Origin of the sequence: Vibrio sp. OPT20, assembly GCF_963889365.1 — a bacterium.
GTDB classification, from domain to species: domain Bacteria; phylum Pseudomonadota; class Gammaproteobacteria; order Enterobacterales; family Vibrionaceae; genus Vibrio; species Vibrio splendidus.
This window is the reverse complement of record NZ_CAWPOA010000107.1, coordinates 126,131-183,801: the sequence shown is the minus strand read 5'-3', so window position 1 is coordinate 183,801 and position 57,671 is coordinate 126,131. Positions and strand designations below refer to the sequence as shown.

General features: G+C 44.6%; 41 protein-coding genes and 1 pseudogene (1 of these 42 cut by a window edge). 22 read left to right on the top strand and 20 right to left on the bottom strand.

Annotated elements, in window-relative coordinates; genetic code table 11:
- Both gcvH and gcvP read left to right on the top strand, forming a co-directional pair.
- Nucleotides 1-138: the final stretch of a glycine cleavage system protein GcvH gene (gene gcvH, locus AACR09_RS23800; protein WP_004730871.1), read on the top strand. 243 nt of this gene lie to the left of the window's left edge; only the last 138 of its 381 coding nucleotides appear in the window; its start codon lies beyond the left edge, outside the window; the stop codon is at nucleotides 136-138.
- 88 nt (nucleotides 139-226) lie between these two features.
- Nucleotides 227-3,106, top strand: coding sequence for an aminomethyl-transferring glycine dehydrogenase (gene gcvP / locus AACR09_RS23795; protein ID WP_193835827.1), 2,880 nt, complete (start codon nucleotides 227-229; stop codon nucleotides 3,104-3,106).
- Between the two features lie 321 nt (nucleotides 3,107-3,427).
- Here gcvP and AACR09_RS23790 read toward each other — a convergent pair whose 3' ends face one another.
- Both AACR09_RS23790 and AACR09_RS23785 read right to left on the bottom strand, forming a co-directional pair.
- Nucleotides 3,428-4,234 carry a DUF4238 domain-containing protein gene (locus tag AACR09_RS23790; RefSeq protein WP_193835826.1) on the bottom strand — a complete coding sequence of 269 codons (807 nt, stop codon included), beginning with the start codon at nucleotides 4,232-4,234 and terminating at the stop codon, nucleotides 3,428-3,430.
- Nucleotides 4,235-4,418: 184 nt separating this feature from the next.
- Nucleotides 4,419-4,952: a hypothetical protein gene (locus AACR09_RS23785; RefSeq protein WP_193835825.1), complete on the bottom strand. Its 534-nt coding sequence runs from the start codon at nucleotides 4,950-4,952 to the stop codon at nucleotides 4,419-4,421.
- A gap of 570 nt (nucleotides 4,953-5,522) precedes the next feature.
- On the opposite strand from AACR09_RS23785, the pseudogene AACR09_RS23780 reads away from it, so the two are divergent.
- Nucleotides 5,523-6,906, top strand: a pseudogene (locus tag AACR09_RS23780) (MATE family efflux transporter).
- A gap of 97 nt (nucleotides 6,907-7,003) precedes the next feature.
- On the opposite strand, the gene AACR09_RS23775 reads toward AACR09_RS23780, so the two are convergent.
- The 3 genes from AACR09_RS23775 to AACR09_RS23765 form a co-directional block, all read right to left on the bottom strand.
- Nucleotides 7,004-7,567, bottom strand: coding sequence for a type II secretion system protein (locus tag AACR09_RS23775; RefSeq protein WP_102534214.1), 564 nt, complete (start codon nucleotides 7,565-7,567; stop codon nucleotides 7,004-7,006).
- Between the two features lie 360 nt (nucleotides 7,568-7,927).
- Nucleotides 7,928-9,454: a methyl-accepting chemotaxis protein gene (locus AACR09_RS23770; RefSeq protein WP_193835840.1), complete on the bottom strand. Its 1,527-nt coding sequence runs from the start codon at nucleotides 9,452-9,454 to the stop codon at nucleotides 7,928-7,930.
- Between the two features lie 417 nt (nucleotides 9,455-9,871).
- Nucleotides 9,872-10,927, bottom strand: a complete 1,056-nt coding sequence (locus AACR09_RS23765) for a DUF1254 domain-containing protein (RefSeq protein WP_193835823.1) — start codon at nucleotides 10,925-10,927, stop codon at nucleotides 9,872-9,874.
- A 403-nt stretch (nucleotides 10,928-11,330) separates the two neighbouring features.
- Between AACR09_RS23765 and AACR09_RS23760 the strand changes: the two genes are divergently transcribed.
- From AACR09_RS23760 to AACR09_RS23730, 7 genes are read left to right on the top strand one after another with little or no spacing between them, the layout of a single operon-like run.
- Nucleotides 11,331-12,299 carry an AAA family ATPase gene (locus AACR09_RS23760; RefSeq protein WP_108149656.1) on the top strand — a complete coding sequence of 323 codons (969 nt, stop codon included), beginning with the start codon at nucleotides 11,331-11,333 and terminating at the stop codon, nucleotides 12,297-12,299.
- Between the two features lie 14 nt (nucleotides 12,300-12,313).
- Complete coding sequence (locus tag AACR09_RS23755) at nucleotides 12,314-13,246, top strand: DUF58 domain-containing protein (RefSeq protein ID WP_017079161.1); 933 nt, start codon at nucleotides 12,314-12,316, stop codon at nucleotides 13,244-13,246.
- A gap of 19 nt (nucleotides 13,247-13,265) precedes the next feature.
- Nucleotides 13,266-13,805, top strand: coding sequence for a DUF4381 domain-containing protein (locus tag AACR09_RS23750; protein WP_193835822.1), 540 nt, complete (start codon nucleotides 13,266-13,268; stop codon nucleotides 13,803-13,805).
- Nucleotides 13,798-14,823, top strand: a complete 1,026-nt coding sequence (locus AACR09_RS23745; protein ID WP_193835821.1) for a vWA domain-containing protein — start codon at nucleotides 13,798-13,800, stop codon at nucleotides 14,821-14,823. Before AACR09_RS23750 ends, AACR09_RS23745 begins: the two co-directional genes overlap by 8 nt.
- A complete protein-coding gene (locus tag AACR09_RS23740) occupies nucleotides 14,816-15,796 on the top strand; it encodes a VWA domain-containing protein (protein ID WP_102566631.1) in 981 nt (326 codons plus the stop codon). Before AACR09_RS23745 ends, AACR09_RS23740 begins: the two co-directional genes overlap by 8 nt.
- Nucleotides 15,790-16,524 carry a tetratricopeptide repeat protein gene (locus AACR09_RS23735; RefSeq protein WP_193835820.1) on the top strand — a complete coding sequence of 245 codons (735 nt, stop codon included), beginning with the start codon at nucleotides 15,790-15,792 and terminating at the stop codon, nucleotides 16,522-16,524. Before AACR09_RS23740 ends, AACR09_RS23735 begins: the two co-directional genes overlap by 7 nt.
- Nucleotides 16,511-17,887 (top strand): BatD family protein, encoded by a 1,377-nt coding sequence (locus AACR09_RS23730; protein ID WP_193835819.1) that lies wholly within the window; start codon nucleotides 16,511-16,513, stop codon nucleotides 17,885-17,887. Before AACR09_RS23735 ends, AACR09_RS23730 begins: the two co-directional genes overlap by 14 nt.
- A gap of 43 nt (nucleotides 17,888-17,930) precedes the next feature.
- Here AACR09_RS23730 and AACR09_RS23725 read toward each other — a convergent pair whose 3' ends face one another.
- Nucleotides 17,931-18,881, bottom strand: a complete 951-nt coding sequence (locus AACR09_RS23725; RefSeq protein ID WP_193835818.1) for a LysR family transcriptional regulator — start codon at nucleotides 18,879-18,881, stop codon at nucleotides 17,931-17,933.
- 198 nt (nucleotides 18,882-19,079) lie between these two features.
- On the bottom strand, nucleotides 19,080-19,967 hold the full coding sequence (locus AACR09_RS23720) for a LysR family transcriptional regulator (protein ID WP_193835839.1): 888 nt from the start codon (nucleotides 19,965-19,967) through the stop codon (nucleotides 19,080-19,082).
- Between the two features lie 152 nt (nucleotides 19,968-20,119).
- Here AACR09_RS23720 and AACR09_RS23715 point away from each other — a divergent pair, with 152 nt between their 5' ends.
- Nucleotides 20,120-20,725 (top strand): short chain dehydrogenase, encoded by a 606-nt coding sequence (locus tag AACR09_RS23715; RefSeq protein ID WP_193835817.1) that lies wholly within the window; start codon nucleotides 20,120-20,122, stop codon nucleotides 20,723-20,725.
- A 76-nt stretch (nucleotides 20,726-20,801) separates the two neighbouring features.
- On the opposite strand, the gene AACR09_RS23710 is transcribed toward AACR09_RS23715, so the two are convergent.
- The 8 genes from AACR09_RS23710 to AACR09_RS23675 all read right to left on the bottom strand — a co-directional run bounded on the left by AACR09_RS23710 (nucleotide 20,802) and on the right by AACR09_RS23675 (nucleotide 28,310).
- On the bottom strand, nucleotides 20,802-21,428 hold the full coding sequence (locus tag AACR09_RS23710) for a LysE family translocator (protein WP_017082319.1): 627 nt from the start codon (nucleotides 21,426-21,428) through the stop codon (nucleotides 20,802-20,804).
- A 324-nt stretch (nucleotides 21,429-21,752) separates the two neighbouring features.
- A complete protein-coding gene (locus AACR09_RS23705; RefSeq protein WP_061022985.1) occupies nucleotides 21,753-22,613 on the bottom strand; it encodes a delta-class carbonic anhydrase in 861 nt (286 codons plus the stop codon).
- A gap of 357 nt (nucleotides 22,614-22,970) precedes the next feature.
- Entirely contained in the window at nucleotides 22,971-23,462 is a 492-nt protein-coding gene (locus AACR09_RS23700) for a hypothetical protein (RefSeq protein ID WP_193835816.1), read from the bottom strand.
- Between the two features lie 136 nt (nucleotides 23,463-23,598).
- Nucleotides 23,599-23,976, bottom strand: coding sequence for a VOC family protein (locus AACR09_RS23695; protein ID WP_193835838.1), 378 nt, complete (start codon nucleotides 23,974-23,976; stop codon nucleotides 23,599-23,601).
- A 124-nt stretch (nucleotides 23,977-24,100) separates the two neighbouring features.
- Complete coding sequence (locus AACR09_RS23690; RefSeq protein WP_017087765.1) at nucleotides 24,101-24,469, bottom strand: hypothetical protein; 369 nt, start codon at nucleotides 24,467-24,469, stop codon at nucleotides 24,101-24,103.
- A gap of 137 nt (nucleotides 24,470-24,606) precedes the next feature.
- On the bottom strand, nucleotides 24,607-25,668 hold the full coding sequence (trpS, locus tag AACR09_RS23685) for a tryptophan--tRNA ligase (RefSeq protein ID WP_193835815.1): 1,062 nt from the start codon (nucleotides 25,666-25,668) through the stop codon (nucleotides 24,607-24,609).
- 256 nt (nucleotides 25,669-25,924) lie between these two features.
- Nucleotides 25,925-26,725: a hypothetical protein gene (locus AACR09_RS23680; RefSeq protein ID WP_193835814.1), complete on the bottom strand. Its 801-nt coding sequence runs from the start codon at nucleotides 26,723-26,725 to the stop codon at nucleotides 25,925-25,927.
- 253 nt (nucleotides 26,726-26,978) lie between these two features.
- Nucleotides 26,979-28,310 carry a D-serine ammonia-lyase gene (locus AACR09_RS23675; RefSeq protein ID WP_193835813.1) on the bottom strand — a complete coding sequence of 444 codons (1,332 nt, stop codon included), beginning with the start codon at nucleotides 28,308-28,310 and terminating at the stop codon, nucleotides 26,979-26,981.
- A 133-nt stretch (nucleotides 28,311-28,443) separates the two neighbouring features.
- Here AACR09_RS23675 and AACR09_RS23670 point away from each other — a divergent pair, with 133 nt between their 5' ends.
- Nucleotides 28,444-29,637, top strand: coding sequence for an MFS transporter (locus tag AACR09_RS23670; RefSeq protein WP_193835812.1), 1,194 nt, complete (start codon nucleotides 28,444-28,446; stop codon nucleotides 29,635-29,637).
- Between the two features lie 14 nt (nucleotides 29,638-29,651).
- On the opposite strand, the gene AACR09_RS23665 is transcribed toward AACR09_RS23670, so the two are convergent.
- Together AACR09_RS23665 and AACR09_RS23660 are read right to left on the bottom strand one after the other, a co-directional pair.
- Nucleotides 29,652-30,464 (bottom strand): helix-turn-helix transcriptional regulator, encoded by an 813-nt coding sequence (locus AACR09_RS23665; protein ID WP_151408532.1) that lies wholly within the window; start codon nucleotides 30,462-30,464, stop codon nucleotides 29,652-29,654.
- Nucleotides 30,465-30,561: 97 nt separating this feature from the next.
- The gene (locus tag AACR09_RS23660; RefSeq protein WP_151408533.1) at nucleotides 30,562-31,095 is read right to left on the bottom strand and encodes a YbhB/YbcL family Raf kinase inhibitor-like protein; all 534 of its coding nucleotides are present in this window, start codon (nucleotides 31,093-31,095) and stop codon (nucleotides 30,562-30,564) included.
- A 243-nt stretch (nucleotides 31,096-31,338) separates the two neighbouring features.
- Between AACR09_RS23660 and AACR09_RS23655 the strand changes: the two genes are divergently transcribed.
- From AACR09_RS23655 to AACR09_RS23635, 5 genes are all read left to right on the top strand, one after another.
- On the top strand, nucleotides 31,339-32,748 hold the full coding sequence (locus AACR09_RS23655) for an ATP-binding protein (protein WP_193835811.1): 1,410 nt from the start codon (nucleotides 31,339-31,341) through the stop codon (nucleotides 32,746-32,748).
- Nucleotides 32,726-33,373, top strand: a complete 648-nt coding sequence (locus AACR09_RS23650; protein WP_193835810.1) for a response regulator transcription factor — start codon at nucleotides 32,726-32,728, stop codon at nucleotides 33,371-33,373. The genes AACR09_RS23655 and AACR09_RS23650 overlap by 23 nt, the downstream gene beginning before the upstream one ends.
- Nucleotides 33,373-34,191 (top strand): DUF2861 family protein, encoded by an 819-nt coding sequence (locus tag AACR09_RS23645; protein WP_193835809.1) that lies wholly within the window; start codon nucleotides 33,373-33,375, stop codon nucleotides 34,189-34,191. The genes AACR09_RS23650 and AACR09_RS23645 overlap by 1 nt, the downstream gene beginning before the upstream one ends.
- A gap of 120 nt (nucleotides 34,192-34,311) precedes the next feature.
- The gene (locus AACR09_RS23640) at nucleotides 34,312-36,759 is read left to right on the top strand and encodes a glycoside hydrolase (protein ID WP_193835808.1); all 2,448 of its coding nucleotides are present in this window, start codon (nucleotides 34,312-34,314) and stop codon (nucleotides 36,757-36,759) included.
- Nucleotides 36,760-37,007: 248 nt separating this feature from the next.
- On the top strand, nucleotides 37,008-37,865 hold the full coding sequence (locus AACR09_RS23635) for a polysaccharide lyase family 7 protein (protein ID WP_193835807.1): 858 nt from the start codon (nucleotides 37,008-37,010) through the stop codon (nucleotides 37,863-37,865).
- A 159-nt stretch (nucleotides 37,866-38,024) separates the two neighbouring features.
- Here AACR09_RS23635 and AACR09_RS23630 read toward each other — a convergent pair whose 3' ends face one another.
- Complete coding sequence (locus tag AACR09_RS23630; RefSeq protein WP_193835806.1) at nucleotides 38,025-38,936, bottom strand: LysR family transcriptional regulator; 912 nt, start codon at nucleotides 38,934-38,936, stop codon at nucleotides 38,025-38,027.
- A 128-nt stretch (nucleotides 38,937-39,064) separates the two neighbouring features.
- Between AACR09_RS23630 and AACR09_RS23625 the strand changes: the two genes are divergently transcribed.
- The 5 genes from AACR09_RS23625 (at nucleotide 39,065) to AACR09_RS23605 (ending at nucleotide 45,250) form a co-directional block, all read left to right on the top strand.
- Nucleotides 39,065-40,129, top strand: coding sequence for an HlyD family secretion protein (locus AACR09_RS23625; protein ID WP_102461908.1), 1,065 nt, complete (start codon nucleotides 39,065-39,067; stop codon nucleotides 40,127-40,129).
- A gap of 3 nt (nucleotides 40,130-40,132) precedes the next feature.
- Nucleotides 40,133-41,683 (top strand): DHA2 family efflux MFS transporter permease subunit, encoded by a 1,551-nt coding sequence (locus AACR09_RS23620; RefSeq protein ID WP_193835805.1) that lies wholly within the window; start codon nucleotides 40,133-40,135, stop codon nucleotides 41,681-41,683.
- Between the two features lie 285 nt (nucleotides 41,684-41,968).
- The gene (locus AACR09_RS23615) at nucleotides 41,969-43,558 is read left to right on the top strand and encodes a response regulator (RefSeq protein ID WP_193835804.1); all 1,590 of its coding nucleotides are present in this window, start codon (nucleotides 41,969-41,971) and stop codon (nucleotides 43,556-43,558) included.
- Nucleotides 43,552-43,884 carry an Hpt domain-containing protein gene (locus AACR09_RS23610; protein ID WP_017079133.1) on the top strand — a complete coding sequence of 111 codons (333 nt, stop codon included), beginning with the start codon at nucleotides 43,552-43,554 and terminating at the stop codon, nucleotides 43,882-43,884. Before AACR09_RS23615 ends, AACR09_RS23610 begins: the two co-directional genes overlap by 7 nt.
- A gap of 469 nt (nucleotides 43,885-44,353) precedes the next feature.
- Nucleotides 44,354-45,250, top strand: coding sequence for a sigma-70 family RNA polymerase sigma factor (locus AACR09_RS23605; protein WP_102453633.1), 897 nt, complete (start codon nucleotides 44,354-44,356; stop codon nucleotides 45,248-45,250).
- 227 nt (nucleotides 45,251-45,477) lie between these two features.
- On the opposite strand, the gene AACR09_RS23600 is transcribed toward AACR09_RS23605, so the two are convergent.
- A complete protein-coding gene (locus AACR09_RS23600; RefSeq protein WP_017079131.1) occupies nucleotides 45,478-45,831 on the bottom strand; it encodes a hypothetical protein in 354 nt (117 codons plus the stop codon).
- Between the two features lie 201 nt (nucleotides 45,832-46,032).
- On the bottom strand, nucleotides 46,033-57,671 hold an 11,639-nt coding region (locus AACR09_RS23595), incomplete at its 5' end, for a tandem-95 repeat protein (protein ID WP_193835803.1).

The window sequence follows — 57,671 nt, the reverse complement described above, 5'->3', positions numbered from 1 at the left end:
TTAGAAGATAGCCCTGAGTTAATTAACGAAGAATCTTATGAAGGTGGTTGGATTGTTAAAGTGAAGATGTCTGATGCGTCTGAACTAAACAACCTTAAAGATGCGGAAGAATACCTAAGCTCTATCGAAGAAGACTAATAGGTTCCTCATTACGATAAAGCTGCTCTTTGGAGCAGCTTAATTTTAGGGGCTAGCTCACGGCTCCAAAGAGAAAGTAGAACATATCATGACTGAATTACTTCAAAGCCAATTACTAAAAGACTTGGGTACTCAAAACGAGTTTGTTGCTCGTCATAACGGCCCAAATAAAGCAGACCAGCAGAAAATGCTTGATGCGATCAACGCGACTAGCTTAGACGCACTGATCGACGAAACGGTTCCTGCACAAATCCGCCTTGAAAAACCAATGACACTTGCTGCGCCACTGAGCGAAATGGACATGCTGACCTCTCTTAAAGAGATCGCTAACCTAAACCAAGTGAAACGTACTTTCATTGGCCAAGGCTACTACAACACATTCACTCCAAACGTTATTCTACGTAACGTTTTAGAGAACCCAGGCTGGTACACAGCTTACACACCATACCAACCAGAGATTTCTCAAGGTCGTCTTGAAGCTCTACTCAATTACCAACAAATGGTAATGGACCTAACCGGTATGGAAATCGCGAACGCATCCCTTCTTGATGAAGCGACAGCGGCTGGCGAAGCAATGACACTGTGTAAGCGTGCTGGCAAAAGCAAGAGCAAAGTATTCTTCGTTGCTGACGATGTTCACCCTCAAACACTAGAAGTTGTTAAAACTCGTGCTGAGTACATCGGTTTTGAAGTAATGGTTGGTGCTCTTGAAACACTTCCAGAGCAAGACGTATTTGGTGCGCTTCTTCAATACCCGAGTACAACGGGTGAAGTTCGTGACCTAACAGACATCATTGCGAAAGCTCAAGCTAACAAAACACTAGTTACAGTTGCTACTGACCTACTTGCTTCTGCTCTACTTAAGCCAGCGGGCGAAATGGGCGCAGACGTAGTAATCGGTTCAGCGCAACGTTTCGGCGTTCCTATGGGTTACGGTGGTCCACACGCTGCATTCATGGGTACTCGTGAAAAGCATAAGCGTACAATGCCAGGTCGTGTCATCGGTGTATCTATCGATACTCACGGTAACCAAGCGCTACGTATGGCAATGCAGACTCGTGAGCAACATATCCGCCGCGAGAAAGCGACATCGAACATCTGTACAGCTCAAGCACTTCTAGCAAACATGGCGTCGTTCTACGCGGTTTACCACGGTGCAGAAGGCCTACGTACTATTGCTCGTCGTACACACCACATGACAGCTATCCTAGCGGCTGGCCTGACTAAATCGGGTTACGAGCTAACGAACAACAGCTTCTTTGATACCATCACGATCAACTCTGAAGAGAAGACAGATGCACTGTACGCGAAAGCGCAAGCAGCAGACATCAACCTTCGTCGACTTGTTGGCAAAATCGGTATCAGCTTAGATGAAACAACAACGATCGACGACGTGAACGCACTGTTCGCAATCTTCGACGTTAAAGAAGACGTTCAAGCACTCTCTTCTGACATTGCATCAAACGAGTTTGCAGCAATTCCAGAAAACTGCCGTCGTGAATCAGAGTTCCTAACTCACCCAGTATTCAACACGCACCACAGCGAAACGCAAATGATGCGTTACCTAAAACAGCTTGAGAACAAAGACTTCTCTCTAACGCACGGCATGATCCCACTAGGCAGCTGTACTATGAAGCTGAACGCTGCTGCTGAGATGATCCCAGTAACATGGCCTGAGTTTGGTTCTATTCACCCATTCGCACCTCTAGAGCAAGCGGCGGGTTACACAGCGCTAGCGAAAGATCTAAAAGAGAAGCTATGTGAAATCACTGGTTACGACGATTTCTCACTACAGCCTAACTCTGGTGCATCTGGTGAATACGCAGGTCTAATCGCGATTCAACGTTACCACGCAAGCCGCGGTGAAGCTCACCGTAACGTTTGTCTGATTCCAAGCTCTGCGCACGGTACTAACCCTGCAACAGCATCAATGGTTTCAATGAAGGTAGTGGTTGTTAAGTGTGATGAAGATGGCAACATCGACATGACAGACCTAGCAGCGAAAATCGAGAAGCACAAAGAAAACCTATCAAGCATCATGATCACTTACCCTTCTACGCACGGCGTTTACGAAGAGCAAGTGAAAGAAGTGTGTGAACAAGTACACGCAGCGGGCGGTCAGGTTTACCTAGACGGCGCGAACATGAACGCTCAAGTAGGTCTAACTTCACCTGGCTTCATCGGTTCAGACGTATCTCACTTGAACCTACACAAAACATTCTGTATCCCACACGGTGGTGGCGGTCCGGGTATGGGTCCTATCGGCGTTAAATCGCACCTAGCACCTTTCCTACCAGGTCACATAGAAAACGGTGTACAAGGTTCAGACTACGCGGTTTCAGCTGCAGATCTAGGTAGTGCTTCAATCTTACCTATCTCTTGGGCTTACATCGCAATGATGGGCGAACCAGGCCTAACAGACGCGACTAAAGTAGCGATTCTGAACGCGAACTACGTGATGGAGAAACTACGTCCTCACTACCCTGTTCTTTACCGTGGCACTAACGGCCGCGTAGCGCACGAATGTATTATCGATATTCGTCCGCTTAAAGAAGACACAGGCATCAGCGAAGAAGATATTGCTAAGCGTCTAATGGACTTCGGTTTCCACGCGCCTACTATGTCTTTCCCAGTAGCGGGCACACTAATGGTAGAGCCAACTGAATCAGAAGATTTAGAAGAGCTAGACCGTTTCTGTGAAGCGATGATCGCAATCCGTCACGAAATGGCAGCAGTGAAAGCGGGTGAATGGCCACTAGACAACAACCCTCTAGTGAACGCACCGCACACACAAGTTGACCTTTCAGGCACAGAATGGGATCGCCCATACTCTCGCGAACTGGCTTGCTTCCCATCGAAAGCAACCAAGAACTCGAAGTACTGGCCTACAGTTAACCGTGTAGACAACGTATACGGCGACCGTAACCTAATCTGTTCTTGCCCAAGCATCGACAACTACGAAGACTAATTTTGTAGCGGCGCTTAGTAGCGAAACATAGCAAAAGGCGAACCAAACGGTTCGCCTTTTTTTCTTAAATCTGAGGCTAACAAATGCATTGACCTTACCGTAAGGGAAAGGTTTAAGGTGAAATGAATCCAATGGTGAATGAGGAAAGAATTATGGGATGTTGCAACAAAGCGCCAAAAGGAGGAGCCCCTCTTGGCTTGCTTCTAAAAGTAACGCTTGGGATTGGTCTTTTTGTGTTTCTGCTGGCTTTATGGCAGTAAGATGCTGATATAGCGTCAGATTTGAAGTTACTAATAGATAGAGCTACGCCATAGTCGTTTGTTAGGCTAGCGGTAAAGAATTTAGACGCTCTGTAGAAGATGCAATAATTTTTTTCCTTGCATGGGATAAGATAACTGTATCAAAATCCAATAACGTATTTCCTTCGACATTTGTTATCGCGAAATGCTTCGTTAAAGGGTAAAGCACCTGCCCTTTAAAGTTAAACTCCGAATCAATCGAATCAATCATGACAGGAGTGTCCGAGCATAAGAACTCATTCTCGTTTTTCAGCCGAACAACCTTTAGGCCTTTCAATTGTGCTGGATGGAGCTTAAATGTAATTAGTGGAAGTAACAAAAATTGCACAAATTTTTGAACAGCCTCATCCGTTGATTTTTTTTGAAAGTATTTGATATCCTTGCGAGAAAATGGCACGAACTCTATATTTGTCTTAATAGCTTGATCATATAATGATACAAGATTTTTACCAAGCTCCTTTGCCGCATCTGTATTTTGAGGGTTGCGCCAATATTGAACTGACATCATAAAAATCAATAATTTGGCAAAATGTTCATCTTTTACTATTTCAGGGAGTATTTCAGATGGCCACTTGCTTATTTGAGTAACAATTTGAGAAAACATACCTTCCAGTTCAGAGTATGAGTCCTCAATTAATAGTGAAGTTTCACCAAACTTCTTGACAGTATGTAGATGTATCTCATAAAAGATTTGCGATGATTTCTTTGCTACCCTTGCTACTTTTTTATACTCTTTGTCATATACAAATACATCCATATTTTCGTCAGCAAAACCCTTAATGTAAAACTGAGGGATAAAATGATGTTTTTTTGGGTTTTGCTTAGCCATAACTGATAACTGCTCCAATTTTTATATCAAATATGCAACATAGACGTTTTAAGCCTAACGCTCGCCATAATACACCACAACATATTACGCTAATGTTGATAGACCACCGAAGACTCCAAAAACAATTCAGACCTAGAATGCCGAGCGTTGATGGTCGTATTAATGGCTTTGTTATGAGCCTATATTAAATAGACCAAAAAATTAGAGCTAGAATTAGGAAAAAGAGGATGACTTTAATCATGGACACATCTGATTCTAACGTTTCCTGCGCATTTTCTAAATGAGATACTTTTTCTGATAGCACTGAAATCTGTGACGCTGTAGATGAAACCACATCAGGATGAATCGAAGATAAAGACTCCCTTATAACATAACTTTGATACCATGATGAAAATATAAAAGAAAACAACCCTAAAATAAATGACACACCATAAAAGTCTACTTTAGCCCAGATTAGACTAATAACATCAGTACTAAACCCAAACATATAAAAATAACTGCCGATAGTCATGGCAACATACATTCCAACACTTGACATAATCAATATAGACATAACCCTAAACATCATGCTTGAAGCCAATTCTCTATTTGCTTCTACCAACTTGGCTGTATCCCAACCAATATTTCCTACAACTACACCAACGACTAGATAGAACGTTTGTAAAAACATTTCTAAAACAGCGAGCTTAGAGTCATAGTTTATTGCTTCATCTTTCATATTTTCTACCGATGAAAGTAAATCGGTAAAGGTGAAATAGATACACAAAAACGACAATGACATATAAAAAGATAAAAGGACTCTACGCTGCGATTTCTGCGTCATAATAAAAAACACCTTACAACTGGGGGGGTTAAGAATACCGTATTTAAAACAACCGCTTATTATACTTGAGCACAACTAAATAGAACAGGCTCATAACAGCTATTAGATAAAAAATTCTGCATTTAAACCCAGAATTTTTTATCTAATTATTATGCCACCAATTGTACTAGCCTTTGTCCCTCCATAACAATCACTTATACCGTCACCTCATTGATTAGCGTGGCAAATATAGAATTAACCTGTCTAGTATGATTCCCACTAAATCATAAACTTACGCGCGTTAAACCCGTGTTGTAACCTTCAGAACCTATCCGAATATCAAAGTGAGTGAAACTCTATAAATCCAATGCTTGACCCTATACGGTAAGGTGTTTATATTGTCGCCCGCCCAACGGGGCACATCCTAAAATGCACACCGGCCATCCTGCCATCATTCGTGTATTTATATTGGTGTTGTGAACTTCCATGCTAACGAAACTTCGTCCTTTTACTCGTGAATCGGGTGCGCTTATGCATCTTTCGATTCCAATCATTTTGACTCAAATAGCGACCCAAGCGATGGGATTTGTCGATACGACAATGGCTGGCCAAGTAAGCCCCTGCCGATCTCGCCGCAATTGCACTTGGCACTAGCCTTTGGATTCCTGTATTGCTGCTACTGCGTGGCGTGATTATGGCGTTAACGCCTGTTGTCGCTTACCACCGCGGCGCACGTGACTTTCAAAGCATCTCTGTTGAATTCTTCCAGATGGTTTGGTTGGCATTAATCGCGAGTGTGCTACTTATCGCTTACTTGGTGAGTGCTAAACCGATCTTAGAATGGATTGGTGTAGCCGCCGAGATCATCCCTATTGGTAGCGATTATGCCTTTGCCCTAGCCTTTGGTGTGCCGGGTATTGCCCTGTTCTACACCTTGAATGGCTTCTGTGAGGGTATGAACAACACCAAAGTGCCGATGATCATTTCTGTCGTTGGTCTATTGGTGAATATTCCAGTTAACTATGTGCTTATCTACGGTAAGTTTGGTTTCCCTGAAATGGGCGCAGTGGGTTGTGGCTGGGCAACAAGCTTAGTGTATTGGCTAATGTCGGGAATGCTGTATTCCTACATTAAAGGTCATCACCACTACAAAACCATCATCAGCTTTGCTGACGCTAAACCAAAAGCAAAAGAGATGCTTCACCTTCTAAGGTTAGGTTTACCTATCGGGATGAACATTGCGGTGTGTGGCAGCATCTTCGCGGTAATCGCACTGATGATTGGTCGTATTGGTGCTGAGAACGTAGCAGCAGCGCAAATTGCACTTAACATTTCGAGCCTGACTTACGTGATTCCTATGAGCATCTCGTTTGGCATTACGATTCGTGTTGGACATGCATTAGGTGAGAAAGACGAACTAGGCGCAATTGAACGCAGCAAAGTCGGTATCTTGGTTGCAGCATTAACCTCGCTTCTTTCAGTAGCGATGTTCTTACTGTTCCCTGAATGGATAATTAGGCTTTACACGACCGACCCAGCAATTAGCGCAACAGCAGCTGTATTGTTGACCTTTACTGCGATGTACCAGTTCAGCGATGCATTACAAACGTCTGCTAACGGTGCATTACGTGGTTATAAAGATACCAAGATCCCAATGATCTTAGCCATCGCTTCATACTGGGGCTTAGCATTACCACTGGGCATGGTTTTGGGCTTAACAGACCACATTGTTCCTGCAATGGGTGAAGAAGGCTTTTGGATTGGTATCCAAACGGGCTTGAGCGTTTCAGCGACACTGATGTTAATTCGCTTGCGATACGTGATTAAGAAACGTGACTTGCCACCAGCAAGTGCTCCATTGGCAAACTAAGAAAAATCATCAAGCTAATACAAAAAAGCGCGTTATTGCTACTCGGCAATAACGCGCTTTTTTATTGAATTTCTATAAACCAGATGATGTGCTTGGCTTAACACTCATCGTTCATAACACGAACTGTACACTCACAACCATCTACTGGACATGTGTCTCCACTTGTCCTGCCGCCAAAAGAATCGTAAAGAACATAACAACCCGAGGGTAAGGCATCATCAGTTATGTTATTTCTGTCAAGGTCAGCTTGACTGAATGGCTGAGTAAATCCCACTACCGTGTGTCTGTTGCCTAATTCAGAGATTATACTGTCATCATCTGACAAAGTTAGGAAGTGGAGCATATTTAACGCATCTCCTGATTCACCTTCACTTTCAGGGCATAGCGTTCCCCAATCAACTTCAACACTACCGATACCAAAATCAATCACATAGTTACTCTGATCACCTGGGTTTGTTGCGTCAGGATCAAGCCCAACAATAATGGCTTTAGAAGTCACCTGCGTGATAACGCCTTCCATCGCACCAGCAACACCTTCAAGTACCGCTTCTCTTGCTGACTCCTGAATATTGAGGAACCTCGGGGCTGCTGTAACGGCCAATACTCCAAGTATCACGATCACAATGATTAATTCCATTAAAGTAAATCCGTTTTTCTTCATAACACCCACATCAACTGACAACTACAGATACAATTACTGAATGAACTACCAATAACTATACATCGTGATGAGATGCGGAACACCTTATGTGTCGCGTCAGAGCTGTTGTTTAGTCGATTTTTTGACCTTACGCATGCGGAAATAAAAGTAAGTGCCTGCTGTCACTGTCTTATTTGATCGCGTTGTTTCTAAATAGGTCAAATTTTCGATATTACACTGCAGGTACATTCTTCATTTCTGTTGCGCTCTATCGGAGTATCTGCGTCGGCATATCGCAAAAAAATAGCGCTCATGTATGACATAAGCGCTATTAAATAACTGGAGACTCAACACATCTCTCAAAGAGATATGTTGGGAAGTCTAGATTTTAAATGAACCGACATAACGATCGAGAACTTGTGATAACTCTGCCAACTGCTGGCTTGATTGCTCTAACTTTTCACTTGCGCTCAAACCGTTTTTGACTGAGCTATTAACCGTATCCATGTTCATATTAATTTCATTCGCTACCGCTGATTGCTGCTCCGTTGCCGTTGCGACTTGCGTATTAATATCGAGAATAGCCAAAACTTGCGTTGAAATTTTTTCCAAAGCTTGGCGAGCCATTTCAGTTTCAGTCGTACCCTCTTCAATTAGGTTCTTACTATTACTCATCGAGCTAACAGCGTTCTTAGCTTCGGTTTGAAGTTGGTTGATCATAGTGTCAATTTCATCGGTCGACTGTGCTGTTTTTGTCGCAAGGTTACGAACTTCATCAGCAACAACCGCAAAGCCTCGACCAGCTTCACCGGCACGTGCAGCTTCAATTGCAGCGTTCAGTGCAAGCAAGTTTGTTTGCTCAGAAATACCTCGAATAACGTCAAGAATAGTACCGATCGACTGAGTATTATCAGCAAGGCTCACGATGATGTTAGAAGCACTATTCATTTCGGCTTCTAGGTTTGCAATCGAATTTGTGGTCTTCTCGATCGTCTTATGACCTTCTTGAGTTTCACTCGCCGCCATGTTTGCCGCACTTGCAGCACCAGCCGCGCTAGACGCAATTTCATTAACCGTGGCGATCATTTCATTCATAGATGTCACGACCAACATGGTTTGTTCGTTCTGCTCTTGTCCTCTTTGCAATGCTTGCTGCGACTGTTCACGAAGCCCAATAGCAGTGCTATTTAATTCAACACCCGTATTCACTGTTTGAGTAATAATCTCGTGCACCTTGCCAACGAACACATTGAAAGCCGATGAGATTTGAGCAACTTCGTCATTCCCTTTGATAGGCAAACGTACCGATAGATCGCCATCACCTTCAGAAATATCGTGTAATGTGTTTTTCAATACCAAGAGAGGCTGCATCAGTTTGCTAAGAAGAAGCGATAGAACAACGAGACAAACAACAAAAATGAAAACCATTGAAGCTAGCTGGTAGCTAATAATACCGTTCGTTGCTTGGCTAACCTCTGTGATAGGAATGCCGATATCAAAGGTGCCGTACAGCTCACCGTTGACGTAGATAGGTGCCATGATGTCAAACACCCATACTTTTTGAACATCAGCGTACCATTTTGAATACTGTTGTACGCCTTGGGTTGCACCTTTAACGGTATAGCTATCTTCGTAAACCTTATTAAGTTTTTTTTTATCGCTGTGAGCAATAGCACTTACGTTACTATCAATAACAATGGCATAAGTGACATCAGATCGCTGTTTCAGCTCACCCACCAGCTTTTGTAAATCTTGAACTGGGTTGTCTGAATTCTCTAAGATATACCCAGCATTTCCAGCCAAGAATTCGGCTTGAACTTGAGATTTGTTCAATATTATCTCATCGATTTTTTCACTTGAAATGAAATAGGTTGACGCCATACTCGCAGCGACTGCAATGCCAAACATAATAAAAACGGCAAATAGGATTGTTTTCTTCATTTAGGTTGTCTCGACGCAGTTTGTTAAAAATTCTCTGAAGGTTTCAATAACTGAAACCAAAGCTCGCACGTTCTATCTCGTGTTAGAGCTCCCACTAATCCTTTATCTGTCAAAATCTCGATAACTTTAGCTAAATTATATGAAAAGCATATGTTAGTCACACTTGCATAACATATGGCGTATCTAACGCGGAATCTACACTGGGAAATCCGATTAACAATTAATAAAGTCGTTTAGAAAAACATGCGCGAATACACAGCAATAGGCCAGAGACACTGCTATCGAACAAATAAAAAAGCGCGTTACTGCCGGTGGCAATAACGCGCTTCTTGAATCGATATTTTACGATATCGTTTTAAGCTATTCCGTTTAAGTTATATCGTTTTAATTAATCACTTTCACATAAGGAAGCACTCGGAATCCATCGCGTACTTTTTGGCTTGGAATGTAATGGCGGAAAGCCAAGTTAAACACACCAGAATCGTTCTCTGTTTTGATGTTGTTCACCGCATCATCGCCACAACCAAAGCTTACAGTGTAAGTACCGTCTGCATTTTTCTCAGCCGTGTTTGAGCTTACGTTCGCCACTTCACCAAACATGAAACCTTGCTTGTTGTATACCGTTACCGACCAAAACGCTTGGTTCTTAGGATCATCAAAGGTTGCTTGATGACAAGTGTCTGCCGGGAAGTTGCCAGAGACTTCGTAGATATTGTCATCTAACTGCGCGCCACCCCAACCGATAGCCGCACCCACCGCGTACTTCTCTTTGGTAAACATCTCTTTTGAAGCATCTTCAGGGCTGGTAAACATACCAAACGTCGCCTGAGCACCATCGCGTTTCAGTAGTTTTGGCATTTCCATCTTAAGGTTTTTCTCGACCTCCTCGAATGATTTCTCATCCACTTGCATTGCCATGAATTCGGCGTCTGCTTTTGCATCAATGCTCATCTGATCTTGGATTTTGTGAACTTCATCTTTGGTGAACGTCGCGTCGGTACGAACGATGACATAAACGTGGTCACCACTATGTGTAGAAAGATCAAACGTACCAGAACCGTATTGCATTGGCTGAATACGGTGGTCTTCTGTAATCACCTCCATCGACATGTATTTACCTTCAGGAATCTCAGGTAGCGTAATCGTCGCGCCTTGCGAAACGTTAATCACAGCCATTGAGTAGTAAGTGTCTCGGTTCATTCGAACCACAGGCTGTTTATCGGTTGGTGTGAGTTCGCGTTTGTGCAGGAATTTATTAACGCCAACAAGCTCTTGGTTTTTCAAATATTGGCGTGACGTTTCGTACACCGCGTAATTGTCGACGGTAGTCACTTCGCCATCGGCATTGAAGAACTCTGTCAGAGTTGAAACTTCTTCAGCTGCGTAAGAAGAAAGAGAAACTGCGCTTAAACCTAAAACTACTAATGCTAATTTTTTCATTGTTGACCTCTAATAAAATCGATAACGCTAAATCAATACATAGTCCATTTGTTTTTGTTCGAACAGTTAGTTCGTTAACCGCTCAACTTGTGAACAATGTTATCAAGGCAGCATAAATTCACAAATGACATCGCCGTATAAGAGATATGCAGCGAAGTAATGTTACTTATCAACCTTTATTCTTGATTAAAATACAAACAATACAGTAGCCTATTTATAGACCATGCAATTCAGTAATTCCAAGGTGAGTCGTTAACAAAGATATGTTGATCGCGTATGTCGAAATTATTTTCGACTACCCTTAGCAAAGGTGATTTAAATAATTGCTTTAACTAACAATATTTATCTTTTCGCCATCTGGTGACCTGAATCTCACTTGATTAATTAGTCAATAGGTAAGCAAATGAACCCAACTTTAGACTCTATAAACCAACTAAAGCAGCAGATGGAATCCTCGGTAATTGGCCAACAACATATGGTTGACACATTACTGGTTGCACTACTTACAAATGGTAATGTTCTGCTTGAAGGGTTACCCGGAACAGCAAAGACTCGTTCTATCAAATCATTGGCTTCTGCCCTAAAAGTTGACCTTGGTCGTGTTCAATTCACTCCAGATTTGTTGCCTTCGGACGTAACAGGCACAGAGGTGTATCAAGATGTAGACGGCAAACCGACGCTTACCTTCCAACCGGGCCCAGTTTTCAACAATCTATTACTGGCGGATGAGATCAACCGATCTCCAGCAAAGGTACAAGCTGCGTTGTTAGAAGCAATGGAAGAGCGACAAATCACTGTAGCTGGCAAGACTTACAAACTGCCTGACCTATTCATGGTTTTAGCGACACAAAACCCGGTAGAGCAAGAAGGGACATACCCACTGCCAGAAGCGCAAATGGACAGATTTATCATGAAAATAAATCTCGATTATCCAGATGCGGATGCCGAAGAGCAGATCATTAAGATGGTTCGCAGTGAGGAAAAACCAAGCACAGACAAACCAGCACCTATTGATCCTCAATGTATTTTTGATGCTCGCGATCAACTGCGCGACATACATTGTAGCGACGCGGTTCTTAAGTACATTGTCGCGATTGTGGTGGCAACAAGACAACCCGAATTGTACCCAGAGTCACCCCTTTCACAGTGGATCGGTGTTGGTTCAAGCCCACGTGCAACCATCGCATTAGACAAGTGTTCAAGAGCAATGGCGTGGCTAAACGGAAAAGACTTTGTTGACCCCGATGATGTTCGCAACGTGGTTCATGGCGTTCTGCGTCACCGCCTGATTCTATCGTACGATGCACTTGCTGAAGGCGTCAGCTCAGACCGAGTCATCGATGAGATTTTGTCTCAAGTTGCAGTAGCGTAACGCGAGAGGCCACCATGGAGACGAAACCAACACTTGATCCCGATATCTATACCGATCTAAAGGCATTGCGATTGTTGAAATACAAGGCGCATGGCTTTGACTTTCTACCTAATCAGCCAATCAACAGTGCGTTAACAGGTCGCCATGTTTCGAAGCTACGTGGGCGAGGATTGAACTTTGAAGAGATGCGTCACTATCAGATTGGTGACGATATTCGCACCATGGATTGGAAAGTGACGAATAGAACGGGCAAGCCACACGTCAAAATATTCTCTGAAGAACGCGAGCGTAACGTTTATGTCATGGTCGATCAGCGCACGAGCATGTTCTTTGGCAGCACAGGTCGAATGAAATCTGTAGTTGCTGCAGAAATCGCAGCTTTGATTGCTTGGAAAGTCATAGACAGTACCGATCGTGTGGGCGCCATTATCTATAACGACAGCACTGCTCTGCCTATTTCACCACAACGCAGCGCAAATCATGTACTCAAAATACTCAATGAGATTGCGAGTAAGAATCAGCAGCTCAAAGCGGGAAAGGCTCAAGACACCCAATCCAATTCATTCGCAAAATTGTTTCATCAAGCGCAAAGGTTGGTTAAGCATGATGGGTTAGTGGTCTTGATTACCGATGGCTACGGCTATAACGAGCGTAGCGAAGAACAAATCAAGGCATTGTGTCAGCACAACGATGTGGTGTTGTGTCATGTTACCGACCCACTGGAGCATGATTTAGCCACGCTTAATAAGATGGTACTTAGCGACGGGCAATTGCAATTATCCGTATCAGGCCAAGAAGCACAGTTACGCGATGCATTCGCCAAAGACGTGGTTCAAGCCATTGATAATTTCACGGCAGTGGCGAAGAAATATCGAATCCCTGTATTGCCTTTCAACACCGTCGATCCAACCGATGTTCAGCTTAGAAAAGCACTCGGCGCGAGTTAAATAACTGAGAATTCAGACTATGACGACTAACACTGGGCTTGAGCCTTTACAGCCAGAAAATGTGAATCCATTAATGGCCTCTTTGTCTGAGCCTTCTTTGCCGGAAGGCATCTCGTGGCTACCGAATGCTCCAGGTTGGTACTGGCTACTCTTGTTGCTGTTTTGCTTCGCTTTATATCGTGTCTATTTAGTTATTCAAAAGTACCTCGCAAACACATACCGACGCGCTGCCTTGGTAGAACTCGAGCAACTCTCTTTGGAGGCTCAGTCTGGTGACATTTCATCATTTCAAAAGCTACCACAACTGCTACGAAGAACCGCATTGTATGCCTTCCCTCGTATAGAGGTCGCCCCTTTAACCAGCACAGATTGGGAAAAATGGTTAGACGACCATTGCACCAAGCGTCAATTTTCAACCGAGTTCTCTACATCAGAACTCTCAGGCGTACTTGCTCAACTCGCCTACTCTTCAGCAGCGACATTAACGGAAGAAAAACGAAACGCCATCATGGAGAACGTTGCACTTTGGATAAAGCATCACGAGGTGTCACATGATTGAATTTGAATACCCGATAGCGTTTGCATTGCTTTGTTTACCCTTTGCCGTGTATTGGTTATTGCCTGTTTACAAAGAGTCAAAAAGCGCGATTCAAGTGCCCTTTTTTGATCGCCTGATTGCCGTGTCTTCACAAGAGCCCTCTGAAACCGCGGTCAAGATGAGCCGTCGCAAAGTGCAATGGCTATTAGTCATTATCAGCTATCTCGCTTTAGTCGTCGCGATTGCTAAACCGATGTGGGTGGGCGAACCAATAGAACAAAAGAAATCCGCTCGTGAAATTATGGTCGCACTTGATCTGTCAGGTTCGATGTCAGAAGAGGATTTTGCCGATAAACAAGGTAACAAACACGACCGTTTAACGATTGCAAAGCAGGTATTGCGTGAGTTCGCGGCCCAGCGAGAACATGACCGCTTAGGGTTAATCTTGTTTGCCGACTCTGCTTATGTTCAAGCGCCATTTACTGAGGATATTAACGTATGGCAATCGCTGCTCGAAGACGTTGAACTTGGCTACGCAGGATTTCAAACCGCTTTTGGTGATGCGATTGGCTTATCAATTGCCGTATTCGAACAAGAGCAGAGCCGTCAAAGAGTGATGATTCTGCTTACCGATGGTGATGACACCAGCTCGAAAATGCCTCCTGTCAAAGCCGCCGAAATCGCCGCCAAATATGGCGTGAAGATTTACACCATTGCAATTGGTGACCCGAGTACCAAAGGTCGCTACAAGATGGATCTTCCCACTTTAGAGAAGGTATCAGCCGCAACTGGCGGGCAGATGTTTCATGCCATGGACCGAAAGCAACTCGAACAAGCTTACGCAACGATCGACGAACTAGAACAGCAAGAGTTCGAACTTTTATCTCATCGTCCGAAACACAGCTTGCACCACTATGCATTTGGCGTATGTCTGGTGAGCAACCTACTCGCCGCCTTAATCGTATTTGTTGCAAATCTGCGTCGTAAAAAAGAAATAAAACGTGTTATTCGCCGTAGAGAGGAGCTAACCAATGACTGATTTCAATACATTGTTTGGTGGCGATATCACCCAGTTTCATTTCATACGCCCATTATGGTTGTTAGCACTGGTCCCGTTCGTGTTGTTTTATCGCGCACTCGTTCAACAAGACGATTTGGTCGCGCAGTGGCAGCCTGTGATGTCTAAAAACATGGTGGAACATCTGTCTCTCAACCAAAATCGAGCGCGTATGGTTTCTCCTAATCGATTGTTTTTGGTGTTTGCGGTTCTAGCCACGCTCATTATGGCGGGTCCAACGTGGCAGCAACAACCTTCACCATTTTTTGAAGACAATTCCGAGCTGGTGATCGCCTTAGATGTCTCTGATTCAATGAATAAAACCGATATTCAGCCGTCACGATTAGAGCGCGCTAAACAGAAGATCAATCAGCTTGTTGAACTGCGAGGCGATGCAAAAACCGGATTGGTTATATACGGCGGCAGTGCCCATGTCGCTATGCCTGTCACCAAAGACAAAGAGTTAACGCGATACTTCCTCGATGTATTGGATGGAAGCTTGTTACCAGATAATGAGAGCAAACCGGCTTCGGTGTTAAAGCCAACGCTCGAGCTAATCTCACAAGCAAAAGCACCATCAACGGTTTTGATACTGACGGACAAGACCAATGACCAAGCGATAGAAGAATTCACTAAAGCGTTTGAACAACAACAACACCAAGTGATCGTTTGGGCTATGGGCGAAAACCCACAAAGTCTCGGAAATGGCACGGCAGGTTTAACAGAAACTCAACTCGCTTCACTGTCACAACTGGCGCAAGCAGGTCATGGAAACATGGTTTCATTCACCCACGACGCTAGCGATGTAGAAGCGGTGTATCAAGGCATTCAAAACAACCTATTTGCGGTCAACGATAACGCCCTGCCTTGGTTAGACGCGGGCTATTGGTTGCTGTTCTTGTTGCTGCCTATCCAATTGATGTGGTTTAGAAAAGGGTGGACGCTACAGTGGTAAATAATAAACAGATAGTGAACCCAAAGGTAATCAATCAAAAGATTGATAATCTGACGAAGCCAACCTCTTCGACTCCGAACCAATCCAGTCGTTTAGCTTGGTTATCCAAACTTAAGCCAATACACTTGTTGCTTATGCTTACTGCAGGAAATCTGATTTGGGGAATTGCCGATAAGCACTCATTTTTTGATTTTTGGCTATCCAACGATCAACACGCTTATGTCGAGTTCAAGCAAGGCAACTACGCGCAAAGTGCCGCTCTGTTCGATGATCCAACATGGGAAGCCTACAGTCGTTATTTGTCAGGTGATTTCCTTGGCGCGATTGACCTATTAAGCCCACAAGTAAGTGAACAAGGTGGTAAACCCACAGCTTTGACTGATTTCGATAAGTTAATCGTCGCGAACAGCTACGCTCATACAGCTCAGTTTGATAAAGCTACTGCGCTTTACAACGAACTGTTAAACAACGGACCGTATTCAGAACAAGCGACCAACAACCTAGCCGTTGTGGAAGCTGCGATAGAGAAGATCAAGAACACACCACCGACAAAACAAGATTCAGAAAAAGTCATTGATGATAGGAAATTGGTCGACGACGAACCAAAAGAAGGGAGTCAGAAGGAGCTCGTGATCTCTGACCAAGTCTGGCTAAAACAGGTCAGACAGAATCCATCTAAGTTTCTAAGACAAAAATTTCAGCAGGAATACAGCAATGAACAAAACTAAATCGACCGTCCGAGCATTCTCCCTTATGAAGTGTTGGTTTACTGTCTTATCCGCGATAGTGCTTTTAATTTCAATGCCTGCCAGTGCTACTAACCTAGAGCAGCTCGTCAGTGACGGTGAGTTGAAGCTGAATGTTGAAATTAAAGCTCAAGATGTCGCAGTGAAACAACAAGTCGCACTCGACGTTGAAGTATTGAGTACCCGCCCCTTTCAAGAAGAGTTGGCATTACCTTACTTAGATATGCCCAACACGGTCGTAAAGAAAGATGAGCAGAAAGTCGCTCGTTCAGCACGCACAATTGAAGGCATTAAGTGGTTTACACAAAAAGCACGCTACTACTTGTACCCTATGCAAGCTGGCGAGTTTACTGTTCCTGAATTGAGCATCCCTGTTAGTGTAGAGCTTACCAGCGACAACGTTGTTGAGGGCGTGATTCAATCGCAACCCATTAACTTTACATCCAAAGTGCCCGTGAGCAACATTGATACAGACGCGTTGATTGTGAGCCCAAATGCTGAGCTTTCGATATCAACCGATCGTCCGTTAACCGACGAATTCGAAGTTGGCCACGCTGTCACTGCAACGTATACATTGAGCGTGGCAAACTCACACATGATGTTGCTGCCTGAGATCAACATCCCAGACATCTCCGGCGTTGAGTTGTATCGCAAACCAGCAGTCAAAGAAAACGTGTTTAATCGCCTGAATAAAAGCAATACCGCGACACTCAAACAACAGGTGACGTTAATTCTTCAAGAACAAGGGAAAGTCGTCTTACCAAAACAGACCATGACATGGTGGAACACAAAGACCAACCAGCTGGAATCGTTGACTGTTGAGCAGCAAACGCTTCAAGTCGGTGACGCAAAATCATTAGACTCGCTAAGTAACACTCTAGGATCGAGCGATCGGGCTCAGACCTTATCGAATTGGTTGAGTCAATATTGGCATTACTTGATCATCGCTGGAGTATTCCTTACTGCGATTGCTCGCCTAATCGGAAAGCATTTTATTGATTTAAAGCGTTATCTTGTCGCACGCCAGCAATTGAATACCAAAAAGTTGAATATTCAATTCTGTCGACACGTTGAAGAAAAGCAGTACAGCAAAGCGGTGCAAACTGTCTATGAGATTACGGGGCGAAAAACCTTGCCGAAAGGCACGCTTCAACTGCCTCTAGATTCTGAATCAAACGACATTTGGAAGAAGTTATTGAAGCTTGGCTACGCAAAAAGTACTGAAGGCTCAGTTTCAACTTCCCTCTCAGTTTCACTAGCAGAGGCCAAAACACTGTTAAAAGCCATCAATGATTCGCCCAAAACCCGAAGAACGCCGTTTAGGTTTAATTGGAATCTGAACTAAGCGGTCAACTTAACTAAGCTGCGGTGTTAGCAAAGACGTTGGCTCAACTGTCACAAACAACGTCTTCAATCACAGACACCACTAAGTTCTTGAACCATTGATGTGCAGGGCTGGTAACGGTTCTTTTATGCTCAATCAAAAACAGCTCGAACATTAACTCGGGTACTTTATCTAGAGAGAATATCGGCACTATCTTATCGCCTATTCCCTCTAGTTCCGTCAATTTGTGGGTCGCAACCAAAATTGTATTCGAACTCTGCATCACTTCCACCAGCGTAAGCAGCTGTCCGCTTTTAAAGGCAATATCTCTCTGCATTCCTTTCTTAACTAAGTAAGTGTCTACAGGGTGTTGCAGCCCGTAATTCGAGCGAATATCGAGCGTGAGGTCAACAAAGCGAGATTCGAGGCACTGCTCAAGCGTAACATTTTTTGCTTTCGCTAAAGGGTGATGTTCAGAAACATAAAACACCGGATAGATCTGGCCAAGACTCACATATGGGAACTCGATTGGATTACTCGGGGCTTCGATGTGAATGGTAAAATCCACATCTCGTGATAACAGCTGGCTGGTTGGCGTTTTTGCAATCGGATATTCGATAAGACTGGCGTTTGGAGCATCGTGCATGAAGCGTTCAGCAAGGGGCACAGAAAGCATCCGACTCATTAATGGCGGTACAGAGACAACAAAGGTTTGAACACATTCAGCAGGGTCAAACGCAGATTTCGTTACTAGGCTTCGCATCGCCAACAGTAACTCTTCTAAAGGTGCTTGCAGTTCTAGCGCTTTTTGCGTAGGCACTAAGCCATTCGACTCTCGATAAAACAGTGGATCATCAAATAACTCTCGCAAGCGACTTAAGGTACGACTCATCGCAGGCTGAGACAGATACAAAGTATTGGCTGCGCGCGTTACGTTCCTCTCTTTGATTAAAACACTCAACGACACTAATAAGTTTAGGTCCAACCGAGAAAGCTGTTGTTCGATAGTCATCATAAGACATGCATCCGAGTAATATCACTCGTTAAATAATTGCACCTATGTGACTAACAAACAAGTAGTGGATAATCATCGGTTGAACCTTTCGTTTAACAATGCGAGTGATTCAGTAGATGTGCCCTACTTTACTGTCATCTATCAATACCCGTTTTCTGTCGCAGTAAAGGCGTCAATACGACCTGTTATTTTTAGCAATTATTTCTCAGTCTTGAGCAATGATGTCACCCATTTTTGGAGTGGATCTTCGTTATACCTCGGGTGCCAAGCAGCCACCACAGAAAAGCTCTCTGGGGAATGCTCCATTGGGATCGTCACCAAATTGAGCCCTTCAATAGCTCTGGATGGCAAGAACGCAATAGAATCTGTGGTGTTTAAATACATGGGCACGATGGAGAAACACGGTGCGGAGACCACCACGTTGCGCTTTAACCCAAACTGACCGAACCATTCATCAATCGATCCTTTGAAATTTGGACGCGATGGTGAAGCAATAATGGTTGGATAAGTCGCCAGCTCCTCCAATGAAGGTGTGGTTTGTGCTATTGAAGCATGAGGAGATGCAACACACACATGGTGCTCTTCAAACAGCTTGATTACTTTGTAGCTGCTTGGAATGTAGTCCGGAAACGCGATCGCTAAATTGACCTTTCCGCTTTCCATTAGCTCATGTAGATTATCGATTTCAAAATCACGCACAATCAGCTTTAAGTTCGGTGCTTTTTCCCTTAATTGTGCGATTAAGCTCGGCAAAATGATCTGCTGTGCGTAATCCGTCGCCGCAATCACAAATGTCCCTTTTGCTTTCTCGGGTACGAAGTTTGTTTTAGATAACAACAAATTGAAGTCGATCAGTAAACGATCGACACCGACAGATAACTCTTGTGCGAAGGTGGTCGGAACAAAGCCGTTGGTTTTTCTCACAAACAACCTATCGTCGAACACTTCTCGCAGCTTCTTCAAATGCTCACTAACAGCTTGCTGGGTCATCCCCAATTGATTCGCGGCTTTGGAGGCGTTCTCTTCACGGATTAAAGCTTGGAAAACTCTAAGTTGCTTTATGTCTAATCGGTCTAGTTTGCTCACACGCACTCGCTCGGTGAAGTTGGATTCCATGTCAGTGTAACACTCAACAAGAAAAACCAGTAACACTCACAATTAAGCTTTGTTGCTACTTGTTTAGCTATTTGATTAAAGTTCTTCCATCGAAACGAAACACATACAGATCGGAGAACAACATGAAAACAATCATTCTAATTGGCGCACGTGGCAAGATGGGTCAAGCAGCACTAATGGGGTTAGGCAATCACAACGTAATCACAGCGGGTCGCTCTGGCGATGTCGATCACATCGTTGATATCACTGATCCTCAATCAATTGAAGCGCTGTACAAGAACGTGGGACACTTTGATGCGGTCGTGAACACCGTTGGCCTCTGCGAATACAATACCTTTGCGGATATGACTGAAGATCAATGGATGACCACGGTAATGAGCAAAATGATGGGACAAATCAACCTTGTTCGCATCGGCCAAAAGTACATTGCTGATGGCGGTTCATTTACTCTAATTAGCGGTATCTTGAATGTTAAACCTATTCCTTCTGCGATTGCTGATGCTACCACTAGCGGCGCAATTGATACCTTCGTTAAGACTGTCGCTTATGAAATGCCAAGAAACACACGTATCAATGTCATTAACCCGACCGTTCTTGCCGAAGCGTGGGATGTTTACGGTGAAATGATGCCAGGTTTTGAACCTGTACCAAGCAAACTTGTTGGCAAAGCATTTGAGCGCTCGGTCGATGGTTTTCTTACTGGTGAAGTGATTTTCGTAGACGCGTAATGCACGAACATTAATTACTTTCCTGCAACTAAAAAGGCGAATCCATCGGTTCGCCTTTCTATTTAAAGAATCGTATTTATCGATTTATCGCTAAATATGAGCCAGCCGCAATCATTATTCCACCAGCACTTTGGTTTAACCTTTTATGTGCGCGTGGCGTTTTCAACAAACCTGCCATTCTGCCCGCGCCTACAGCGATAAGCATTAAACCGGACATTAGAGCAACAGATGCTAGCGCAGAAACCAAAACGATATCTTGTGAGCGCAGAACTGTAAGGTCAATGAAAGTCGGCAAGAACGAAATATAAAACAGAATCACTTTAGGGTTTGATGCTGAAATCAAAAAGCCTTGCGCGAAACTCGCGAGTTCGGATTTCTGGCTCTGTTTGGCAGCGAGTTCAGCTGAGCCTTGCACTTCAGGTAAGCTCTTAAACATCTTATAGCCCAAGTAAATCAAATAAGCTGCACCAACGTAGCGAATCACCTCAAACGCAATCGACCAATTCTCGGCAATCGTTGCTAGACCGAAACAGGCAAGTGCAAGATAAATAAGATCACTGCATATCATCCCTAACGAAAGAGTGATGCACTTTCGCCAACCATTAACCATGCCTCGAGCTAAAATGGCAAATACGCCAGGCCCCGGAGTAATACCAAATATAAACATGGCAATAAAGAATGTAATCGCACCTTCTAATGACATTGGACTGTCCTTTTCTATAACCCAACATAATTGATCATGAACGTATCATGGAGCTTCGATTCGCGTAAAGAACGTTTTTGACTAAGCACGTTTAACACAACTCATGTTTTGAATAAGTGTCACACGTAATTTCCCCACTACGCCTGAGCCCAGCGCCAAACATAAACTCCAACTTCAACTTCAACTTCAACCAATCACCAATCACCAATCACCAATCACCAATCACCAATCACCAATCACCAAAGTGTTTTTCGTTAAGACACAAAAAAGGCGAACCTGTAGGCTCGCCTTCGAAAACAATGATCGAAAATCAACGTGACAAGATTAGTTAGCGATTGGAGACAGTAACTCTGGGTTTACGACTATATTTCTTACACCGTGGGCGTGGTCTTCGTTAAAGTCATTACCTTCACACCAGCTACCCACTGTTGCGATATTTACTTTCGCGACTTGTGGTCTAACGCTCCATGTGACTTGGAAAGGCGAACCTTGTTCATTGTAACCAGGACCCGTTGTAGAGCCTGCGTATTGAATCGCTGAACCCGTATTTTGAGGAATATTTGGTGCTTGGTTTAAACCGTTGACTTTAGAGTGTTTCGCTAATGCTTCAAAGTCGAGAGCTTTGTCGTCATTAACTAATACATAGACTTGAGTTTCAACACGCAGTTGCGGGTTGGTAATCGCGTCGTTAAAACAAGCACCCAGTGTTTCACCCGGTTCAACTTGCGCCGTTGAATAAACATAGTGAACTTCAATGGTGTCGCCCGAATGCAAAGAACCATGATCGCTCGGACAAACCTTGCCCTCAAATGGTTTCAGCTCAGCAGAACTCAACTTGCCTGTGTATTTAAAGCCACTCTGGAATCCCTTACCATCACCGTTGCCAGCATATTGAGTAAACTCGCCGCCTTTATGCTCAGCATTTTTATGGAAGTGAATATTACATAAGTTCATCGCTGTCGAATCAGGGGCATCCGAAAACAGTCTGGTATTTGTTCCTTTCAATGAACCCAAATCTCGTGGGGCTTGCGGTCCAAAACCTTGTCCTTGGGTATTTTCAGAAAGCTTCGCTCTTTGTTCTGCGATAACACCATCTGATACCGACTCATGGCTCGCGTCTGATGCATTTGCATGAGCTGACAACATCACCATCGCGACACTTAAAAACACACTCTTGTTGTTCATTTTTCTTCCCTAGAATATTGATAACTAAACCTAAACCGAACCTAACAGCAAACATCTTACTATGCTCACATATGAATATAAGAGTTGTCTTTGTAAGATTAGATTTCATTGCTTACTTTCGGATGAGTATTAGAACCTCTGATGCATATAACAAGTCAAACACGTTAAATTCGGCGAGTCCCTTCCAGAACTAATAATTTCCTATTTTCGTTAACCGTCACTTGACTCAAACGCTCAGATAGGTGAACTCGATTATTAAGCACAGTGATGGCCAGATTTAGGATCAAAAAAGGCGAACCACTGGGCTCGCCTTCACGTTTAATTCTATCTATTAGGTTGGCATTCTTGGTTAACGGTTTAACCATTACCGGTGGCAAATATCCCAAACGTCATGACGTTTAATGCATCTGTCACGCCCTCTAGTGATTTAATCACGGCCTTAGTCGGTTGGTTATGACGAATAAAATAGCTTCCGATACCTTTTTCACCGCCACTCTTAGCATCGCTTTCCGTTGTTTCTGTCGCTGCTACTTGAGAAGGTTCCACTGATTCTGGCTCTGCATTGGCGTGAGTTATCGTGTCATTATTTGAATCAAGGTTTGAGTTTGATTCATGATCAGTTATTGGTTGATGATTAACGAACGATTCATGGGAAGATTCATGGGAAGATTCAACGTTGGTCTCAGCACTTGTATCAATTGCAACATCGACATTGCGCTCTTCTTCCAAGCTTTTCGACATTGCGTCTTCGTTGCTCAATGTATTGTCGTCTAGCTGATGATTACTCGTTGAAGAACAAGCTGTTAAGAAAAATAGGCTAACGATGAATATGAGTAAGTTTCTCATCATAGTGATAAAGCACGAATTAATAAAACATCGTTCGATTGTAGTTTATTTGGTAGACTACATCCAGCACCAAGCAGCGTAAAAGTGAAGTGTCATGTACTTGAATAGTAAAGAAAAGCGTACGATTGTAGGTCTAAAACTAATAATTCGAGACTTCAATCAGGTTGCCATCAGGATCTCGAATATAAACAGAGACAATTTTTCCCGTCGCACCGGTTCGCTGTACTGGTCCCTCTTCTATCACAACGCCTTGCGCTTGGATATGTTCGGCGACTTCAGCAATTGGCGTATTGGTAACAAAGCAGAGGTCCGCACTACCGACCTGCACACGCCTTGCCTTTGGCTCGAACTCGCTACCACTGAGGTGTAAATTGATCTTCTGCGTCCCAAATGACAACGCCAACCTGCCCTCGCCAAATTCGATGGGCTTCATTCCAAGCACCCGTTGGTAAAAGTCGACCGTAACTTGTAAATCACTCACGGTTAATACCAAATGATCCAACTGACTGATTTCCATCATTACCTTCCTGTAACTAAGAGTGATAAGGGCTTATTGGCGGTGACTAGGCTTAGTTAGGTGAACAATGTCATTCGACAACCCACATAACTCATAACAGAAATGTAGGTTGGAATTACTGAACTTAGCCTTCGCGCTTACTGAGCGTGTAGGAAACTAAACTATCATCACCTACCTTGAACACCCAAACATTCTCGCCATCCACAAACTGAAATTGATTGGTTGATTCGGTCAGCTTTAATTTCCCAATAAATTCAGACAATGCTGGCTCGCCGATAACGAAGCTTCCTTCTGAAGTATTCGCATCCAGATCGTTATTCACTTCAATCTTCACTGTAGATTGAGGCAGAATATCGGGTAACCAACCTCTGTCGAACAATCGCTCTTGTTTGGCTTGCGCATAGGTCGAATACTCATCGCTAACTACATCTGAACAGCCAGACATTAGGGCCAAAACTGGAAGTAGCAAAGGGAGTAAAACGTTAGTTTTCATTTAATTACCATAACTTGAAAGTTGGAATTTGAGATCATACGTTGCCATACAACCTCATTTCCATCCACAAAATCCATTTTATAAATCAACCGTAATCATCATTCAAATTAATTGACTTTATTTACATACAGCCAGTGCTAGATAATATTCAGACCAAAGGCGTCTTTTACATCGAACAGTACCTTTTGCGTTCTTTCCCTAGAGACTTCGCTACCATTTCGCAAAATATCGATGAGCTGCGCTTTGTCATCCAGCAACTCAGATCTTCTTTCACGAATAGGACGAAGCATCTCTTGCAGGCACTCTTCCAACACTTTCTTAGTTTGTCCATCGCCTAGCCCACCTCTTTTGTAATGCTCTTTTAGTTGACTGACATAGTTAGCGTCTGTGTGAAAAGCATCAAGATAAGTGAACACGATATTCCCTTCTACCTTGCCTGGGTCTTCAATTCGTAGATGATTTGGGTCGGTATACATGGATTTGACTGCAGCTCTGATCTCTTTCTCTGTTGCACCCAAATTAATGGCGTTGCCCATCGATTTAGACATCTTACTTTTACCATCAGTACTAGGGAGGCGAGATGCATTGCTGAGAAGCGGCCTACATTCATTTAAGATTGGTTTACCAGCAAGCGAGTTAACCTTTCTTGCTATCTCATTGGTTTGTTCCAACATCGGCAATTGATCATCGCCAACAGGCACTAAAGTCGCGTTAAAAGCAGTGATGTCTGCCGCCTGTGAGATTGGATAAGTGAGGAAGCCAGCTGGAATAGATCGTCCAAACTCCTTGTTCTTAATTTCGCTTTTGACCGTTGGATTCCGTTCTAAGCGAGCGATAGAAACAAGATTGCTGTAGAACATGGTGAGCTCAGCTAACACCGGCAACTGTGATTGCAGACAAATCGTGGTCTTGGTCGGGTCGATACCCACCGCAATATAGTCAGCGACTACATTGAGAATGTTGGAAGAAACCTTCGAAGGATTATGGGCGTTGTCGGTAAGCCCTTGCATGTCAGCGACCAATATCGTTTGGTCGTGAATATGCTGCAAAGAGACTCTTTGTTTAAGTGAACCGACGTAATGACCCAAGTGCAAAGGCCCAGTAGCTCTATCGCCAGTCAGAATGATTTCAGGCTTGTTGGTATTGTTCTTACTGCCAATATTATTGCTGTCGGTATGGCTGTTTGAGTTAGTATTCATGGTGTATCTCCAAGTTAAAAAGGCTACTGGAGATAAAAAGAGGCGACATTTTTGATGACATTCTTAGCTACCGTCCAGCAGCTAAAGAATGTAAGTATTCCGTGCTGCTCTATTGAGAGCACCACCAAAAGAAAATTGAAGTTGAAGTTGAAGCAGAATTAAATTTCATGGTTAAAACCTATCAACAATACAGACGAGCGACAACTGTTATTTACGCGCACCAAGAAAATAGGTTTAAGATTAACAGTTTATAGGCTTAATCTTTAACGGAACACAGCTCAGTGATTCGAGCACACATGGCTTGGTTGACTGTGAAGTGGGTGTTGAGGAACGCTAATTGGGCAAGTGCCGATTCAGCCGTACGCTCGTAACCTTGTGTAAAGGTTGGTAGCAATTGAGCAAACTTAGGAAAGCGCGCTTCTAGCCTTCTATCCGACATAAATTCATCAACGAATTCAGGCTCAGAATGTTCAGTTTGATCCACAAGATCGATCAAACGATCAAGTGCGTAAGATTGAACGAACCGACTGCCCGACAGCTTTTCGCCTCGATTATAACGAGACATACCCACATAAAGATTAGTTAGAGCCTCACCAATGATCCACTCTTGCGAATTAGCTTCTGCCGCCCTTTTTTGTGGTGGGATACAGCACTGAGTATCAAATTCAGGTTGCTGCCAAACAATGCGCCCTTCAGCAAATGGAATATGCGCTAACTCGTGGGATTCAAACACCGCAAACTCGCAAAAGATTCCGTCAGCGTACAGGACTTTATAGCCATCGACGGTGTTTCTCACCGCGTAGTCGATTGGCTGAATGTCTGAGAGCCAATGCAAGCTGTCTAAGAAATACTGCTTATGCCCCGTTTGTACTATCGCGAAAAAATCGACATCTGAATACTGATCAAGTCGTTCTGTTTCAATACCTACGGAGCCCAATCCCAGTAAAGCATGAGCCTTACCCGATGCTTCCAAAGACTCCCCAATCGCATCTAAACGCTGTAGTAATTTTTCTGGTGTGTTTATGTGTCTTGTCTGCATCACTTTATCCGTTTGCATTGCTAAATCCCCATCAAGTTGAATGCCACTCAACCTAACTGATAGTTAGAACATCTAAGAAGCCTAATTTATAAAATATGTGTTTCGGGTAACGATCTGCGCAAGTTATTGTTTGAATTACAGTGGAATTTAGATGTGAGAAAGAGTGTGTTCAAGCTATAAACAACACTCTTCTGTCATGACTTATCTTTTTAACAGCTTATATTTGCAACAACTGATATTTACAAACAATTAAACGATAAGAGCTTTAGGGTTAAAGCGATGACTTCGCTAAATAAGCTGCCATTTCTTGTGGTGGCACCATGCCTCCGCCTGTCGCCCACACAAGATGCGTTGCATTCGCTAGCGTCGACTCATCAATCTGTAGACGAGCAAGGTACTCACTATTTTGCTCAACATGAATCACACCCGGCATGCCCGCGAGTGCTGATGGCTCAAGTTGAATACCCTCTGCTTGATTCAGTTCGCCTAACAATTGGTACATACGTTCATCGGTTAATGTGTAATAACCATCAAGCAAGCGCTCCATCGCGCGACCCACGAAACCTGAAGCCCGTCCAACCGCCAAACCATCCGCAGCTGTTAAGTTGTCGATACCAAGATCTTGCACCGCAATCTCATCATGCAAACCGGTATGAACACCGAGCAACATACAAGGCGAATGGATTGGCTCAGCAAAAATACAGTGCACGTGATCACCAAAAGCCATCTTCAATCCAAATGCAACACCACCGGGGCCACCACCCACACCACATGGTAAGTAAACAAACAAAGGATGCTGTTGATTAACCACAATCCCCTGTCGCTCGAATTGCTTCTTAAGCCGTTCTCCTGCCACCGAGTAGCCAAGGAACAGTGTTTGTGAGTTTTCATCATCAATGAAGAAACAACGCGGGTCTTGCTCTGCCTCTTTACGTCCTTGTTCTACTGCAACGCCATAATCTTGTTGATACTCGACCACGTTAACACCGTGCTCTCGCAGTTTACTTTTCTTCCAAGCTCTCGCGTCTGCCGACATATGAACGGACACTGTAAAACCTAGCTTGGCACTCATGATACCGATCGACATTCCTAGGTTACCCGTTGAACCTACCGCAATGCTGTATTGTTGGAAGAAGTCACGAAACTCAGGTTCAAGCAACTTGCTGTAGTCATCGCTCTCACACAGTAACCCCGCTTCAATCGCAAGCTTCTCGGCATGCGTTAGTACTTCATAGATACCACCGCGCGCTTTGATTGAACCTGAAATCGGTAAATGGCTGTCTTTCTTCATCATCAAACGCCCTTTTATTGGCTGCTGATAATGAGCTTCTAATGCTAACTTCATTGCAGGGATATCGATAAGCTCAGATTCGATGATGCCATTCGTCACATGAGTTTCAGGGAATGCCTTCACCAAATAAGGGGCAAACCTTTGTAACCTCAAACTCGCATCATGAATATCTTGTTCGCCTAATCCCACATAAGGCAAACCGCGCTCCAGAATCGTCACATTTGGGTTAAACCAAACCACTTCTTCCAATGCAATCAATTGTTGAAGTAATGGGAAATCTGAGATGAGTTTATGGATATTCAATACGGTCATGGATTACCTTCTTTGGTAAAGCGCGCGCGACGCTGGTTCAGTCATTAGTAAACCTATTTAAACGGTATTTGTGTAATCATTCAATGACCTGTAGGCTAGCTTTTCTTCTCATAAGCAAACAGTAGAACAACCTATGAGCGCCTCTCTTCGTAATAGCATTTTCGTCATGTTAGGGATTCTATTCCTAGCACTTAACCTTCGTGGGCCTTTTACGAGCTTGGCTCCTGTGCTTTCTCAGGTTATGGAAGGCCTCAACCTTACGTCGTCGGCTGCTGGATTCTTAACAGCTTTGCCACTGTTAACTTTTGCCTTATTTTCACCATTAGTCACCAAGATATCTCAACGAATTGGTCTAGAACCTAGCCTGCTCTTAGGCTTAGTTTTGATCACTACGGGTATTACACTGCGCTCTTTTGGAGCAATTCCGACGTTATACATCGGCACAGTAATGATTGGACTTGGTATCGCGATTGGTAACGTGTTGTTGCCCGTTGTAGTGAAAATTAGCTTCCCTACTCGTATTGCGACAGTCACTTCTTTGTACATTTTTACGATGGGCATCGGTTCGACGTTAGGCTCAAGTTTGATGGTGCCGTTTTCAAATCTAACCTTATTCACGGTCACGGGTTGGCAATTAGCGCTGTTAATGAACCTAATATTCCCAATATTAGCTCTGATGATCTGGTTGCCTAAAATCAGAAAACGCTCTTCTTCATCGACCAATAACAAGCATCAAGAAAAGCCGATTCCGATGAAAAAGATGATCAAGAGTGGCGTTGCATGGCAAGTGACACTAGCTCTTGGGCTGAACTCATTTACCTTCTATTCTTTGGCAGGCTGGCTTCCACAGATCTTGAACGACCTTGGCTACAGCGAAATCGATGCGGGTTATATCTACGGATTTCTACAATTTTCGACTATGGTTCCGGGATTACTGTTACTGCCGTTCTTAGGTAAAAGCGATAACCAACAATGGCTCATTACTCTGTGTGCATCGAGTGTATTTATTGGATTGATTGGGCTGCTGTATTTGCCTGAGTTTGCGATCTTTTGGGTGGGACTGTTTGGATTAGCCAACTGCTCTACGTTTATTATTGCGCTCTCTTTTGTCGGCTTACGTACATCGAATAGCAGCCAAGCCGCATCGCTGTCGGGTATGGCGCAAGGAATTGGTTATGCTTTAGCGGCAACAGGTCCAACGCTGGTGGGTAAGCTTCATGCTCAAACCGATTCTTGGAGCTTTCCCATTCTGCTGATCGCATCTGTTGCATTTGCGTGCACGATTTTCGCGGCATTGGCAGCACGAGACAAAAAAGTGAGCGTTTAGGACAAACAGATTGGTTATGGCGTCGCGACTTTATTGCTCGCGACTGTATTGCTGACGACGGTTTTGATGTATTCACTTGGCGACAAACCAAACTTCCCTTTAAAGCGCTGGCTAAAACGCCCTTCCGATTGATAACCGCAAGACTGAGCCAACATCGCCACATTCTGCTGCCCGTTTTGCATCAGATAAAGCGCATGACTCAAGCGAACTTCAGCCAGTACCTCACGATATTGCATGCCTTCAAGTTTCAATTTACGGATAAGCGTGGCGCGGCTCATCGCAAAGCGCTCTGCTACCGACTCTAACGGGTGTTTCTCGTCCGGTGAATGCGAAAGGTAGTGGCTGAGTTTCTGGCTAAACGAGACGTTTGAGCTAGTAAACAATCGATGCAGTACGCCCTTCTCGGCTAATTGCTGATACAAACCCTGCAACCAAAATTGTTGGGTCTCTTTACTCATGCTTTGTCTATCAAAGGAAAACAGAGCATTGAGTGAATCTTGTAAGCTACGATCAGCTTGTACTTTAGGCAGCCCCAGATCATTCGAGCGTTCCTCACTTAAATCAAGCATCCCTTGAGAAGGTTGGAATTGAAAGCTGAATACTCGCGACAAGAAACGTCCTTTGTGGGGCATATTCTCAAAGCTTAGTGAAGCTGATGCCTCACACAACAACAGCTCAGAATGTGAGAGTTCTGCCGCTGAATCTTTCCAAAACAGGCGCTTACTGCCTGTAATGATCTGAATGATACTAGGAGATAGAATCCTCACATTACGCAGTTTTTGTAAATGCTCTGCACGAAAGATCGTCACTTGATATTGATGATTCATCTCATCCCCCTTGTTTACTTATTATCAACGACCAGCTTTCGCATCAATAACTGGTCGCTTTATTAGCTTGTGTCAATTATTAACGTGTATAAAGCTATTAACGTGTATAAGTTGTAGTCAGTTTCGCTTTGTTTAAAGCCATGCTGTTCAACGTGAATCCAACCACAGCCGACGGCGTGTTTTCGTCTAGGTTGAGCTTATCCGTTGGCAATGCCCAAACCGTGAATTGATAACGGTGCATGCCATCTTTTTCTGGAGGACAAGCGCCACCGAAACCTACCGTTCCATAATCTATACGACCCTCTTTGCCACCCACTTTAGAGATATCGACACCGCGAGGTAGCTCGCTCACTGTCGCTGGAATATCAAACGCCACCCAATGCCAGAAACCACTTTCAGTTGGTGCATCTGGATCATAAGCCGTGATTGCAAAGCTTTTGGTTCCTGCTGGAGCATCTTTCCACATCAACTGCGGTGACAAGTTCTCGCCATCACAGCCCCAACTTGAATATTCAAACGTCTTCGCCATTGGGTGACCTTCTTGAATATCATTACTCGTTAATTCGAATGCCTGAGCCGAGCCCGCTGTTAAGATACTAAGTGCCAATACTGATTTAATGAGTGTTTTCATGGTGGTTCCTCTGATTAGGTATGAGCCCAGTATAGTCCCCTCCACCCGCCCAATAATGACAATAAGTACACAATTATCTAGTTTAACCCATTCAAATGATACTTACTGTATTTTTAGTTTATTGTTTTAAAACATGACCCACTCGACAATTTGTTGTTAAAGGAACACTTGTTGACATTCAGGTTACAAATCACGTCCAAAACTCTTTAGACTCGCCCCACGACTTTTAACGAGAATGATTGGATGCGCAGGTTTACCTTAGCCCTTGGCTTGATCTTTTGGCTCCCAACTCTAGCCAATGCCCAAAGTTTGCAAGACAAGTGGCAAACCCTGTATCAACTGAGCTGGCAATCATCCCCAATCCTAGTATCTCAACAAGAGTTGGCTCAGTACCCGAAAGCACTTCTTCAGGAAAGCAGCCGCTACCCGGATTTCAACCAATTCAGTTGGGAAGACATCGCCGCACTCGCCTCTATACAAGATCACTGCCGAGCGATTGAAAATGCCAACCCTTCTTTGAACGATGCCATCGAATTCGAACTCGCTGTGTGTCAAGAACAACCCTTGGATTCAATCTGGTTCGCGGCACACTCAAAACGACACCCTGCTGGTGGCAGTTTTGCTGATCGTTATTTAGCCGCTTACCCAGATGTGACCGAGCAGATACGCCCATTTTTGAGTCTTACCAACCCTCAGCACCCTTTATATAACAAGCTAGAAAACCTAAGTGCACAAGGCAGAGAAGCACTGCTCAGTGGATACCGTGCTTGGCAACAAGACGATGTGCTTTGGTTAAGTGGCGAACAAGGCTGGAAAGCCATTCCCTTAAATGTTTGGCAACCTATTGCAGAGCGACAAGAGGTATCTTTGACGGGTGAAACCTGTACTTTTCGTTACAGCAACGTGTGCTTAAGCGAGCCTAGCAATGACAATCTGATCATGAAAACCTTGATCTTTACATTGCTGTTAACGTTGATTTCCGGACTCGGTAGAGTCTTATACCTAAGAACAAAACGACGAAAAGAGAGGCAGTTCGTTTTACAGCTTCTTACTCATGAACTGCGCACGCCAATTACTAGCCTAGGCTTAACCGTCGAAATGTTTAGAAATCGCTACGATGATTTTTCTGATGAAACTCAAAATGCAGTTTGGCGTTTAATATCCGACTATCAAAGGCTCTCTCAGCTCACCGAAAACAGTAAAGTGTATCTAAGTGCGGATCAGTCGGAGCCTTTATTAAAGCAGAACGCATCCTTAGAAGAGTGGCTCGATCATGTATGTGAAAAGCACAATATCGAGTATCAATGTGATTCAAGTGATGCTGAACTTAACCTACCGTATTACTGGCTAACCATCTGCTTAGATAACTTGATTAAGAACGCTAAACAGCACGGTATAGGTGAGGTTTTGGTCAAGGTAGAACTCGCTGATAAGCTCAGGATTGAGGTGCAAGACGAAGGTCACTTCCCTTCTTTTCTGCAACGATTTGTATCTCGAGCAACACCGAATATCAATCACAGGCAAGACAACATGGGCATTGGCCTGACTATTGTCGAACACTTGATGAAACAAGCGAATGGCCGCCTGATTATTCTTCGTAACCCAACCCGATGTATTTTGGAAATAGCTTATGAACACCCTACTGCTGATTGAAGACGACCATCTACTTGGACAAGGCCTCGTCAGCTTCTTTGAGTCCAATGGTTACCCATGCCTTTGGGCGAAGGATTCAGAGAGTGCCAGTAAGCAATGGTTCCTAGCCGATCTAGTGATACTGGATCGACAACTCGAAGACGGTGACAGCTTGCGACACCTGCCGAATTGGCTACTCCTCAAAGCGCTTCCTGTGATTGTGTTAACGGCTAAAGTGGAAGTCCAGCAACGCGTAGAAGGCTTAATGGCAGGTGCCAAAGATTACGTCACTAAACCTTTCTCAAACGAGGAGTTGCTTGCTCGAGTCATTACCCAACTTCGTCCGTTAGGGGGGAGCCAACTAAATTACGCCAACATTGAAGTCCGCTTGTCTGAACGAATCGCTTATTTGGATGAAAGCCCGATCACGTTAAAACCTAAAGAGTTCCAGTTATTGGTCTTGTTTGTTCAGAACCAAAGTCGTGTGTTTCATCGTGATGAGTTACTCAATAAGATTTGGGGTTATCAAGCCTTTCCAAGTACCCGAACCGTGGATAATCACATACTGCGCTTGCGCCAGAAGCTGCCGACCCTAAAGATCGAAACACATCGCGGCGTTGGTTACCGCTTAGCTGGGGAATCATAATGAGAGTCACATCGTTAATCGCATTGATCTGCGCTTTGCCGTTTGCGTGTCACGCCGCTTGGTTTACCAACACACCATTGCAACATACGTATCAATCTCTGCTTGATGAACAACCTCAAGTCGCGTGGCAAGAGCTTCAAATCGCACTCAATCAACAAACACTTGATAGCGAGCTTTGGTTGCCAGTTAAACAAGAGATACTGAGTCAAACTCAATGCGGAACTTCACTAAGACAAGACACTGAGACGAAACATCACATTCAAGTTAGCTTCATTCGACGCTACGGCCTGTCATCGCAAGGTTATCAAATCAAAGTCGCTGCAGAACAACTCAGTGAAGACATGAAAACCCAAACACAACCTATCTCTCTGGTCTCCCCTAAAGGTAAAGTCCTTCTCGATGGACAACTCGCTTCTAACAATGAGTATCAAGAGATTGAGACCAGTGAAATGTTTATCAAACCCGAATCTGGTGTTTATCAACTAAAGATAGGTTCAAACCACTATCCTATTGTTGTCGCTTTAGGCAACAGCAAGCGATGGTTAACACTCGAAAGTAAACTCAGCGAACCACATATCGTGATCACGCCACCGAAGGTGATCGACAATTGCCCTAACGCCAATATGAGTTGGCAATGGTTCGATGAGAACTACAACCTGTTAGGCTACAAAGTGCCAATCAAGACAGCGCAAGCGCCCGTTCCCACAGAAAGCCCACTAGGGACTAATGCCAAACACTTGAGTGCTTCGGTTGAAATGTTTGAATACCAAGGCGCGATTGAAGTCCAATATGTGCAGCGTGTCGCGGTGCCTTTCTAATTGAATGCTTTCAGAAGAAGATTAGACACTAGGTAATGCAGAAAATAGAGACATATAGGTGACAAAGCACTAGCGCTACTTGGGTGTAATAACCGTACTTACCCTTTACGGAATCTAGATATGCTCAGCGTACGCCACCCACTCAATCTTTCTACTTGTGCCATTGTAGCTTTAACAACAGCTTGTCTGTTTTCATCCAATGCACAAGCGAGCCAAATAACGCTCACCAGTAATAGCAGCGTTAGCGGCAGCAGTAATAGCAGCGTTAGCGGCAGCAGTATTCGCGACAACGCTAACAGTGCTACCAACAATACCGTCTCTATTTCATCGAATACTTTAGAGATAGATTGGAACGGCTTAAGCGTTAACAGCGGCGCTCTCACCGTTGATAACCAACCACAGAAAGTGACGAATCTAGTCATTGGTCTTTCCGATAAAACTAACTCAGCAAAGACTGCAACTTGGACCTTAGTACCTAGTGGGATAAACATTGAGGCAGAACTAAATCAAGATCAACTCACTTTTCAGTTCAGCTTCCCTTCCAATATACAGGTGAAACGTAACCAGTCCGTAGAGTTGGCGTGGTTTGATCTTGCAGAACAACAGACTCAGACCCTATTTCTTCCTTTTAGCGAAGGCATGCGTGTACCTACAGATAACAAGCTTTGGGGTAGTTATCTAGTCGACAACCATTCCGGAAGCAACACTACTCAAGACTTAAAGATGCCTTTTTGGACGGCGCAACAAAGCAATCATTTCATTAGCTATCAGATGGTTAATGCAACCAACAATCAACTGCTTTTTTCAAATGCATCCTCTAATACTTCATCTCATTCAAAAACCAAAATTGATATGAAGGCATCACACCAATTTACGATGCTCAATCAATCACAGCCTTTTATTGTTCGTATCGCCCTTGGAGAGTCGTGGTTAGATGGAGCGAAACACTACCGCGATTGGCGCATCGAAAATGACCTTTCTGAAACACTGATTGCTAAACAAAAACGCAATCCGGATGTGAGTAACCTAATCGGCGCTAGTCACGTTTACCTATTTGGCAAAGATCCATTGAGCACTCAAGACGTAAGTAACTGGTGGGGATTGAAAACATGGTATCTAGAGAGGTCTAAACTCAGCATTTCTGCGGAAGCGAAAAGAGAGCTGTCGTCACTGTCTAAGGGTAAAGATTGGTTCAGTCAGTATCACAAACAACTATTGTTGGACTCTATTAGCCAGTCATTGCAGGTGTTATATCCTGTTGGTAATCCGACACTCGAAAACAACACGATTAAAGCTCACTACGTGGCAGCGCAGAATAAGAAGAACTGGTTGCTAGAGCACGCTTCCCCTTACCTAAACTCGTCAGACACTTGGGGACAAGCGTTGTCTTCAGACATGGTCACCAACCTAAATAAGGCAGGCTTAAACAAACTGTGGCTAGGATTCGATAATTGGATGCCAGCATTCTATCAACCTAACGCCGTGGCTATGGCAAAACAGTCCGGATATCTAGTCGGTACTTACGATTCCTACAACACAGCCATTCCTGAGAAGCTCAATGACAACTGGCTAACCGCTCAATTACCAGAGCCGATGCGTCAAAGTTGTGCCATTGAACTAGCGGATGGGAGTTTGAAAAAAGGATTTCGTGGAAACGGCTTTTACTTAAACCCGAATTGCCATTTAGAATACGTAAAACAACGCGCTCAAGACATTATGAGATTCGGCAACTTCAACAGCTTGTTCTTAGATGTTGATGCAACCGCCATGGCACGTGAAGATTACAGCGGCTCTATAGATAATCATATCAAGAGTCATAGCTACAGCAATGGAAATGGCGATACAAACGAATCAGACATGCTTTCAGGCTTCAACAACCGAATGCAGTGGCTAAGCGAGCAACCATCGTTAGTATTGGGCTCTGAAGACGGCAACAGCCTAACAACAAAAGGCATCGTGTTTGCACACGGCTTAGAAACGGTTGGTTTTGGTTGGACAGATAAAGACATGAAAGGGAACCGCCGATCTCCCTATTACTTAGGTCGTTGGTACCCAGACCACAAGCCTGACTTCTTCTTTAAACCCGCCGAGGTTAAAGAGCCCTACAAGTCGCTACTGTTTTCGCCACAATATCGAATTCCGCTTTACCAAGCCGTTTTCCATGATGAAGTAATCAATACGCACCATTGGCACTCAGACAGCCTTAAGTTCACCAATGTACGAGCAAATCGTGACTTAACCGCCATGCTGTACAACACGCCACCGATGGTTCACTTAACCAGAGATGAAGCTTTATCAAGTTCAAGCCCAAGAATCAAAGCTCTCAAACACTATCAAGATGGCTTTGAACCGATGCACGAGCAGTTATGGGATAAACAGTTGGTCGATTTCGACTGGTTAGACAAAAGCGGCGAAGTTCAACAAACCGAGTTCAGTGACGGGAGTAGGATCATTGCCAACTTTTCAGACCAAACTTTTCATCAGAGAGGCCTTAAAGTCTCGCCGAGCGCTATAAAAGCCGTACTAAGCAACGGACAAACGTTAGAGTGGAAATCAAAGCCTAACTAGTTTGATCGTGCCGTTTTAAAGCGTAACCTTATTCACTATTACGGGTTAGCAGGTAGTGTTGTTAACGAGCAAAAATCCACACCTTTTGACACTCAGGTACCAATCCCAATCGACACCTAATTCTCTCTATTTTTGTACAAGAAAATTGGGTGCCGACCACAATTTCAAACACAGATGTTTTCACATAAATCTCAAAAGTGATATCAATGCCTATATTGAATGATAATAACACAAAAGAGATATTTTTGATGAAAAAGACCCTACTCACTTGCTGTGCCCTTCTTGCCTTTTCTTCTTCGGCAATCGCTAATGTTCAGTTTTCGAATCCAGAAGGAGCTTTAGGCGAACCTTCTAATTACTCTCAATACAAAAATGTTTTGTCAGTGTCTGAGCTTCAAATTTCAGATCCAAACGGAAAGAAAGGCAACAAAGACTATTTTGCGCTCGATAATAACTACGACGGCATTGTGAACAACAACTTCTATGTCGACAAAGAAAGTGAAGCGCTAGTCTTTACCATGAAGAATGACCACCTGCGTAATGAGCTACGCGTTCAGGAAAACTTCCGCACAGACTTAGCAAATGAAACATACACATTAAGTTCGGAAGTGGAGATCATAAACCCTGAAGAGTCGATGAAAAACTCAGACTCTAAGCAAGACGAGATTACATTCCTACAAGTACATAACAAAGGCTTAGATGAGCTTGGTACTCACAATGTCCCTCACCCTTTGCTTCGTGTTGTATGGAAACGTGACAATAATGGTATTGAGGGGCATTTCTGGGCAATCATTAAAAACAACGCTGTAATTTGTAAAGGATCGTTCGGCAAGAAAAACCAAGACAAGGAAATGTGCAAATCAGACGTAGCATATTCTCAGTATGACTTAGGCAAAGCACCACAAGGCAAACCAACAGCATTTGATCTAATCGTGGGTGATAAGAAACTCATTGTTGACGTAAACGGTGAACGAAAAGTTGAGCAGAATATTGACTACTGGCGTCACCTATTGAGCTACTTCAAAGCTGGCGTATATAACCAATTTACGAATGGACAAAGTGAAGCTCACTTCTACAAGCTAGAGTACACAGAGAAAAAGAGCTAGTTCGGTACTTAGCCTACAACTACATTAGTAATCAGAAAAAACGAACTTGTTAGCAAGTTCGTTTTTCTCTTTTCAATGTTATTGGTCATTGTCAATGAATTACAACTAATCAACAGTTAAGCAGCCGATTCCTTCTGTTGCTCCCAATACAATATGCCTTTATTTCGTTCTTTGATTGGCTCTATTTTGAAAAGCAGTCAGTAGATAGTCGATAAAGACCTTTTTACGTTTCGGCATCAACTGCCTGTCTGCATACACTAGGCTTACTGAAACTTCTGGCATGTCATATTCAGGTAACAAACGAATCAGCTTACCTGTCTTGAAGTGCTCACGACAAATGAATTCAGGAAGCACCGCCAAGCCGAGCCCATCTACACACGCTGTTAAGCATGCCGTGATGGTATTCACCCGCAACTGACACGGTAGATCGATCAAAATCGACTCTCCGCCTTCTAATTGCAAATGCCACTTAGGTAGACGTGCCGCCTTGTTCACCACCTCAATCATCCTTAATGGAGGCTTAAGGTCATCGGGTGAAGAGATTTCACCGAACAGTTCTAGATACTCAGGGCTGGCTACCAATACACGCTTCGATGTTGTGAGGTAACGAGAAACCAAGCTCGAGTCCACTAGCTCACCAATTTGTGCGTAAAGATCGATCCCCTCCGCAATGATGTCGACTTCTCGATTTGACAGCTCTAAGTTCAAAGTCACGTTTGGGTGCTCTTTTAGGAAACTGTGGATGTATGTGGCTAATACTTGATGTCCCAACTCGACAGGCAACACAACATTCAACTGCCCTCGGATCAAATCCTGATTGGCAGAAACCTCTAACTCAGCTTGGTTCATGATCTCTTGCATCTGCATGCTCGACTGATAAAAGCGCTCACCCTCTGGCGTTAAAACTAAACTTCGTGTCGAACGAGTGATCAACCTCACACCTAAGTGCTGCTCGAGCTCATCAAGCTTTCGGCTGACGGTCGACTTGGTCATGTTCAATGCTTCAGCTGCGTGCGTGAAACTCCCACAATCAACAACTTGTGTAAAAACAGTCACAGCATTTAAGTCCATCGTACTTCTCCCAAAGCTATATTAGTAAGATTTTTGCAACAGTGTTTCCCTTTTTTCCTATCTTATCAATCAATCGAATTCATTTACAATTCGTTACATCTAAATAAAAACAAAATGAGAAATAAAAAATGACAGAGAACAACAACGCTTCGCAATCAGTAAGCACAAAAAAACGTAAAAAAGCTCCGCTTATTGCTACTGCGATCATGCTGTCATTAGGTCTAGCTGGCGCCGGATATTGGTACGGCTATGGCCAATACTTTGAATCTACCGACAATGCCTACCTACAAGGCGACATCACTAATATAAGCCCGAAGGTGTCGGGGTATATTGTTAAGTCTTACGTGAGTGATAACCAATCGGTTAAACAAGGTGACTTGTTGGTTCAAATTGATGATCGTGACTACCAATCTGCACTTGCTCAGGCGAATGCGCATTTAAGCGTCGTTCAATCAAGCGTACACAACCTTATCGCTCAACAAACGTTACAACGTAGCCAAATAAATCAAGCTGACAGCCGTGTTGATTCCGCACAAGCTGAATACGAGCGTGCAATCCAACAAGTCGTGCGTTCTCGTAGCTTATTAAAGCGTAACTATGCTTCGCAAGATGAAGTCGACAGCATGGTCGCACAACAAAAAGTCACCCAAGCAGAACTTGAAGAAGCAAAAGCAAACCTCGTCGCAAGTAATGATCAACTAATCGTGATTGCGAGTGAAATCGAACAAGCAAACGCATCCGTGACTGAAGCTCAAGCACAAAGAGATCAAGCACAACTTAACCTTGATTACACCAAGGTTTACGCGCCAGCGGATGGCGTGATTGGTAAACGTAGCGTCCGCGAAGGCTTGCTGATTCAAGCAGGCGCACCACTTATGAGCTTGGTACCAAACAACCAGGTGTGGATTGAAGCCAACTTCAAAGAAACACAGCTAAGCGGCATTCACAAAGGCCAAACGGTAGAAGTCGAACTGGATGCCTTTCCGGGTCAGCCACTCGAAGGCGTTGTCGACAGCTTCTCCCCTGCGACTGGTGCAAAGTTTGCGCTACTGCCGCCAGAAAACGCGACAGGTAACTTCACTAAAATCGTTCAACGTGTACCGGTTAAAATCATCATTCCAGATCAGCAAGAGTTGAAAGGTCGACTGCTTCCTGGTTTGTCTGTGGTAGCGACCATCGATAAACGAGGTTAGACCATGAGTAACGCTGGTGTTGTCACCCAAACTAACGATGATGGCGAGGTTTCAAGACGCCATTGGATCGCCCTATTCGGCGGCTTAATTGGCGCATTTATGGCGATCTTGGATATTCAGATCACCAACTCATCTCTCAAAGATATTCAAGGTGCGCTGTCTGCCACCTTGGATGAAAGCTCGTGGATCTCTACGTCTTATCTAGTCGCAGAGATGATCGCTATCCCACTCAGTGGTTGGCTTTCTAAAGCGCTCGGAAAACGCCGTTATATCACGTGGACGACGGCCATTTTCACCATTTCATCTTTGTTGTGTTCGCTCTCTTGGAATATGACCTCGATGATCGTATTCCGCGCGATGCAAGGCTTCAGTGGTGGTGCTTTAATCCCGCTTGCTTTCTCGTTAGTGATTCAGTTATTACCTGTTAACAAACGTGCTGTGGGTATGGCACTGTTTGGTGTAACCGCGACCTTTGCTCCATCGATCGGTCCAACATTTGGTGGTTGGCTGACGGAGAACTTTTCATGGCACTATATTTTCTATATCAATATTCCGCCTGCTTTGCTTGTGATCACCATGATCCGATATGGCTTGGATGATGAAAAGCTCGACCTGGGCACACTGAAAAAAGCCGACTGGTTTGGTATCGCGACCATGGCGTTAGGGCTCGGTTGCTTGGAAGTGGTACTAGAAGAAGGTAACCGTGAAGAGTGGTTCAGTTCGAGCTTTATTATTGGCTTGAGTATCGTCTCGGCGGTTAGTTTGGTTTACTTTGTGATAAACGAACTCCAACACAAAAAGCCATTGGTTAACCTGCGGCTATTGCGGGATGGGCAGTTTGCTATGTCTTGTATCGCCTATTTGATTTTGGGGATGGCGTTGCTTGGCTCTATCTATGTGCTGCCGATGTATCTCACTCAAATTCAGCAATATAACGCGATGGAAATTGGTGAAGTGCTAATGTGGATGGGTTTCCCACAACTTCTGATATTCCCAATTGTGCCCAAGCTAACACAAATCATTAAGCCTAAGTACTTGGTGACCTTTGGCTTCGCAATGTTCGGTTTCAGTTGTTACGTGAATACGCACATGACAATCGATTTTGGTGGCCAACAGCTGATTTTGTCTATGGTTCTGCGTGCTATCGGTAGCCCATTTATTATGGTTCCACTGTCTTTGGTTGCCATGAAAAACATCAGCAAAATGGACACGCCAGACGCATCAACGTTAACCAACGTAATGAGAAACTTAGGTGGCGCTTTCAGCATCGCGATTATCGCTACGCTATTGGATAACAAAACCCGTGAGCATCTGGCTCACATCAAGGAGTCGCTACCTTCAGTAAGTCAACTTGGTTGGCAAACGCTTCAGCAACAACAAGCGTTTTTCATTCAGTCAGGAAGTGATGCCGCAACGGCGATGCAACAGGCTCAAGCAAGTTTACTTGGCACCATGCAACGTGACGCTGCCATTATGGCTTACAACGATGTGTTCTTAATGATGACGGCGTTCTTGGCTCTAGCGGCAGTATTGATTTTTAACATGCGTGATTAGCGCTTGTTTTTTAGTTAGTAAAGCTTCAAAAAAGGCTACATTTCGGATAAAAATCGAGTAAGAAAACAGAGAGGTAAGCTTATCGGCTTACCTCTTTTTTATTTCTAAAACACGGATAACCCCACAAAAATAAGGTAAACGCAGTCTGCGTTTGAAGGCTTTCATAAATGTTATCGAATACTCTTTAATTACCAATAGTTTATTGAGTGTTTGTATGTGATATAGGCACCTTGACAATGTGCAACCTGACACCTAAATTAAACATAACATTTGGTATTGAGGAAAATGGATTTGACCTTACCAACAGACCTGCGGGTTTTGATTGTCGACGACTCTAAGAGCGCAACAATACTTATTAAGCAGCAACTCTCGAGCTTGGGCATTTCACATGATTGCATCTTTATTGCGACCGATTATCGACAAGCCATCAAGGCGGTCGAGACGCACTCTTTTCATGTACTCCTCATCGATTACCACTTAGAGCAATCCTTCACGGGGTTTGAGCTTTTGGGGATCCTCTATCGAAACAGGCTCATCGATCATACAGTCGCCACAATTCTTGTTTCTGGGGATATGCGTCAGGAAACCGTATTGACTGCCCTTTCAGGCGAAGCACATCACTTTGTTTCTAAACCGATCAATACTCAATCTTTAGGCAAGAAGATTCAAAGTGCTGTGTCCGTTTCGAAGAAACTCACCCAACTGAATGACTTATATCCGATCACTAATCTGGAACGATTGACACAAGCGTTAGCGATCTCCCCTAATGGCAATAGCGTTCAGTTTGAAGCGACGTTGATTGAGCACTTAATTGGAGGCAAAGAATGGGATTTGCTTTCAAGCACAATCAACAACTCGAACACGAAAATGCACCCGACCAAATTAGTCGCAGAGGCATTAATTCTAGACAGCTTGGGTAAACCGAACCTAGCCATAGAAAAGCTCCACAATTACCTGATTGCTCAACCGTTGTCATTAAACGTTATTGATTGTTTAAGCTGCATTTATGAAAAACATAATATGTTACTGCCCGCACTTAAACTGGCCATAAGAGCGTTTGAAATGACACCTAGCATCAGTCACCGTGCGATAAGAGCAATCGACTTGGCAGAAAACGTCGACAACACCCTGATGCTTATCACGCTTGGTGAGATGTACGCGACGCATATATCATCTGCCGACATTGATATTATTCATTCCATTAGCGCCCACTTCAGTTCACTAAAGGCGACCTACCAACGTGAGACACAATTAAAGTACAAACGTATTCTACTGGAACATGCTAATCAATTCACAGAGTTGGTAAACCTCAAACTTCCGGTAAAACAACAGCAACAAGTTCTGGCCAGCCTTGCCCTATTTCAAAGTAATATTTTACTCATTGAGAACAGCCCTCAAGTTGCTCACAAGAAAGTGATTCGAGCCTCGACACTGTTAGCAAATAACTTTTATAACCAACCCACTCACTTATTGCTTCAATTGCTGCCTCTTCTGACTCACTTTGGCGAGTACTCCCTGTACCACTTAGTTGCAGAGTGCTTAAAAGCTCGAGGGGAGACAATAAACCATCAACTCGAATCACAAGATGTAGACCCTTCTACTTGTGTAAATATCGAAAATTCCGATTCCATCCAAGAACTAAAGGACTACATTCACAATTACCCATATTCAATTGCGGCGAAACTTGACTATATATATGCCGTCCATAAAGCTCATATAGAAGAAAACCTTAGACACGAATACTTGAAACAGCTCGCACAGCTAGAGCTTCCACCAAGATGGAGCCAATGGCTCAGTGATTCATTAAGATCTGGTTTTTCTACTAAGCCGCCCAGCCCATTTTCAACATACAGCCGACAGGAGTCTATATGCTAGATTTTGATGCCTTAAATGCCTACTTAGATAATGACAAAGAAGTGATTTTCGCTGTGTTGTCTGTGTATCAAGAAGACCATGGCAATTCATTAGAAGAGATACAAGAACTGGTACAGCAACAGGATTGGGGCAAGCTTCATTTTACCGTACACACATTAAAAGGCATATTAGCCAGCTTCGGCGAAGAAACCGCCACCGTGGCCTTAGAAAGAGTCGAGCAAAACACACTTAATAAGCTTGCACCTCAAGATGATGATCTTTCTGTTATCTACAGCGAAATGAAGATCATCAACAAACAAATCGATGAGGTGCTCAGCACTTATTAGTCAATTCAATGAGCTTTTAGTAATCACTTTTAGTCTTCACTAATAGTTTTTATAGTTTTACGCAGCAAACAATGTCAGCTGAACAGGTTAAAGAGCTGAGGTACTTTGGCAACATGGAACCTCGACTCTTGCCATTTTCTCCTCATTATCCCCAGTCAATTACATAGTCCAAACACACCTATAAATTCACCTCACTTATCTACATATAACGATGCATAACACGTGCTTTATAAACCCTGCATGTTCATGTTTTATCTGCAATAACGTCCCTCTCAATAAGATGTAACTTAGTTAAATATTTGTAGTTCTTTTTGTGACAAAAACATACGAAATTGCATTTTATTTATTGGTAAAGAAGAAACTGTTATCTACACTCTAATGAAACCAAGCGTTAATCACTTGGTGGCATAATAATAAAATAATAAAATAAAAAAATAAGACGTTCAGTCGGCTAAAAAAGGACAAGGAAATGAACAATGACAGTTTTGCTGCGTTTCAGGGGCTCACGGATGACACACCCACTAAAGAATCATTTTCTACCACTGCAGAACCTTATGCTCGCTATCTAAAGGATATTGTGGGGATTGATTTGCTGTCGCGTGAAGATGAGGTGTATTACGCAAAATTGAATCGCGCGGGTGACAAGCAAGCACGTGACATCATGATCGAATCAAACCTGCGACTTGTTGTAAAAATCGCAAAGAGTTACCTAAAACGTAAAGGCAATAACTTCACCCTGCTCGACCTGATTGAAGAAGGTAACATTGGCTTGATTAAGGCAATCGATAAATACGATCCAGAACCCGGTTATCGCTTTTCGACTTACGCAGTATGGTGGATTCGAGAGAATATTGAAGCGGCATTGATGAATAAAGGTCGTACTGTCCGATTACCCGCCCACGTATGCAAAGAAATAAATAGCCTCGCGTCCAAGAAGCTCGATGTAAGTAAAAAAATGAGTAAAGAGATTTCTATTTCAGAGTTGTCAGACAGCTCTGGCGTTAAGGCAAAACGTGTCGACCAACTCGTGGCGCTTAGCGGGTTTATTGACGTGACAACAACGGTTGGTATCAGCCACGCACCAATAGTACTTGAACAGTGTGAAAGTGAGTATATCCCTGACCCGCAAAAAGATTTTGAAGATCAGTCTTTTACCCAAGCTCTAGAGCAAATAATAAACACACTGCCACCCAAATTACAGAAGGTTCTCATTCACCGTTTTGGTTTCTTTGATAACAAGGTGAAAACACTGTCTGAGGTGGGACAAATGCAAGATGTGAATGTTTCTAATGAGCGTGTTAGACAAATGCAGAAAGAAGCAGTCGAGAGAATTCAAAAACGACTCAAATTTGATGGTTGGGTGTAAGTCTCAACCCTACTGATAAGTTATAACGACAGGAAAGAACAATAACGTTAGACAAAAGCATCGTTAATTGTGAGCAACAACGTTAATTAAAGAAAGAACCTTAAGGGTTAGCCTCAAAGCTTGCCCTTTTTGTTTGCCTAATTCGGTAGAAAAACAAAAAGACCGTAAGCACACGAACCGTAAGTCGCTAATGGCTAATGGCTAATGGCAAGTGCCACAGCATTAACTTACCTTAAAGAAGTGACTCGCTCACTGCGTAAAATGAGATAATTGATGTAAGTGGTTTCAAGGCAATCTTGTTCCCACACAGATAAAATCCGTTTGGCCGCAAAATAATAATCTTTGTTTCTCAACAGCATCCCAACGGTGCCGCTGAGCTTTTCAAATCGAACGTGATCGCTCGCAGAGATGTAGTCATCTTCACTTTCAATAATGGGTGCTAAACCATCAGCAAACCAATTATTCAATATTTCTCGCATCTCTAATTCGGACTCAGGCACATCCACACTCGACAACTCACGATGTTGAGGTGGTGGCACGATGTACTTCGACGCTTGCGGTGAACTGACATAACGATACATGTCGTCCCTCCTTTCTAACTAACTCTTCTAATAATTAAGGACATTTTTATCTGTTCTCAAGTTTATTTAGCGAAACAAAACAAATAAAAAAGCCATGCATCAATGACTCTACATAGCTTTAATGAGGGCAACTTTACGCTGCCCTATCTACTTGTTGGTTTAGACTAAATGTCGGTTCAGACTAAAACTAAGCCCTCTCGATTAAATCGAGCTTTGGTCGAAGTCGTTGCCTTGATCGGTTCCAGTTTGAGAATCTGAATCGAAGCTTCCAGAGTCATCCGTGAAGTCAACACCTTGATCTTGACCACCTGAACTTGTCCAGTCGCTGCCTCCAGATTCCATACCCGCCATGTCCGGTTGCTGCTCTTGAGTAGAACCTTGCATGGTGTATTGATCATCGACCTCAACTTCAACAGAACCGCTTGCTCCGTCGATTGAACTACCCAATTCGTCGTAACCTTGGAATTGGATCTCGCTAGTACCTTCATAACCTTCTGGAAGTTCAACGGATACAGGCTGCTCTAGGTTGCCACTGATTGTGAAGCTACCATCACCGTTATCCAGTGCGTTGCTCACAGTAGCGCCCTCAGGTAAGCCAGACATATCAGCGTAATCAACCGATTCGTTACCACTCACCTCATCTGGAATCGAGATAGAGATGGTATCGCCCGGTGCCGCGGTTACATCTGCTGTACTGTCTTCAGTTTCAGCATCTTGAGCTTGGTCATCAGCTTGTTGAGCCACTTCCACTTGTTGCTCTTCTGTTGCTTGAGCAGCTTGGACTTGTGGTTCATCACTTTGTACTGAATCATCTTCAACTTGGATGCTTAAGCTATGACTTGATACTTCACCGCCGTCGTTAACTTCAACATTCATCGCTAAGTTGCCATCGAAGTCTTCGTTCGGCCAGTAAGTCCACTCACCTTCACCTGATTCGGCAAAGAAGCCAGCATCGTTCGCGTCTGCAACATCAACAACTTGTGCAGAATCACTCACGCCCAACTCATCCACCAGCTGTGCATCCGTGATAGTTAGTGACCCATCATCAGCTAAGGCATAACTTTCACTCGCCGCTGCTTCATCTCCGCCTTGGATATCCACATTGAAGAAGCTTTCGATGCGATTTTCGCCATCGGTCGCTATAAACCCAACTTGAACATCGCCGGTGTAGTCTTCAGCAGGAGTGAATTGATAGTTACCTTGGTTATCGCTCTCTATTACGCCCTGACCTTCCATCAAGCTTACTGATTCAATGCTCAAGCTATCGCCTTCTGCATCGCTCAGGTTCGCTAACATGTCTTCATCAGTGAACGATAAAGTGGCATCCGCTGCGATTTCCGTCGTTGTGATACTGTTAACTTCTGGTGCTGCATTGTCTTGCGAGTCGCCTTCTTTCACGACTACGCCAGTTTGCTCATCATGAAGCACGCCATCTTTATCAACTACGTATGCAATGTCTGCTTCGCCCGTAAAGCCTGGTGCTGGTGTGAACGTCCAAGTGCCATCGCCATTATCGACAATCTCACCTTGGCTGCGGTCGGCAAGATGAACCAGTTTCACTTCATCATCGCTGTCTGCATCCACATTCTCAGCCAATCCGATTAAGTCGTCCGCTGTTAGGATGATGGAATCACCCGCTACAGTTTCGAAATCACCTGAATCGATACCATCATCAAACGCTTCCGGCTCATCTCCGTAATCAACGGTTGTTGCACTTACGGTTACGAAGAACTCACCATGGAAGTCTTCAGGCGGCGTCATTTGAATGTTTGAGATATCCCAGTCGAACAGGTCGATGTATTGACCCGGCTCGGTGATCATCACGGTATTCACACCATCGGTTACCTCGAATCCAACAGGGAAACCTGTCATCACCAAGTTACTTAGTGTTTCTGAATCATCGACTAGGCCAACGTTCAGTCCTAAGTGACCCGTTTCATCCTCACCGAACACCAATGGACCGTCATGGTCAGTTGAAATAACCGCGCCATCTGCGACAGGACGTACGAACACAGGAACATCGAGAACCGTTTCAAACTCACCGTCACTCACGACAACTTGCAGGTCAAAAACACCCGCAAAGTCGCCTGTTGGTGTGAATGTCCAAGTACCATCACCGTTGTCTGTTACTTCTCCGCCATCTTCACCGTCTGCGGTGATAATGCGAGAAACAACAAGGTCAGCGGTATCAATGTCACCGAACAAGTTCATCAAGTCGCCAGCATCGAAGGTGAACGCGCCATCTTCGTCTGTGGTCATCATTGCGTTGCCGACATTGAATGGTGCGTCGTTAACCGGAATGACATCCACATTCAGCGAGCCATCAACCACTTCTTCGCCGTCAGTCGCTTGATAACCCAGTTCTACCAAGCCATTGAAGTCTTGCGTAGTCACTAAGTGATACATGCCGTCTGGTTGCTGAGTTAAGGTCGCGTTCGCTGGAGCTCGAACTGTGATGCTCTCGATGCTGATCTCGTCGCCATCAAGGTCTGTTACTTGATCTGCGATGTAAGCAGGGTCAATCACCATGACCACATCTTCTTCGCCTTGCATCTCAATCATTGGCGCTTCAGGTGCATCATTCACTGGTGTAACATCGATGTTGCCGTCGACTGAAATAGTCTCTTGGCCATCGCTAACATTAAACGTCATTGGCACATCGCCATTGAAGTTTTCGTTTGGCATAAATGACCAAGTACCATCTTCGTTGTCTAGCAACTCACCTAAGCTAGGGTCGATTTGTAGACCCGAAGCTGACAGCTCATCTGCGGTGTTATCGATGTCGGTAGCTTGAGCTAACAACATGTCTTGTGTGATAAGGATGGTGCTGTCTTCGGCTGTGGTTAGTTTCACTTCCTCAGATTCTGGTCCATCGTTCACAGCCAGAACTTCGATTCCTGCCGTTGTTGTTGCAGTTGCACCGTCATCATCGGTCACAACCACATCTAGGCTGATATCACCATTAAAGTTCTCGCTTGGCGTGAAGGTCACAGACCCATTATCGTTTTGAATCAAGGTGCCGTCAGAGCCTGAGTAAGTCACGCTTTCAAGCGACACTTCGCCATCAACGTCAGAGCTATTAGCAATTAACTGCTCAGGGCTGATTGTGATGGTGCCATCTTCGTTCATTTGGTAAGACGTAGAACCCGCTACTGGCGCATCGTTAACATCCGTTACCGTCACACCAATATTCGCATCGACTGTCTCAGTGCCATCAGTCACTGTGAAGCCAAGGTTTACATCGCCATTGAAGTTCTCGTTCGGAGCAAAGCTATAAGTGCCGTCACCGTTGTCAGTGAACACACCCTCTGCACCCGTGTAAGACACATCCGAGATAGACAAGTCATCGCCGTCAATGTCTCCAGCGCCTGCTAGTAGGTCTGCATCCGTGAAGACTAGCGTTCCATCTTCCTCAACGGTAAAGTTTTGGTCTTCTGCTGTTGGTAGGTCATTGACTGGGTTAACCGTTAGGTCGACGCCAGCTTGAACAGTTTCAAGGCCATCTGAAACATCGAAGCTTAGGTCTATGTCGCCGTTGAAGTCAGCTTCCGGAGTGATAGTAAATGAACCATCTTCGTTCGCTGTTACAGTCGCATTATCACCCGCAGATAGGTTGCTTGCGGTTAGTGCATCACCATCAACATCGGATGCGTTAGCCAGCAACTGCTCTTGAGATAGCGTAATTGAACCATCTTCATCAACCGAGTAAGCCACGTTTCCGGCCACTGGTGCGTCGTTAACTGCAATAACTTCAATACCAGCGGTGGTTTGAGCGGTAGCACCGTCGTCATCAATAACCGTCACATCAAGGTTGATGTCGCCGTTAAAGTTTTCGTTTGGTGCGAACGTGACCGAACCATCTTCATTTTGAACCAATATACCGTCTGCACCTGAGTAGCTCACGCTATCAAGCGACACTTCACCGTCCACATCGGAGCTGTTAGCAATCAACTGCTCAGGGCTCAATGTGATGGTGCCATCTTCGTTCATTTGGTAAGACGTTGCGCCTGCCACTGGTGCATCGTTAACGTCTGTTACCGTTACGTCGATGTTTGCATCAACCGTCTCTGTACCGTCAGATACTGAGAAGTCCAGACTTACTTCACCGTTGAAGTTTTCGTTTGGAGCAAAGGTGTAAGTGCCATCGCCATTGTCGGTAAACACACCCTCTGCGCCAGTGTAAGACACATCAGCAACTGAAAGCTCATCACCATCAATATCAGAAGCACCCGCTAGCAGTTGCTCGTCTGTAAAGGTAAGTGAACCATCTTCTTCAATGGTGTAAGCGACATCTTCTACAACCGCGATGTCATTCACTGGATTCACAGTAAGGTCGGCCGTTGCAACAACCGTTTCAGTACCATCAGAAAGGTCGAAGCTAAGGTCAATATCACCATTAAAGTCGGCATCCGGTGTAATAGTAAATGAACCATCATCGTTTGCCGTAACGGTAGCGTTATCACCCGCGGTCAGATTAGCCGCGGTAAGATCATCGCCGTCCACATCCGATGCTTGAGCCAGCAGTTGCTCTTGGCTTAGCGTGATTGAACCATCTTCATCCACTGAGTAAGCCAAGTCACCTGACACTGGTGCATCGTTGACTGCGATAACATCTATACCCGCAGTGGTTTCAGCCGTTGCACCCTCTTCATCAGCAACGGTTACATCTAGGCTGACATTGCCGTTGAAGTTTTCATTTGGTGCGAAGCTGTAAGTACCATCACCATTGTCAGTAAAGATACCGTCTGCGCCTGAGTAGGAAACGTCGCTAACGGATACATCACCTTCAATGTCTGAGCTGTTCGCAAGAAGCTGTGCTTCAGAGATGGTAATCACGTTATCTTCGTCAACGCTGTAGGTCGTTGAACCTGCAACCGGCAAGTCATTAACAGCAATGACGTCGATACCTGCGGTTGTTTCAGCGGTTGCGCCATCTTCATCCATAACAGATACATCAAGACTGATGTCACCGTTAAAGTTTTCGTTTGGAGCAAAGGTGTAAGTACCATCACCATTATCAGTGAATACACCATCAGTGCCGCTGTAGCTTACATCGCTGACAAACACTTCCCCTTCAACATCCGAGCTATTCGCCAGAAGTTGTGCATCGCTTAGGGTGATACTGCCGTCTTCTTCAACGCTGTAAGTTGTAGAACCTGCTACCGGTACGTCGTTGATTGGAACCACTTGAACATCAATATTCGCCGATACAACATCTGTACCATCGCTCACATCGTAAGTTAGGTCGACATTACCATTGAAGTTCTCGTTTGGAGCAAAGGTATAAGTACCGTCGCCGTTATCCGTGAACACACCGTCTGCGCCTTCGTAGTTAACCGACTCGACAGAAAGATCATCGCCGTCAATATCCGTTGCACCAGTCAGTAGCTGTTCATCGGTAAAGGTCAGCGAACCATCTTCATTAATGGTGTAGTCGTGGTCGTAAATTACAGAAAGGTCGTTAACTGCTGTTACTGTCACGTCTAGTTCCGCTGGAGTAACCCCACCGTTGCCATCGTCTACGTTGTAGCTAATCGAGAATTCACCATTGAAGTTCTCTTCCGGTGTAATGGTGTAAGTACCATCACCATTGTCAGTGATAAGAGCGTTCTCAATAGAAACATCTCCAACACTTGGTTCGTTTCCACCCGTATCACCAGAGTCATCACCTTCATCGCCCGTTAGCAATTCAGAGATATCAATGCCGTTTTCATTCGCGAGCGCTTCTTCTGCCGTTGGCAAGTCGAATGCATTTTGAGTGCCTACATCTTGGCTTGGAACAATAATGCCATTCACGATATCGAATACATGCCAGTGGTCACCCGATGGGCTTTCAGATAAATCAGGGCTAAAGGTTTCAACCAATGTATCGCCAACAAATACCTGAACCTGTACATCTTCAGCACCATCTACATCCCAACTTCTGCTGGTGTAGTTGTGTACTGAATAGTGCATGTCAGCATCTTGGTAGTTTGGAATGGTGATGGTTTCAGGGCCGCCACCATTTGTGTCATCTACATCTTGCTGAACAACGTTACCTTCACCAAGATCATGGCTCATGTCGCGATAGTAAATATGGTCTAGCTCATTGCCATTCTCTGTATCGTAGAGCCATAGGTGGTTGTCCATATCACGTGGACTGTCACCCCATGTGACCACGATACGCATATCTGTTTCTTCAAGGACTTCAGATATTGCAGTCACGCCACCATTGGTATCTTCGCCTGCTGGAACTAGGAAGCTGCTAGTAATTGAGCCTTCTTGTTCAATCCTAACGGTACCTTGGTCAACAACAGGACCGCTCACAGAGTAGTTACCGGATTGATCCGTCTCCGCCGTGTAAGAATGACCTGCGTTGTCGGTTAGCGTAACATCCGCACCTGCGATTGGATTGCCAGTTTCAGCATCCAACACAGTACCAGTAACGGTCGTTTCATCGCCCTGCTCTCCGATAATTGCGGTCATGTCATCGTCTTCGATGTCAGTCGCGAATTGTAGGAGCTCTTCTTGAGTAATGGTGTATGAACCGTCTTCTTCAATGGTTATCGCCACATCAGCAGAAACAATTGGCGCGTCGTTAACTGGGTCAACGGTCAAGCCTAAGTTAGCGGCAATTGGTGTGTCGCCATCGCTGATGCTGTAGGCAACATCGATGTAGCCATTGAAGTTTTCGCTTGGAGTGATTGAGAACGTGCCATCGCCATTGTCGACAATCGTTGCATCGTCACCCACTAAGGTTAAGTCGGAAGCGACAAGGTCGTCGCCCTCAATATCAGCGGCATTCGCAAGTAACTGCTCCTGTGTGATAGTGATGACATTATCTTCATCAACGTTCGCATATACATCAGATGTCGTTGGCAAGTCGTTGACTGGGTTTACCGCCAGATCGGCGTTCGCCACAATCGACTCGGTGCCGTCCGAAATATCAAAGCTTAGGTCGATATCGCCATTGAAGTTCGCATCTGGCGTTACCGTAAAGGTGCCATCACCATTATCAACAACGGTTGCATTATCGCCTGCGCTTAAGTTGCTTGCGGTTAGGTCATCGCCATCCACATCAGATGCTTGAGATAGCAACTGCTCTTGAGTCAGAGTAATGGAACCATCTTCATCAATGCTGTATGCCAAATCACCCGATACAGGTGGATCGTTAATTGGAAGAACATCAATACTTGCGCTAGTGGCTACTGTCGCACCTTCTTCATCTGTCACCACCACATCTAGGCTAACATCGCCATCGAAGTTTGCGTTCGGTGCAAAGCTGAATGTGCCGTTACCGTTGTCAGTAAAGATACCGTCAGCGCCTGTGTAAGTAACGCTATCAATCGCTACTTCACCTTCAATATCCGAAGAGTTCGCCAACAGTTGCTCTGCACTGATGGTGATAACTTCATCTTCGTTCACTGAGTAGCTGGTTGAGCCTGCGATTGGCGGATCGTTCACCTCAAGTACAGTGATTCCCGCTGTGGTCGCTTCTGTTGCCCCTTCTTCATCGGTAACAACAACCGCTAAGCTAACATCCCCATTGAAGTTCTCGTTTGGCGAGAAAGTATAAGTGCCGTCACCGTTGTCTTCGAACACACCATCACTGCCAGTGTAAGACACGCTATCAATCGCAACCTCACCTTCAATATCTGAAGAGTTGGCTAATAGCTGTTCGTTACTGATCGTGATTGAGTTGTCTTCATGCACAGTGTAAGACGTGCTGCCCGCCACTGGTGGATCGTTCTCAGGCGTCACGCTCACATCGATGTTCGCTTGAACCGTATCCGTGCCATCTGACACATCAAAGCTGAAGTTCACATCACCATTGAAGTTCTCGTTTGGCGCAAAGCTGTAGCTTCCGTCGCCATTATCAGTAAGAACGCCATCAGCACCCGTGTATGTCACACCTTCTACCGTTAAGTCATCACCTTCAACATCCGTTGCACCCGTTAACAGGTCAGCGTCAGAGAAGTTAAGAACCCCATCTTCACCAATAGTGAATGCTTGATCTTGTGGCTCTGGCGCATCATTGACAGGTGTTACCGTCAAGTCTAGGCCAGCAGCGACCATCTCTTCCCCATCGGTGACATCGTAACTAAATTCGATATTACCGTTGAAGTTTTCACTCGGAGTAATGGTGAAGCTGCCATCGTCGTTCATTTCAACGGTCGCATTTTCGTCATTAGTGGTTAGATTGATTGCGGATAGGTCATCACCATCAATATCGACAGCGCGCTCTAGCAACTGCTCTTGAGTTAGCGTGATACTGTTGTCTTCGGCCGTAACGGCACTGATATCACCATCAACTTCTGGAGCATCATTCGCTGGCGAGATATGAATCGTCACATCTTGCGTTGCCGTTGCGGTGGTGCCCGTATCAACATCAGTCGACGTCGCATTCACGGTTAGAACCACATCCCCATTGAAGTCACCTGAAGGGATAAACTCTAGCCCTTCTAGCTCGCCTGGTTGCAATGACCATGTGCCATCACCGTTATCGGTACCTGCAGAAAGCGAGCTGCCTTCCGGCACATCTTCAATCAAAATAGCAAGGTTTTCTGAACCATCGGTATCGGTTAGAGCGGCATCAATATCGAGTGGTACAGGTGTATCTTCGGTACCAATGATTTGGTAATCCGCGTCAGACACTGTGATTTCAATGTTATCGATGCCAAACGACTCATCACTCACACCTTGGTTCAAGGTTGAACCGAAGCCTAACTCAAGTTGGCCGTCTTCAACGGGTACCGTTAAGTTGATTTGGTGCGCTTGGTCGTTCCAACCACTGAAGCCTTCACCTTGCGACACGCCGTGAACAACTTCACCCACTTCATTGCCCGCTGAATCGTACAATGTTGTAGTGCCATCTTGAGTTTGGAACGCCGAGTTGTCTAACGAAGTAAGCTCTTCGCCGCCGACAAAGATTTGGAATGACTCACCATCCCAAGAATCAATTTCGTAGAAACTGAACGAGATATTAACTTCGCTCACATCACTTGGAATGTCGTAAGTTTTGCTGACAGCTTCATCGCCATCAGTGCCACCAATACGACCTAGCATGTCACCTGATTCGAAGCCTTGTGAGCTTTCAGTACCGGTATTCCAACCGTTTGAGCCAGACTCGAAGTTGTCTGAAGCAATCACCAAGTCAGACGCAATCGACAGCTCAGGCATATCAACCACAGATTGAACATCAATCGTCGCTTCTGCTGATACTGTCGCTGTACCGTCATTCACGTCGAACGTAACATTCACATTGCCGTCGAAGTTTTCATTCGGTGCGAATGTGTAAGTACCGTCGCCGTTATCAACCAGTGAACCACTGTCAGAAGCGACATTTTCAACCGATAAGTTATCGCCATCAATGTCGCCCGCATTTTGCAGCAGTTGTTCTTCAGTAAAGGTAAAGCTGGTGTCTTCTTGAGTCACAAATTGTGGCTCACCGACTGTTGGCAAGTCATTAACTGGGTTAACCGTTAGGTCAGCCGTTACTTGAAGCGTCGCATCACCATCGGTAATGTCGAAGTTCAAATCAATGTCGCCATTGAAGTTCGCATCTGGCGTGATAGTGAAACTACCATCATCGTTTGCAGTAACTGCCGCATCACCACCAACGGTCAGGTTAGCCGCTGTTAAGTCATCGCCGTCAACATCGCTCGCCTGAGCAAGTAATTGCTCTTGGCTCAAAGTAATTGAGCCATCTTCGTCCACGCTGTACGCCAAGTCGCCCGATACCGGAGCATCGTTAACAGGCAGAACATCAATGCTTGCGTTAGTCGCTACGGTTGCGCCTTCTTCATCAGTAACGACAACATCAAGGCTTACGTCGCCATCGAAGTTAGCGTTAGGTGCGAAGCTGAATGTTCCGTCGCCATTGTCGGTAAATATACCGTCTGAACCTGTGTAGTTAACGCTATCAATCGCCACTTCACCTTCGATATCAGAAGCGTTCGCCAACAGTTGCTCTGAACTGATGGTGATAACTTCGTCCTCGTTCACTGAGTAGCTGGTTGAGCCTGCGATTGGTGGATCGTTCACCTCAAGTACAGTAATACCCGCGGTGGTCGCTTCAGTTGCGCCCTCTTCATCGGTAACGACAACATCAAGGCTAACTTCGCCGTTGAAGTTCTCGTTTGGTGAGAAGGTGTAAGTACCGTCACCGTTGTCTTCAAAGACACCGTCAGCGCCAGTGTAAGTCACGCTATCGACTGCCACAGCACCTTCAATGTCCGAAGAGTTAGCAAGTAACTGTTCGTCGCTGATGGTAATTGAGTTGTCTTCATGAACGGTGTAAGACGTGCTACCTGCAACAGGTGGATCGTTCTCTGGTGTCACGCTGACATCAATGTTGGCTTGAACGGTACCCGTACCATCTGACACATCAAAACTGAAGTTCACATCACCATTGAAGTTCTCGTTTGGCGCAAAGCTGTAGCTTCCGTCGCCATTGTCAGTAAGAACACCGTCGGCACCTGTGTAAGTCACACCTTCAACCGATAGGTCATCCCCATCGATATCGGTCGCCCCTGTTAGCAAGTCTTCATCAGTGAAGTTCAAGATGCCGTCTTCACCGATGCTGAACGTTTGGTCTTGTGGTTGTGGAAGGTCATTAACTGGATTGACGGTTAGGTCAGCCGTCGCAACAAGCGTATCTGTACCGTCGCTAATGTCGAACGTTAGGTCAATGTCACCATTGAAGTTCGCATCTGGCGTAATGGTAAAGCTGCCGTCATCGTTAGCAACAACCGTCGCGTCTCCATCAACAATCAAGTTAGAAGCAGTCAGGTCGTCTCCGTCTACATCGCTTGCTTGAGAAAGAAGCTGCTCTTGGCTCAAGGTAATCGAACCGTCTTCCTCAACACTGTATGCCAGGTCGCCTGATACTGGCACGTCGTTGATTGGTAATACATCAACCGTAATAAACGTATCAACTTGAGCGCCGTCTTCATCTTGAATGGTCACATCCAACTGCACTTGGCCGTTGAAGTTTTCATTCGGAGCGAAGCTACATGTACCGTCACCATTGATTGAGAAGATACCGTCTGGGCCATCGTAGTTGATCTCAACAAGCTCAACATCACCTTCAATATCAGAAGCGTTCAGCAGAACTTGAGACTCATTGAAAGTCAGTACTGAATCTTCATCGATGGTGTATGACGTTGGGCCAGCAACTGGCGGATCGTTCACTTCTAGAACCGTAATGCCCGCTGTAGTCGATACGGCTGCATCGTCTTCATCCACAACAACCACATCAAGGCTAACTTCGCCATTGAAGTTCTCGTTTGGAGAGAAGGTATATGTGCCGTCACCGTTGATTTCTAGAACACCGTCACTACCACTGTAAGTCACGCTATCAATCGCCACTTCACCTTCGATATCCGAAGAGTTCGCTAGCAATTGTTCGTTACTGATCGTAATAGAGTTGTCTTCATGAACCGTGTAAGACGTGCTACCCGCAACCGGTGGATCATTCTCTGGCGTCACGCTTACATCAATGTTAGCGGTTACCGTATCGGTACCATCTGATACATTGAACGAGAAGTTCACATCGCCATTGAAGTTTTCGTTTGGCGCGAAGCTGTATGTGCCATCGCCATTATCGGTTAGGACACCGTCTGTGCCAGTGTAAGTTACACCTTCAACACTTAGGTCATCTCCCTCAATGTCCGTTGCACCTGTTAATAGGTCTTGGTCATTGAAAGTTAACACACCATCTTCGCCGACTGTGAATGTCTGGTCTTGTGCTTCTGGACCATCGTTCACAGGTGAAACCGTTAGCTCTAGGTTGGTAGAGACAACATCATCACCATCAGACACATCAAACGTAAAGCTAACATCGCCATTGAAATCAGCAT

Coding starts and splice junctions, on each gene's coding strand:
- AACR09_RS23775 (WP_102534214.1), bottom strand. CDS start 7,567: ATGAAGAAAAACGGATTTACTTTAATGGAATTAATCATTGTGATCGTG.
- AACR09_RS23640 (WP_193835808.1), top strand. CDS start 34,312: ATGCTCAGCGTACGCCACCCACTCAATCTTTCTACTTGTGCCATTGTA.
- AACR09_RS23740 (WP_102566631.1), top strand. CDS start 14,816: ATGACTGATTTCAATACATTGTTTGGTGGCGATATCACCCAGTTTCAT.
- AACR09_RS23680 (WP_193835814.1), bottom strand. CDS start 26,725: ATGCAAACGGATAAAGTGATGCAGACAAGACACATAAACACACCAGAA.
- AACR09_RS23615 (WP_193835804.1), top strand. CDS start 41,969: ATGGATTTGACCTTACCAACAGACCTGCGGGTTTTGATTGTCGACGAC.
- AACR09_RS23645 (WP_193835809.1), top strand. CDS start 33,373: ATGAGAGTCACATCGTTAATCGCATTGATCTGCGCTTTGCCGTTTGCG.
- AACR09_RS23630 (WP_193835806.1), bottom strand. CDS start 38,936: ATGGACTTAAATGCTGTGACTGTTTTTACACAAGTTGTTGATTGTGGG.
- AACR09_RS23625 (WP_102461908.1), top strand. CDS start 39,065: ATGACAGAGAACAACAACGCTTCGCAATCAGTAAGCACAAAAAAACGT.
- AACR09_RS23600 (WP_017079131.1), bottom strand. CDS start 45,831: ATGTATCGTTATGTCAGTTCACCGCAAGCGTCGAAGTACATCGTGCCA.
- AACR09_RS23725 (WP_193835818.1), bottom strand. CDS start 18,881: ATGATGACTATCGAACAACAGCTTTCTCGGTTGGACCTAAACTTATTA.
- AACR09_RS23710 (WP_017082319.1), bottom strand. CDS start 21,428: ATGTCATTAGAAGGTGCGATTACATTCTTTATTGCCATGTTTATATTT.
- AACR09_RS23660 (WP_151408533.1), bottom strand. CDS start 31,095: ATGAAAACACTCATTAAATCAGTATTGGCACTTAGTATCTTAACAGCG.
- AACR09_RS23715 (WP_193835817.1), top strand. CDS start 20,120: ATGAAAACAATCATTCTAATTGGCGCACGTGGCAAGATGGGTCAAGCA.
- AACR09_RS23665 (WP_151408532.1), bottom strand. CDS start 30,464: ATGAATCATCAATATCAAGTGACGATCTTTCGTGCAGAGCATTTACAA.
- AACR09_RS23785 (WP_193835825.1), bottom strand. CDS start 4,952: ATGAAAGATGAAGCAATAAACTATGACTCTAAGCTCGCTGTTTTAGAA.
- AACR09_RS23690 (WP_017087765.1), bottom strand. CDS start 24,469: ATGAAAACTAACGTTTTACTCCCTTTGCTACTTCCAGTTTTGGCCCTA.
- AACR09_RS23755 (WP_017079161.1), top strand. CDS start 12,314: ATGGAGACGAAACCAACACTTGATCCCGATATCTATACCGATCTAAAG.
- AACR09_RS23695 (WP_193835838.1), bottom strand. CDS start 23,976: ATGGAAATCAGTCAGTTGGATCATTTGGTATTAACCGTGAGTGATTTA.
- AACR09_RS23635 (WP_193835807.1), top strand. CDS start 37,008: ATGAAAAAGACCCTACTCACTTGCTGTGCCCTTCTTGCCTTTTCTTCT.
- gcvP (WP_193835827.1), top strand. CDS start 227: ATGACTGAATTACTTCAAAGCCAATTACTAAAAGACTTGGGTACTCAA.
- AACR09_RS23765 (WP_193835823.1), bottom strand. CDS start 10,927: ATGAAAAAATTAGCATTAGTAGTTTTAGGTTTAAGCGCAGTTTCTCTT.
- AACR09_RS23670 (WP_193835812.1), top strand. CDS start 28,444: ATGAGCGCCTCTCTTCGTAATAGCATTTTCGTCATGTTAGGGATTCTA.
- AACR09_RS23655 (WP_193835811.1), top strand. CDS start 31,339: ATGCGCAGGTTTACCTTAGCCCTTGGCTTGATCTTTTGGCTCCCAACT.
- AACR09_RS23700 (WP_193835816.1), bottom strand. CDS start 23,462: ATGATGAGAAACTTACTCATATTCATCGTTAGCCTATTTTTCTTAACA.
- AACR09_RS23745 (WP_193835821.1), top strand. CDS start 13,798: ATGATTGAATTTGAATACCCGATAGCGTTTGCATTGCTTTGTTTACCC.
- AACR09_RS23610 (WP_017079133.1), top strand. CDS start 43,552: ATGCTAGATTTTGATGCCTTAAATGCCTACTTAGATAATGACAAAGAA.
- AACR09_RS23650 (WP_193835810.1), top strand. CDS start 32,726: ATGAACACCCTACTGCTGATTGAAGACGACCATCTACTTGGACAAGGC.
- AACR09_RS23620 (WP_193835805.1), top strand. CDS start 40,133: ATGAGTAACGCTGGTGTTGTCACCCAAACTAACGATGATGGCGAGGTT.
- AACR09_RS23760 (WP_108149656.1), top strand. CDS start 11,331: ATGAACCCAACTTTAGACTCTATAAACCAACTAAAGCAGCAGATGGAA.
- AACR09_RS23750 (WP_193835822.1), top strand. CDS start 13,266: ATGACGACTAACACTGGGCTTGAGCCTTTACAGCCAGAAAATGTGAAT.
- AACR09_RS23675 (WP_193835813.1), bottom strand. CDS start 28,310: ATGACCGTATTGAATATCCATAAACTCATCTCAGATTTCCCATTACTT.
- AACR09_RS23730 (WP_193835819.1), top strand. CDS start 16,511: ATGAACAAAACTAAATCGACCGTCCGAGCATTCTCCCTTATGAAGTGT.
- AACR09_RS23705 (WP_061022985.1), bottom strand. CDS start 22,613: ATGAACAACAAGAGTGTGTTTTTAAGTGTCGCGATGGTGATGTTGTCA.
- AACR09_RS23790 (WP_193835826.1), bottom strand. CDS start 4,234: ATGGCTAAGCAAAACCCAAAAAAACATCATTTTATCCCTCAGTTTTAC.
- trpS (WP_193835815.1), bottom strand. CDS start 25,668: ATGAATACTAACTCAAACAGCCATACCGACAGCAATAATATTGGCAGT.
- AACR09_RS23605 (WP_102453633.1), top strand. CDS start 44,354: ATGAACAATGACAGTTTTGCTGCGTTTCAGGGGCTCACGGATGACACA.
- AACR09_RS23770 (WP_193835840.1), bottom strand. CDS start 9,454: ATGTTTGGCATTGCAGTCGCTGCGAGTATGGCGTCAACCTATTTCATT.